Annotated in this window: 56 protein-coding genes and 1 tRNA gene (2 of these 57 only partly in view); 14 read left to right on the top strand and 43 right to left on the bottom strand. The window is 69.3% G+C overall.

Annotation, left to right across the window (positions count from 1 at the left end):
* The 6 genes from ACZ6WN_RS21645 to ACZ6WN_RS21620 all read right to left on the bottom strand — a co-directional run.
* A protein-coding gene (locus tag ACZ6WN_RS21645) for a bifunctional metallophosphatase/5'-nucleotidase (RefSeq protein ID WP_465867474.1) crosses the window boundary here: on the bottom strand, positions 1 to 301 show its 5' end (the start). Its footprint begins 1,538 nt before the window's first position; 301 of the gene's 1,839 nt are visible here — the first part of the coding sequence; the start codon lies at positions 299 to 301; its stop codon lies off the left edge, out of view.
* Positions 302 to 383: 82 nt separating this feature from the next.
* The gene (locus ACZ6WN_RS21640) at positions 384 to 560 is read right to left on the bottom strand and encodes a hypothetical protein (protein WP_168381092.1); all 177 of its coding nucleotides are present in this window, start codon (positions 558 to 560) and stop codon (positions 384 to 386) included.
* 21 nt (positions 561 to 581) lie between these two features.
* Positions 582 to 1,475 (bottom strand): FAD-dependent oxidoreductase, encoded by an 894-nt coding sequence (locus tag ACZ6WN_RS21635; RefSeq protein WP_465867473.1) that lies wholly within the window; start codon positions 1,473 to 1,475, stop codon positions 582 to 584.
* 19 nt (positions 1,476 to 1,494) lie between these two features.
* Positions 1,495 to 1,917: a DUF6069 family protein gene (locus tag ACZ6WN_RS21630; protein ID WP_465867472.1), complete on the bottom strand. Its 423-nt coding sequence runs from the start codon at positions 1,915 to 1,917 to the stop codon at positions 1,495 to 1,497.
* A gap of 121 nt (positions 1,918 to 2,038) precedes the next feature.
* Entirely contained in the window at positions 2,039 to 4,066 is a 2,028-nt protein-coding gene (locus ACZ6WN_RS21625) for a protein meaA (protein ID WP_465867470.1), read from the bottom strand.
* An 83-nt stretch (positions 4,067 to 4,149) separates the two neighbouring features.
* Positions 4,150 to 4,458 carry an STAS domain-containing protein gene (locus ACZ6WN_RS21620; protein WP_160027767.1) on the bottom strand — a complete coding sequence of 103 codons (309 nt, stop codon included), beginning with the start codon at positions 4,456 to 4,458 and terminating at the stop codon, positions 4,150 to 4,152.
* A gap of 178 nt (positions 4,459 to 4,636) precedes the next feature.
* On the opposite strand from ACZ6WN_RS21620, the gene ACZ6WN_RS21615 reads away from it, so the two are divergent.
* The gene (locus ACZ6WN_RS21615) at positions 4,637 to 5,209 is read left to right on the top strand and encodes a cob(I)yrinic acid a,c-diamide adenosyltransferase (protein ID WP_465867468.1); all 573 of its coding nucleotides are present in this window, start codon (positions 4,637 to 4,639) and stop codon (positions 5,207 to 5,209) included.
* Between the two features lie 9 nt (positions 5,210 to 5,218).
* Here the strand turns inward: ACZ6WN_RS21615 and ACZ6WN_RS21610 are convergent, their stop codons facing one another.
* A complete protein-coding gene (locus tag ACZ6WN_RS21610; protein ID WP_465867467.1) occupies positions 5,219 to 6,199 on the bottom strand; it encodes a helix-turn-helix domain-containing protein in 981 nt (326 codons plus the stop codon).
* Between the two features lie 378 nt (positions 6,200 to 6,577).
* Between ACZ6WN_RS21610 and ACZ6WN_RS21605 the strand changes: the two genes are divergently transcribed.
* Entirely contained in the window at positions 6,578 to 9,745 is a 3,168-nt protein-coding gene (locus ACZ6WN_RS21605; RefSeq protein WP_465867466.1) for a DEAD/DEAH box helicase, read from the top strand.
* Positions 9,746 to 9,832: 87 nt separating this feature from the next.
* Here the strand turns inward: ACZ6WN_RS21605 and ACZ6WN_RS21600 are convergent, their stop codons facing one another.
* The 17 genes from ACZ6WN_RS21600 to prmC form a co-directional block, all read right to left on the bottom strand.
* The gene (locus ACZ6WN_RS21600) at positions 9,833 to 10,993 is read right to left on the bottom strand and encodes an MFS transporter (protein WP_465867464.1); all 1,161 of its coding nucleotides are present in this window, start codon (positions 10,991 to 10,993) and stop codon (positions 9,833 to 9,835) included.
* Between the two features lie 69 nt (positions 10,994 to 11,062).
* Positions 11,063 to 11,656, bottom strand: a complete 594-nt coding sequence (locus ACZ6WN_RS21595; protein ID WP_465867462.1) for a DUF1707 domain-containing protein — start codon at positions 11,654 to 11,656, stop codon at positions 11,063 to 11,065.
* A gap of 104 nt (positions 11,657 to 11,760) precedes the next feature.
* Complete coding sequence (locus ACZ6WN_RS21590; RefSeq protein ID WP_465867460.1) at positions 11,761 to 12,207, bottom strand: DUF2550 domain-containing protein; 447 nt, start codon at positions 12,205 to 12,207, stop codon at positions 11,761 to 11,763.
* Positions 12,208 to 12,228: 21 nt separating this feature from the next.
* Positions 12,229 to 12,621 carry a F0F1 ATP synthase subunit epsilon gene (locus ACZ6WN_RS21585; protein ID WP_357338658.1) on the bottom strand — a complete coding sequence of 131 codons (393 nt, stop codon included), beginning with the start codon at positions 12,619 to 12,621 and terminating at the stop codon, positions 12,229 to 12,231.
* Positions 12,621 to 14,057 carry a F0F1 ATP synthase subunit beta gene (gene atpD, locus ACZ6WN_RS21580; RefSeq protein WP_465867459.1) on the bottom strand — a complete coding sequence of 479 codons (1,437 nt, stop codon included), beginning with the start codon at positions 14,055 to 14,057 and terminating at the stop codon, positions 12,621 to 12,623. The genes ACZ6WN_RS21585 and atpD overlap by 1 nt, the downstream gene beginning before the upstream one ends.
* 26 nt (positions 14,058 to 14,083) lie before the next feature.
* The gene (locus ACZ6WN_RS21575) at positions 14,084 to 15,010 is read right to left on the bottom strand and encodes a F0F1 ATP synthase subunit gamma (RefSeq protein WP_465867457.1); all 927 of its coding nucleotides are present in this window, start codon (positions 15,008 to 15,010) and stop codon (positions 14,084 to 14,086) included.
* A 3-nt stretch (positions 15,011 to 15,013) separates the two neighbouring features.
* Positions 15,014 to 16,654: a F0F1 ATP synthase subunit alpha gene (gene atpA, locus ACZ6WN_RS21570; protein WP_465867455.1), complete on the bottom strand. Its 1,641-nt coding sequence runs from the start codon at positions 16,652 to 16,654 to the stop codon at positions 15,014 to 15,016.
* 109 nt (positions 16,655 to 16,763) lie between these two features.
* On the bottom strand, positions 16,764 to 17,576 hold the full coding sequence (locus ACZ6WN_RS21565; RefSeq protein ID WP_465867453.1) for a F0F1 ATP synthase subunit delta: 813 nt from the start codon (positions 17,574 to 17,576) through the stop codon (positions 16,764 to 16,766).
* On the bottom strand, positions 17,576 to 18,112 hold the full coding sequence (locus ACZ6WN_RS21560) for a F0F1 ATP synthase subunit B (RefSeq protein WP_465867451.1): 537 nt from the start codon (positions 18,110 to 18,112) through the stop codon (positions 17,576 to 17,578). The genes ACZ6WN_RS21565 and ACZ6WN_RS21560 overlap by 1 nt, the downstream gene beginning before the upstream one ends.
* Positions 18,113 to 18,138: 26 nt before the next feature.
* Positions 18,139 to 18,351 (bottom strand): ATP synthase F0 subunit C, encoded by a 213-nt coding sequence (locus ACZ6WN_RS21555; protein ID WP_141795487.1) that lies wholly within the window; start codon positions 18,349 to 18,351, stop codon positions 18,139 to 18,141.
* 84 nt (positions 18,352 to 18,435) lie between these two features.
* Complete coding sequence (gene atpB, locus ACZ6WN_RS21550) at positions 18,436 to 19,242, bottom strand: F0F1 ATP synthase subunit A (RefSeq protein WP_465867449.1); 807 nt, start codon at positions 19,240 to 19,242, stop codon at positions 18,436 to 18,438.
* A 113-nt stretch (positions 19,243 to 19,355) separates the two neighbouring features.
* Entirely contained in the window at positions 19,356 to 19,772 is a 417-nt protein-coding gene (locus ACZ6WN_RS21545; RefSeq protein WP_465867447.1) for a hypothetical protein, read from the bottom strand.
* 103 nt (positions 19,773 to 19,875) lie between these two features.
* Positions 19,876 to 20,136 (bottom strand): hypothetical protein, encoded by a 261-nt coding sequence (locus tag ACZ6WN_RS21540; RefSeq protein ID WP_465867446.1) that lies wholly within the window; start codon positions 20,134 to 20,136, stop codon positions 19,876 to 19,878.
* Positions 20,136 to 21,206: a hypothetical protein gene (locus tag ACZ6WN_RS21535; protein WP_465867444.1), complete on the bottom strand. Its 1,071-nt coding sequence runs from the start codon at positions 21,204 to 21,206 to the stop codon at positions 20,136 to 20,138. The genes ACZ6WN_RS21540 and ACZ6WN_RS21535 overlap by 1 nt, the downstream gene beginning before the upstream one ends.
* Positions 21,207 to 21,289: 83 nt before the next feature.
* Positions 21,290 to 22,465, bottom strand: coding sequence for a glycosyltransferase family 4 protein (locus ACZ6WN_RS21530; RefSeq protein ID WP_465867442.1), 1,176 nt, complete (start codon positions 22,463 to 22,465; stop codon positions 21,290 to 21,292).
* Positions 22,465 to 23,208, bottom strand: coding sequence for an L-threonylcarbamoyladenylate synthase (locus tag ACZ6WN_RS21525; protein ID WP_465867441.1), 744 nt, complete (start codon positions 23,206 to 23,208; stop codon positions 22,465 to 22,467). The genes ACZ6WN_RS21530 and ACZ6WN_RS21525 overlap by 1 nt, the downstream gene beginning before the upstream one ends.
* Positions 23,205 to 24,062 carry a peptide chain release factor N(5)-glutamine methyltransferase gene (prmC, locus tag ACZ6WN_RS21520; RefSeq protein WP_465867440.1) on the bottom strand — a complete coding sequence of 286 codons (858 nt, stop codon included), beginning with the start codon at positions 24,060 to 24,062 and terminating at the stop codon, positions 23,205 to 23,207. The genes ACZ6WN_RS21525 and prmC overlap by 4 nt, the downstream gene beginning before the upstream one ends.
* Positions 24,063 to 24,237: 175 nt before the next feature.
* On the opposite strand from prmC, the gene ACZ6WN_RS21515 reads away from it, so the two are divergent.
* Positions 24,238 to 25,125, top strand: coding sequence for a sunset domain-containing protein (locus ACZ6WN_RS21515; RefSeq protein WP_465867439.1), 888 nt, complete (start codon positions 24,238 to 24,240; stop codon positions 25,123 to 25,125).
* Positions 25,126 to 25,192: 67 nt separating this feature from the next.
* Here ACZ6WN_RS21515 and prfA read toward each other — a convergent pair whose 3' ends face one another.
* The 8 genes from prfA to ACZ6WN_RS21475 form a co-directional block, all read right to left on the bottom strand.
* Complete coding sequence (gene prfA / locus ACZ6WN_RS21510; protein WP_465867438.1) at positions 25,193 to 26,272, bottom strand: peptide chain release factor 1; 1,080 nt, start codon at positions 26,270 to 26,272, stop codon at positions 25,193 to 25,195.
* Positions 26,273 to 26,359: 87 nt separating this feature from the next.
* Entirely contained in the window at positions 26,360 to 26,572 is a 213-nt protein-coding gene (rpmE, locus tag ACZ6WN_RS21505) for a 50S ribosomal protein L31 (RefSeq protein WP_350832694.1), read from the bottom strand.
* A gap of 132 nt (positions 26,573 to 26,704) precedes the next feature.
* Positions 26,705 to 28,468: a transcription termination factor Rho gene (rho, locus tag ACZ6WN_RS21500; RefSeq protein ID WP_465867437.1), complete on the bottom strand. Its 1,764-nt coding sequence runs from the start codon at positions 28,466 to 28,468 to the stop codon at positions 26,705 to 26,707.
* A 212-nt stretch (positions 28,469 to 28,680) separates the two neighbouring features.
* A complete protein-coding gene (gene thrB, locus ACZ6WN_RS21495; protein WP_465867436.1) occupies positions 28,681 to 29,586 on the bottom strand; it encodes a homoserine kinase in 906 nt (301 codons plus the stop codon).
* A 5-nt stretch (positions 29,587 to 29,591) separates the two neighbouring features.
* Positions 29,592 to 30,665, bottom strand: a complete 1,074-nt coding sequence (thrC, locus tag ACZ6WN_RS21490; RefSeq protein WP_465867435.1) for a threonine synthase — start codon at positions 30,663 to 30,665, stop codon at positions 29,592 to 29,594.
* On the bottom strand, positions 30,665 to 31,978 hold the full coding sequence (locus ACZ6WN_RS21485; RefSeq protein WP_465867434.1) for a homoserine dehydrogenase: 1,314 nt from the start codon (positions 31,976 to 31,978) through the stop codon (positions 30,665 to 30,667). The genes thrC and ACZ6WN_RS21485 overlap by 1 nt, the downstream gene beginning before the upstream one ends.
* Before the next feature lie 62 nt (positions 31,979 to 32,040).
* A complete protein-coding gene (locus ACZ6WN_RS21480; RefSeq protein WP_465867432.1) occupies positions 32,041 to 32,985 on the bottom strand; it encodes a zinc-binding dehydrogenase in 945 nt (314 codons plus the stop codon).
* A 53-nt stretch (positions 32,986 to 33,038) separates the two neighbouring features.
* Positions 33,039 to 33,701 (bottom strand): hypothetical protein, encoded by a 663-nt coding sequence (locus ACZ6WN_RS21475; RefSeq protein ID WP_465867431.1) that lies wholly within the window; start codon positions 33,699 to 33,701, stop codon positions 33,039 to 33,041.
* An 81-nt stretch (positions 33,702 to 33,782) separates the two neighbouring features.
* On the opposite strand from ACZ6WN_RS21475, the gene ACZ6WN_RS21470 reads away from it, so the two are divergent.
* The gene (locus ACZ6WN_RS21470; protein ID WP_465867429.1) at positions 33,783 to 34,355 is read left to right on the top strand and encodes an ASCH domain-containing protein; all 573 of its coding nucleotides are present in this window, start codon (positions 33,783 to 33,785) and stop codon (positions 34,353 to 34,355) included.
* Positions 34,356 to 34,463: 108 nt separating this feature from the next.
* Here the strand turns inward: ACZ6WN_RS21470 and lysA are convergent, their stop codons facing one another.
* Complete coding sequence (lysA, locus tag ACZ6WN_RS21465) at positions 34,464 to 35,852, bottom strand: diaminopimelate decarboxylase (protein WP_465867427.1); 1,389 nt, start codon at positions 35,850 to 35,852, stop codon at positions 34,464 to 34,466.
* Positions 35,853 to 36,000: 148 nt separating this feature from the next.
* Positions 36,001 to 37,665, bottom strand: coding sequence for an arginine--tRNA ligase (gene argS, locus ACZ6WN_RS21460; RefSeq protein WP_465867426.1), 1,665 nt, complete (start codon positions 37,663 to 37,665; stop codon positions 36,001 to 36,003).
* Positions 37,666 to 37,751: 86 nt separating this feature from the next.
* On the opposite strand from argS, the gene ACZ6WN_RS21455 reads away from it, so the two are divergent.
* Together ACZ6WN_RS21455 and ACZ6WN_RS21450 are read left to right on the top strand one after the other, a co-directional pair.
* Positions 37,752 to 37,824 (top strand) — tRNA-Arg (locus ACZ6WN_RS21455).
* A 74-nt stretch (positions 37,825 to 37,898) separates the two neighbouring features.
* The gene (locus ACZ6WN_RS21450; protein ID WP_465867425.1) at positions 37,899 to 38,192 is read left to right on the top strand and encodes an RNA 2'-phosphotransferase; all 294 of its coding nucleotides are present in this window, start codon (positions 37,899 to 37,901) and stop codon (positions 38,190 to 38,192) included.
* Positions 38,193 to 38,204: 12 nt separating this feature from the next.
* Here ACZ6WN_RS21450 and ACZ6WN_RS21445 read toward each other — a convergent pair whose 3' ends face one another.
* The gene (locus ACZ6WN_RS21445) at positions 38,205 to 38,411 is read right to left on the bottom strand and encodes a DUF4287 domain-containing protein (protein ID WP_357338690.1); all 207 of its coding nucleotides are present in this window, start codon (positions 38,409 to 38,411) and stop codon (positions 38,205 to 38,207) included.
* Between the two features lie 131 nt (positions 38,412 to 38,542).
* On the opposite strand from ACZ6WN_RS21445, the gene ACZ6WN_RS21440 reads away from it, so the two are divergent.
* Genes ACZ6WN_RS21440 through ACZ6WN_RS21430 form a run of 3 tightly spaced genes read left to right on the top strand, consistent with a single transcriptional unit; the run spans position 38,543 to position 39,836 of the window.
* Positions 38,543 to 39,118 (top strand): acetoacetate decarboxylase family protein, encoded by a 576-nt coding sequence (locus ACZ6WN_RS21440; RefSeq protein ID WP_465867423.1) that lies wholly within the window; start codon positions 38,543 to 38,545, stop codon positions 39,116 to 39,118.
* Between the two features lie 37 nt (positions 39,119 to 39,155).
* Complete coding sequence (locus ACZ6WN_RS21435) at positions 39,156 to 39,503, top strand: VOC family protein (RefSeq protein ID WP_465867422.1); 348 nt, start codon at positions 39,156 to 39,158, stop codon at positions 39,501 to 39,503.
* Between the two features lie 54 nt (positions 39,504 to 39,557).
* On the top strand, positions 39,558 to 39,836 hold the full coding sequence (locus ACZ6WN_RS21430; RefSeq protein ID WP_465867420.1) for a MazG-like family protein: 279 nt from the start codon (positions 39,558 to 39,560) through the stop codon (positions 39,834 to 39,836).
* On the opposite strand, the gene ACZ6WN_RS21425 is transcribed toward ACZ6WN_RS21430, so the two are convergent.
* Positions 39,833 to 40,609, bottom strand: a complete 777-nt coding sequence (locus ACZ6WN_RS21425) for a lysophospholipid acyltransferase family protein (RefSeq protein ID WP_465867419.1) — start codon at positions 40,607 to 40,609, stop codon at positions 39,833 to 39,835. The two genes, ACZ6WN_RS21430 and ACZ6WN_RS21425, sit on opposite strands and share 4 nt — an antisense overlap.
* Before the next feature lie 51 nt (positions 40,610 to 40,660).
* Here ACZ6WN_RS21425 and ACZ6WN_RS21420 point away from each other — a divergent pair, with 51 nt between their 5' ends.
* The gene (locus ACZ6WN_RS21420; protein ID WP_465867417.1) at positions 40,661 to 41,509 is read left to right on the top strand and encodes an alpha/beta fold hydrolase; all 849 of its coding nucleotides are present in this window, start codon (positions 40,661 to 40,663) and stop codon (positions 41,507 to 41,509) included.
* A gap of 21 nt (positions 41,510 to 41,530) precedes the next feature.
* On the opposite strand, the gene ACZ6WN_RS21415 is transcribed toward ACZ6WN_RS21420, so the two are convergent.
* Positions 41,531 to 42,478, bottom strand: a complete 948-nt coding sequence (locus ACZ6WN_RS21415; protein ID WP_465867416.1) for an LCP family protein — start codon at positions 42,476 to 42,478, stop codon at positions 41,531 to 41,533.
* Positions 42,475 to 43,128 carry a hypothetical protein gene (locus ACZ6WN_RS21410; RefSeq protein WP_465867414.1) on the bottom strand — a complete coding sequence of 218 codons (654 nt, stop codon included), beginning with the start codon at positions 43,126 to 43,128 and terminating at the stop codon, positions 42,475 to 42,477. The genes ACZ6WN_RS21415 and ACZ6WN_RS21410 overlap by 4 nt, the downstream gene beginning before the upstream one ends.
* A gap of 220 nt (positions 43,129 to 43,348) precedes the next feature.
* Between ACZ6WN_RS21410 and ACZ6WN_RS21405 the strand changes: the two genes are divergently transcribed.
* On the top strand, positions 43,349 to 47,095 hold the full coding sequence (locus tag ACZ6WN_RS21405; protein WP_465867413.1) for a multifunctional oxoglutarate decarboxylase/oxoglutarate dehydrogenase thiamine pyrophosphate-binding subunit/dihydrolipoyllysine-residue succinyltransferase subunit: 3,747 nt from the start codon (positions 43,349 to 43,351) through the stop codon (positions 47,093 to 47,095).
* Positions 47,096 to 47,228: 133 nt separating this feature from the next.
* Here the strand turns inward: ACZ6WN_RS21405 and ACZ6WN_RS21400 are convergent, their stop codons facing one another.
* Positions 47,229 to 49,403, bottom strand: coding sequence for an MMPL family transporter (locus tag ACZ6WN_RS21400; RefSeq protein ID WP_465867411.1), 2,175 nt, complete (start codon positions 49,401 to 49,403; stop codon positions 47,229 to 47,231).
* Between the two features lie 86 nt (positions 49,404 to 49,489).
* On the opposite strand from ACZ6WN_RS21400, the gene ACZ6WN_RS21395 reads away from it, so the two are divergent.
* A complete protein-coding gene (locus ACZ6WN_RS21395) occupies positions 49,490 to 50,176 on the top strand; it encodes a TetR/AcrR family transcriptional regulator (protein WP_465867409.1) in 687 nt (228 codons plus the stop codon).
* 12 nt (positions 50,177 to 50,188) lie between these two features.
* The gene (locus ACZ6WN_RS21390) at positions 50,189 to 50,365 is read left to right on the top strand and encodes a DUF6104 family protein (protein WP_008362094.1); all 177 of its coding nucleotides are present in this window, start codon (positions 50,189 to 50,191) and stop codon (positions 50,363 to 50,365) included.
* A 315-nt stretch (positions 50,366 to 50,680) separates the two neighbouring features.
* Here the strand turns inward: ACZ6WN_RS21390 and ACZ6WN_RS21385 are convergent, their stop codons facing one another.
* The 3 genes from ACZ6WN_RS21385 to ACZ6WN_RS21375 are packed head-to-tail and all read right to left on the bottom strand — an operon-like array spanning position 50,681 to position 53,152.
* On the bottom strand, positions 50,681 to 50,884 hold the full coding sequence (locus ACZ6WN_RS21385) for a hypothetical protein (protein ID WP_357338703.1): 204 nt from the start codon (positions 50,882 to 50,884) through the stop codon (positions 50,681 to 50,683).
* Between the two features lie 26 nt (positions 50,885 to 50,910).
* Positions 50,911 to 52,035 carry a fatty acid desaturase family protein gene (locus ACZ6WN_RS21380; protein WP_465867407.1) on the bottom strand — a complete coding sequence of 375 codons (1,125 nt, stop codon included), beginning with the start codon at positions 52,033 to 52,035 and terminating at the stop codon, positions 50,911 to 50,913.
* A 22-nt stretch (positions 52,036 to 52,057) separates the two neighbouring features.
* On the bottom strand, positions 52,058 to 53,152 hold the full coding sequence (locus ACZ6WN_RS21375) for a flavin reductase family protein (RefSeq protein ID WP_465867405.1): 1,095 nt from the start codon (positions 53,150 to 53,152) through the stop codon (positions 52,058 to 52,060).
* A gap of 146 nt (positions 53,153 to 53,298) precedes the next feature.
* Between ACZ6WN_RS21375 and ACZ6WN_RS21370 the strand changes: the two genes are divergently transcribed.
* Positions 53,299 to 53,934 (top strand): TetR family transcriptional regulator, encoded by a 636-nt coding sequence (locus tag ACZ6WN_RS21370; protein ID WP_465867404.1) that lies wholly within the window; start codon positions 53,299 to 53,301, stop codon positions 53,932 to 53,934.
* A gap of 7 nt (positions 53,935 to 53,941) precedes the next feature.
* On the opposite strand, the gene ACZ6WN_RS21365 is transcribed toward ACZ6WN_RS21370, so the two are convergent.
* A protein-coding gene (locus ACZ6WN_RS21365; protein WP_465867403.1) for an MDR family MFS transporter crosses the window boundary here: on the bottom strand, positions 53,942 to 54,494 show its 3' portion. 998 nt of this gene lie beyond the right edge of the window; only the last 553 of its 1,551 coding nucleotides appear in the window; its start codon lies off the right edge, out of view — the gene reads right to left on this strand; it ends in the stop codon at positions 53,942 to 53,944.

Here is a 54,494-nt window from a genome sequence, read left to right as displayed (position 1 = left end):
CGATGGTGAGGATCGGCTCGCCGCGACGCTCCTCGCGGACGGCGTCGATCAGCGTCTTGACCTTGGCGACACCGATCTCGTTGCCGGCGCTGTTCGAGAACTCGGCGTTCTTGTAGTAGTCCCAGTTGAAGACGTTGCCGTGCAGGTCGGTCGTGCCGAGCACGGTCAGCCGGACGGTGTCGTGCCTGCCCACGCCGTTCGCACCATGGGCCGGCGCGGCGGTGTAGCCGGCAGCGCTCAGCGCCGCGGCGCCCGTGACAGCAGCACCGGACAGGACAGAGCGGCGGGTGGCGTGAGGCATCGGTAACGTCCTTGCACGAGTAGGTAATCGACTGCAAGGCAATTCCTACCACCTCGGGCGCAACTTGGCGGCGCCTTTCCCGTCAAGCAGTCAGATGCTTCTTCTTGACCGGCTTGCCGTCGAGGGTCACCAGACGGCGCTTCTTGACCGTCATCCCCTCGGGCAGGGTGCCTTCCTTCAGCATGCGGATCGGGCACCGCTTGCAGCGCGACTTCGACACGCAGCACTCCGTCTTGGGAGGCTTCCTCTTCTTGCCCACGCTCGAAGGGTAACAGCCGGGTTAGGCGTGCCTTACCTCCACGAGCGCCGCCACCTCGGTGGCACAGCCCCAGCTCAGCGTCACCCCGGCGCCGCCGTGCCCGTAGCAGTGGACCACTCGCCCCTCGCGTTCCAGCCGGACCGAGGACCGGGCCGGCCGGAGACCGACCAGATGGGCTCTGACCTCGGCGTTCGCGATCTCCGGCACGGCGGCGGTGGCGTCGGCCAGGATCCGCTCGGCCGTACGCGGGTCAGGGCTCTGGTTCCAGGCGTGCGGCACCGACGTACCTCCGACCACGGTGTCGCCGCCGCGCGGGAAGACGTAGGAGGGGGCCTCGCTGTCGGCGTCCAGCCACTCCTCGGTGGCTCCCGGCCCGAGGACGACGATCTGGCCCTGCACCGGGTAGAGGCTGGTGTCGCCGATCAGCTCTCGCGAGCCGAGCCCGGTCGCGTTGACCACGACGTCGGCGTCCAGACTCGCCAGGTCGTCGACGGTCCCGGTCGTGATGGTTCCGCCCGCTTCGAGGACCCGGCGCTCGAGCCACGGCAGGTAGACCGGCATCTCGGCGATCGGGGCGGTGAACTCGGCGCGGCCCTCGGTGATGGTCAGGTCGGTGAGCGGCGCGGCCCACCACAGGTCGGCCTCGGGGTGGTGCTGGGTGCCGTGCACCATGCGTACGCCGGCCTCCGGCTCCTCCTCCGCCAGCCGGGCGAGCTCTCGGAAGGTCTCCGCGGCCCAGGCCGTCACCCGCTCACGCGGCTCGGCCAGATAGGGGAACCAGAACCCGCCGGCCACCGCTGAAGTGGTCCCGCTCGTCCGTTCCCGGCCGATCACGCCGACCTCGTGACCGGCCTCCAGCAGCCGCACCGCGCACGAGAGCCCGATGACTCCGGCTCCGACCACCGTCACTCGCATGCTCGGCAGGCTACTCGGGTCACGCGTCGAGACGACGAGCCAGCACCGGGATCACGATCGCGGCAGCGACGACGTGCAGCGCCATCAGGACGACCGCGCTGGCGGCATCGAAGCCGAAGGTGACGTCGGGGACGAGCGAGGCGACGGTCAGCACGACGGTGGTGACCACGAACGTACGCCGCGGGCGGCGAGCCACCCGGGCCATCACCGCGGCCATCGCGACGCCGATGAGCGAGAAGAAGGCGGTCAGCTGGGCGAAGCCGAGGATCGGGATCGGCCCGGAGGCGGTCTCGAAGCTCACCCCGGCCGCCGAGGCGACGGCGGCGAGGGCGGTGACGATCGCGCTCGCGGCGACCGTGGCGCCGAGGCCGTGGAGCCAGACGGACCTGCGGGCGGTGGAGCGGGTCGAGCGGGCGTTCTGCTGGGCGGTGATCGTGGACATGTCGTTCTCCCGTGAGGTGGCGGGAGGCGCCGTCCGCCTCCCTCTGCCCCTTCCACGAACGGCCGCGCGCCGGATCGACACGGCTCCTGAAGTTTTTTCGGGAGCCGTGCCGATCCTCGACTCAGGAGAGGCCGTTTGCCTTGCGGATGACCTCGACGATGTCGGCCATGATCTCGGTGAGACTGAAGTCCTTGGGCGTGTAGACCGCCGCGACCCCCGACTCGATCAGGGTCCTGGCGTCGGACTCGGGCACGATGCCGCCCACGATGACGGGTACGTCACCCAGACCCGCCTCGCGCAGCCCCTCGACCACCGAGGGCACCAGCGACATGTGCGAGCCGGAGAGGATGGAGAGCCCGACGACGTGTACGTCCTCGGCGACCGCCGCGGCGACGATCTGCTCCGGGGTGAGCCGGATGCCCTGGTAGATGACCTCGAAGCCGGCGTCACGGGCTCGCACGGCGACCTGCTCGGCACCGTTGGAGTGCCCGTCCAGACCCGGCTTGCCGACGAGCATGCGCAGCTTGACGCCGAGCTCCTCGCCGGTGGCCTTGACCCGGTCGCGTACGGCCGACAGCTCGGCACCCGCCTCAGCGGCACCGACGGCGCCGGAGACACCGGTGGGCGCTCGGAACTCCCCGAAGACCTCGCGCAGGGTGCCGGCCCACTCCCCCGTGGTCGCGCCCGCGCGGGCCGCTTCCAGGGTTGCCGACATCAGGTTGGCGTCGGTCTTCGCGGCGGCCGCCAGCGCGGCCAGCGCCTCGGCGACGGCCGACTCGTCGCGCTCGGCCTTCCACGCCTCGAGGGAGGCCTTGGCGGCCTCCTCGGCGCGGGGGTCGGCCACCATGATCGCGGCGTCCAGGTCGGCGGTCAGCGGGCTCGGCTCGGTCGTGGTGAACTTGTTGACGCCGACGATGATCTCGTCGCCGGACTCGATGGCGGCGCGACGGCGCGCGTGCGAGGAGACCAGCTCGGACTTCATGTAGCCGGTGTCGACCGCGGCGATCGCTCCGCCCATGGCCTGGACCCGGTCGATCTCCTCCTTGGCACCGGCCACGAGCTCGGCCACCTTCGCCTCGACGACCGGCGAGCCGTCGAAGAGGTCGCCGTACTCCAGCAGGTCGGACTCGTAGGCCAGCACCTGCTGCAGGCGCAGCGACCACTGCTGGTCCCACGGCCGCGGAAGGCCGAGCGCCTCGTTCCAGGCGGGCAGCTGCACCGCGCGCGCACGCGCGTTCTTGGACAGCGTCACGGCGAGCATCTCGAGCACGATCCGCTGGACGTTGTTCTCCGGCTGCGCCTCGGTCAGGCCGAGCGAGTTGACCTGGACGCCGTAGCGGAACCGGCGCATCTTCGGGTCCTCGACCCCGTAGCGCTCCCGGGTGATCTCGTCCCACAGCTCGACGAAGGCGCGCATCTTGCACATCTCCTCGACGAACCGCACGCCCGCGTTGACGAAGAACGAGATCCGGCCGACGACCTTGCCGAAGTCCTCCTCGGAGACCTGACCGGAGGCCTTGACCTGGTCGAGGACCGCGATGGCGGTGCACATCGCGTACGCGATCTCCTGCACCGGCGTCGCCCCGGCCTCCTGCAGGTGGTAGCTGCAGATGTTGATCGGGTTCCACTTCGGGATCTGGTGGACGGTGTAGGCGATCATGTCCGAGATCAGCCGCAGGGAGTGCTCCGGCGGGAAGACGTACGTCCCCCGGGAGAGGTACTCCTTGATGATGTCGTTCTGGGTGGTGCCGGCCAGCTTGGCGGCCACCTCGGCAGGGTCCATCTCGGGGTTCTGCTCCTCGGCGGCGACCTGATACATCGCGAGCAGCCACATGGCGGTCGCGTTGATCGTCATCGAGGTGTTCATCTCGGTGAGCGGGATCTGGTCGAAGAGCTTGCGCATCTCCCCCATGTGCATGATCGGCACGCCCACCTTGCCGACCTCCCCGCGGGCGAGGACGCTGTCGGGGTCGTAGCCGGTCTGCGTGGGCAGGTCGAAGGCGACCGAGAGACCGGTCTGGCCCTTGGCGAGGTTGGTGCGATAGAGCTCGTTGGACGCCTCGGCGGTCGAGTGGCCGGCGTACGTCCGCATCAGCCAGGAGCGATCCTTCGCCGGGCGGCTCTGCTCGGAAGGCGTGGTGTCCGTCATAAGAGGCATGCTAGCCCCTCGGTTACCGCTCAGTAACCGGCTCCGGTGTGGAAGATGTCACTCACCGGCCACTCCTTGACCCACTACGCGATGAGCGGGGAGTTCTCCACCTCGAGCACACGATAGAGCCTGGAGAGGTGGAGCATCCGGCGCACCGCGGGGGTGCACCCCTGCAGGGTGAGGCGGCGGCCCTCGGCATGGGCCTGCCGGGTCGCGACGGCGAGCAGCTTCAGCGCCGTGACATCGGCACTGCTCACGCCGGAGACGTCGAGGACGACGTCACCCTCCACCGAGTCGAGATGGTCATAGATCACGCTGCGTGCCATCCAGGTGCTGCGTACGTCGAAATCTCCGCTCAGCACCAGCGTCGGCCCGTCGATCAAGATCTCCATGCCCTGCCTCCATCCCCCAGGAAGTGGATTGCGCATCACAGACGCTCCCTCTCGCCACTATGACGCTCGGTAGCTCCGATTGGTTGCACCTCATCAGCCTCATTGGCCACTTCCGGCACTATTTTCTGTCAAACGACCACGGTCGCCGCGAAGTGGGCCGTCCGCATAGGCTCAGCGCATGGTCAACCTGACACGCATCTACACCCGCACCGGTGACGCCGGTGAGACCCGGCTGGGCGACATGAGCCTGACCGCCAAGACAGATCTGCGGCTGGAGGCGTACGCGACCACCGACGAGGCCGGGGCGGCGATCGGTGTCGCACTGGCCCACGGCGGCATCGACGAGGACGTCGTGAAGGTGCTGACGACGGTCCAGAACGACCTCTTCGACGTCGGCGCCGACCTCTCGACCCCCGTGGTCACCGACCCCGAGTATCCGCCGCTGCGCGTCGAGCAGGCCTACGTCGACCGGCTCGAGGCCTGGTGCGACGAGTACAACGAGTCCCTGGCGAAGCTGCGCTCGTTCATCCTCTCCGGCGGCACCGTGGCCGCGGCCCACCTGCACGTGGCCCGCACCGTCGTCCGCCGCGCGGAGCGGGCGGCCTGGGCCGCGTACGAGGTCCACGGCGAGACCATGAACAAGCTCGCCCTGACCTACCTCAACCGCCTCAGCGACCTGCTCTTCATCCTCGCCCGGCACGCCAACCGCGAGCAGGGCGACGTCTTGTGGGTGCCCGGCGGCGAGCGGTAGGACCCGGCCTCACAGCCAGCCGCGACGCCCCGCCTCGTAGCCGAGCTGGAGGCGGGTGTCGACGTGGGCGCGGTCCATCATCTGGCGCACCCGCCGCTGGACCGTACGCAGCGACAGCCCGAGCTGGGCCCCGATGGAGGCATCGGTCAAGCCGGCGAGCAGCAGCGAGAGCACCTTGGTGTCCAGGGGCTCGAGGCGATCGGCCGCCGTCTCGACCGTGCCCTCGGGCGTCGCGACCAGCTTGGGCGCGGAGGTCCAGATCAGGTCGAAGAGGGCGATGATCGCGTCGAGGAGACCGCTGGGGTGGAGCAGCAGCGCGTCCTGGACCGTGTTGTGCTCACTGTTCATCAGCGGGATCAGGGCGATCTCCCGATCGACGATGAAGGCGCGCAGCGGCACCGTCGGCACCACCCGCAGCTCGATCCCGATCTCAAGACCGGAGTCGATGGTCTCGTAGATGCCGGGGGTGTCGAAGACGGAGCGCTCGAGGACGATGTCGTGCCTGACCCCGCGTTCGATCGCGGCCCGCTCGGCCTCGTCGGCGTCCTCCCGGGTGACGACCGCGGCCTGCGGCTTCTGCAGCGCCTGGATACATTTCTTCGCCGAGTACTGCAGCTGGGCGAACCGCTGGGCGATGGCCTCGGTGCCGTGCACGACGTCCACGACGTCGGCCACGTCCCGGCGAGCCACCGAGCCGCGGTAGAGCCCGGCGAGCTCGGTCATCTCGACCTGCGCGCGGCGCAGCTCGTCCTGGCGCTGCACGAGCAGCGCTCCGAGCGCCACCGCCGGCGGAGAGGCGACGTATCGGTCCTGGCCGGCCGAGGCTCGAGCGACCAGGCCCTTCCCCTCCAGCGCGGACAGCACCGCCGAGACCGCGTAGGTGTCCAGGTCGGCCACCTCGGCCAGCTCTTCGATGTTGGCCGAGGGCGCGCTGACCAGCTGGCGGTAGACCGCCTCCTCCAGGTTGTCGAGTCCGAGCGCATCGAGCATCCGAGATGCCTTTCCGTGGAGGGGGAACGAACAACGGCAATCATGGCAGATATATGACACGTCACATTCCCGCCATAGCGGTTCGACTTGCATTCACCGGCAACTTGGCCGAAAGTATTCATCGCCACCTCGGTCCGGATCCCCCCGCTCGGATCGAGGTGGCTTTCCTTTTGCGCGACAAAGTTGTCGCGATCGGTTCGGATCCGGTTGTCCGCGACGCGATGGCCGACGTGCGCCTATGCACGCCGATGAATGCACCGCCACCCCACGGCGGCGCGCCGCTGGTCTAGACCATTGCCACCGCAATGAACGAGACGCTGCTCACCACGAGCGTCCACGAAGTCGCAGAACCCGCCTCATGCTGGAAGAATAGATCGGGTGCCCTTGCTCGAAGCTCTCACGAACGACCTGCTCCGCGAGACCTTCGACCCTCAGACCATCGAGCGTGGCGAGGCCTACGCAGCCCAGGGTCGCGTCGGTGAGCCCCGGGTCACCGAGGTCGGCGGCACGCTGCGAGCCGCCGCCGAGGTCCGAGGCACCAGCCCGGCGCCCTACCGCGTGACCCTCAACCTCGACTCCAGGAACGGCGTCCTCCGAGCGACGAGCTCGTGCAGCTGCCCGGTGCACAACAACTGCAAGCACGGTGCCGCGCTGGGCCTGGTCCTCGCCGGCTCGCGCACCGCGGCGGCGCCGCTGGGCCCGTCGTGGGAGACGGAGCTGCGTACGCTCCTGGGCCAGCTCGCCGAGGACAACAAGCCCGAGGACGACCTGCCCGCGCTGGCGCTGGAGATCGACGTGCACAGCCCGCGATCGGCCGTTGCGGGCTCGCCGACCGTCGAGCTGCGCCCGATGCGCATGGGCAACCGCGAGCGCTGGGCGAAGTCCGGCGCCGACTGGGCCAACATCCCCAACGCCGTGCCCGGCAAGGACTTCCCCCGCAGCCAGCTGCTCCCCCTGCAGGAGCTGGCCCGCCAGCTACGCTCCGACCGACTGCTCTACGCCCGGGGCTCCTCGCTCGGGCTCGCCGACTTCGGTGAGCACGCGGTCACCCTGCTCCGCGACGCGATCCGTGGCGGTGTGACGGTCCTGCCCGGCGAGAACGTACGCGGCGTGGTGATCTTCGACGAGCCGCTCTCGCTCGCCGGTGAGCTGCGCCGCGAGGACGGCGAGGCCGTCCTCCGCTTCGGACTGGCCCACGGCGACCGTGTCTACGCCGGCCCGACCGTGCTCCCGATCGGCCGCCCGACCCGCTCGGTGGGCGTGCTCGATGCCGGGGTGCTCCATCTCGGCGACCTCTCCGGCCCGCTCTCGACCCACGCACAGCGGCTGGTGACCGCCCGGGACCCCCTGACCGTCCCCGAGGCCGAGATCGGCACGCTGAGCGCCCTGCTGGGCCCGCTGGCCCGCCTGGTGCCGCTGCGCTCGGCCGACGGCTCCCTCGACATCCCCGAGCCTCCCGCGCCGCGCCTGACCCTGACCGTCACCTGGCGCAGCTCGACGCATGCCACCCTCGGCTGGACGTGGGCCTACGGCGTACGTCACTACCCGGTGGACTCCCGCGAGGACCTCGGTCTGGTCCGCAACCCGGCCGAGGAGGCCGAGCTGCGCGCGAAGGTCTCCGCCGAGCTGCTCCGCAAGCAGGAGGTACGCGACGGCGACGCGCTCGCACTCGCCATCCACGACCTGCCGGCGCTGCGTGAGGTCGAGGGCGTCGAGATCACCGAGGTCGAGCGGCCCGACTTCCGCGAGACCGACGAGGATCCCGAGATCTCCTTCGAGGTCACCTCGCCCGACGGTGCTGCCGTGGCCGGGCAGGACTGGCTCGATCTGCAGGTCGTGATCCGGATCGGCGCCGAGGCCGTGCCGCTTCCCGACGTGCTCGGGGCCCTGACCCGCGGCGACGACCACCTGATCCTCCCCAGCGGCACCTACATCACCACCGACCGCCCCGAGCTCGACCGGCTGCGCAACGTCGTCGAGGCCGCCGGGCAGCTCCACGAGCGCACCGGCGACGGGCTCGCGGTCGGCAAGCACGACCTCGGCGTCTGGGCCGAGCTCGCCGAGCTCGGCGTGGTCGACCAGCAGGCCGCCGAATGGGTCCAGCGGGCCCAGGCGCTGCGCGACCTGCGCGAGATCCCCCGGCCGGAGCCGACCGGGCTGGCGACCGAGCTGCGTCACTACCAGCTCGACGGTTTCCACTGGCTGGCGTTCCTGCACGAGCAGGGTCTCGGCGGGATCCTCGCCGACGACATGGGTCTGGGCAAGACGCTCCAGGTGCTGGCCACGATCTCCCATGCCGTGCACTCGCAGCCGGGGCCGCGCGCCCCCTACCTCGTGGTGGCACCCACCAGCGTCGTACCGGCCTGGGTCCAGGAGGCCCGCCGCCACACCCCCGGCCTCCGGGTGAGCACGGTCGGCAAGCGTGTCGACTCCGTCGCCGAGGCGCGCGAGGACGCCGACGTCGTGGTCACGACCTATGCCATCCTCCGGCTCGAGCAGGACGCCTTCGCCGGACGCCCCTGGGCCGGTCTCGTCCTCGACGAGGCCCAGCAGGTCAAGAACCACCAGTCCAAGACGTACGCGGCCGCCCGCCGCATCGACGCCCGCTGGCGTCTCGCGGTGACGGGCACGCCGTTCGAGAACCGGCTGATGGAGCTGTGGGCGCTGCTCTCGATCACGGCGCCCGGGCTCTACCCCAGCCCGCGACTGTTCCGCGACACGGTGGTCTCCCCCGTCGAGAAGTCGGGCGATGACGCGGCGCTGCGCCGGTTCCGGACCCGGCTGCGACCGTTCCTGCTGCGGCGCACCAAGGAGCTCGTCGCCGACGACCTGCCGCCGAAGCAGGAGCAGGTGCTCGGCGTCGACCTCAACCCGGCCCACCGCAAGATCTACGACGCCCACCTGGCCAAGGAGCGGCAGCGGATCCTGCACCTGCTCGACGACTTCAACGACAACCGGGTCGCGATCCTCAGCGCGCTGACCAGGCTGCGGCAGCTCTCCCTCGACCCCGGCCTCGTCGACCCCGATGACGACGACGTCGGCTCGGCCAAGCTCGACACCCTCGTCGACCACATCGAGGAGCTCGCCGCCGAGGGCCACAAGGCGCTGGTCTTCAGCCAGTTCACCTCGTTCCTCGGCCGGGCCCGCACCCGGCTCAAGGAGGCGGGCATCGACGCCGCCTACCTCGACGGCGCCACCCGCGACCGCGGCGCTGTCATCGAGAGCTTCCGCGACGGCGACGCCCCGGTCTTCCTGATCTCCCTCAAGGCCGGCGGCGTGGGCCTCACCCTGACCGAGGCCGACTACGTCTTCGTGCTCGACCCCTGGTGGAACCCCGCCGCCGAGGCCCAGGCCGTCGACCGCGCCCACCGCATCGGTCAGACCCAGCACGTCATGGTCTACCGGCTGGTCTCGACCGACACGATCGAGGAGAAGGTCATGGAGCTCAAGGAGCGCAAGGCCGAGCTCTTCGCGAAGGTCGTCGACGGCGAAGGCGCCATGGGCTCCACCATCGGCGCCGACGACATCCGCGCTCTCTTCGACTGACTCTCGGCGGCGTGGCTCCGGTGTAACACGTCGTTCGTAGGACTGTTCGCCCTATCTGAACGACCGGATAGACCTACGAACAGCGTGTTACACGGCCCGCCGCCGCGCCACCGTGGCAGCCAACGCCGCGGCCGGGAGCATGAGAACGGCTACGACCAGGAGTGCTCTCAGGGTGCCGATCTGGTCCCCGACGGCCCCCAGGATCGGCGGGAAGCCCAGGAAGGCGCCGTAGGCCAGCGTAGAGACGACCGAGACGCGGGCGGCGGCCCGGGTCTCGTCGTCGGCGGCGATGCTGATCCCCAGGGGGAAGCCGAGGGCCGCGCCGAAGCCCCACAGGACGATCCCGGCCAGCGCGAGCCCGAAGGAGCCGGCGAACACGGTCAGCACGATCCCGGCGCCCGCGAGCGCCGCCGAGGTGATCAGGACCGGCTGCCGACCGACCCGGTCGATCACCTTCGCGCCGGCGAAGCGGGCGAGGCTCATGCAGAGGACGAACGCCGCGTAGCACGCCACGCCGACCCGGTGGCTCACGTCGTAGCCGTCGATCATCGCCAGCGAGACCCAGTCGTTGGCGCTCCCCTCGGCGGCGGCGAAGGCGAGCACCATCAGCCCCAGGAGCAGCGTGTGGGGCGAACGCCAGGCGGCGATCAGCTCACGCCGCGGCGAGTGCCCCTCGGGTGGCGCCTCCGCGGGGAGGAAGCCCGCGGTCCCCCACCAGCAGACCGCCAGCGCGATGGCCGCGACACCGGCGATATGCCACACCGTCGGCAGCGTGCCCACCAGGGCGATGCCCAGCAGTCCACCGAGCACGGTGCCGACGCTCCACATCGCGTGCAGCTGCGGCATCAGCGTCTTGCCACCGAGCCGCTCGACCGCCGCTCCCTCAACGTTCATGGCGACGTCCCAGATCCCGTAGCCGACGCCGTACGCCACCAGGAACAGCGCCACCAGCCACGCCTGCCCCAGCCAGCTGCCGGAGACCGCCACCAGGGTCAGGGCGACGACACAGAGCGCCGCACAGCGGCGTACGACCCGGGCGGCGCCCCAGCGCATCACCAGTCCCCCGGCGAGCGGCAGCGCAGCGACGGAGCCGACGCCCATCGCCAGCAGCATCAGGCCGACGGCCGAGTTGTTCAGGCCGAGGCTCTCGCGAAGCGCCGGGATGCGGGAGATGAAGGTCGCGGACAGCAGGCCGTTGGTGGCGAACGCCACCACGGATCCGGCCTGAGCACGGCGAAGAGGCGTCACGAGTAAAGGCTAGTGGGCCGCGGGCCGCGTCCAGGCGCGGGGTTCAGCAGCTGGATTCAGGTGTGGAGCTCAGTCCTGCTTCTTCTCGTACGGGCCGCCGCGGCCGAAGATCGGCAGGACCCACGGCTGGCGCAGCGGGGCACCGGCGAGCGCGATGACCGCGAAGGCGGTCGCGAGGACCCAGGCGATCCCGTAGAGCGCGCCACCGAGCCCGAAGGTCACGATCGTGACCGCGAGCAGGGTGAGCTGCAGGTTGAGGGCGCCGGCGGCGTGGTGCTTCACGAACTCGGAGCGCTTGCCGACGGTGTAGTAGAGGATCGCGGGACCGACGACGATCGGCACCAGGGTCGTGGCCTGGGCAAGGGCGGCCAGGAGCCGCTCCTCGGTGGTCGGCGGCGGCAGCAGGTCGCGGGCGGGCTTCGCGGCCGCCGGAGCCGGCGTCGGCTGCGCGATGAGGTCGCGGGTGATCGGCTCGAGGGCGGCGTACGTCTTCGCCTTCATGGTCAGGTCGAACCGGACGTCGAACTCGGCCTGGTCGAGCCGGCCCTCGGCGTAGGAGGTCTTGAGCACCTCGATGACGCGGTCGCGATCGGCGTCGGTGCAGCGGAGCTCATCGCCGGCGGGCGGAGTGGGCGGGGTAGGAATCGGGGCAGTTGAGGACATACCTCTACGATCCGCCGCAGATGCCTTCTGGACAATCAGGGAAGCCCCCGAATGCAGAACGACCGACCCCGGTGTTGCGCCGGGGACGGTCGGAGGATGACGCTTTAGAAGACGGTCCAGGTGGACCGCATCGGACGGGACTCGAGCCACGCCTGGAAGCCGATGAGGGTCTGCTGGTCCATGGCGAGGTCGATGTGCTCGCCGTTGACGTCGCAGGTCACGATCAGGCTCTCGGGGTAGAGCACGAGCTCCTCGATCCCCTCGGGAGAGCGGCTGGAGATGTACGACATCTCGACCCGACGCCAGACCCGTTTGGGCTTGGGCGAGAGCGAGAAGATCCGGAACCACTCCAGCTGGGCGTCACCGGAGTAGCGACCGATGCCGATGACCCAACCGCGTCCGGGACTGGTGTCCCGGACGCGGTGGCTCAGTTCGAAGACGCCGCCGTTACGAGCGAGCAGGCGGCGGCGTACGGCGATCCCGATGCCATAGGCGAGGACAAGCAGAAGCAATGCGGCCACAACGACCAGCAGCAGCTCCCACCATGCCATCCGGGTATCGCCCCTCTTCCCCTATGAGGCCTTCTCGACAGCGCGGATGCGCGCCTCGGCGTGGCGGATGCGCTTCTCGGCGTCGTTGTTGGTGCCGAGCAGGCGACGGGCCTCCTCGAGGTCGACCTGAGCCTGGTCGAGGTCGATCTCGTGGGCCAGCAGCACGTACTCGGACAGGATCGAGACGCGGTCGTTGGCCACCGAGAGGAAGCCACCGTCGACGGTCGCGATGACCTCGGTGCCCTCCTCCGGAGTGATCTCCACGACCGCCTCGGTGAGAGCCGACAGCACCGGCGCGTGACCGCGCAGGACGCCGACGTCACCGTCGACCGTTCGGGCGATGACCATGGTGGCCCCGCCGCTCCAGACCACGCGGTCTGCAGCGACGAGCTCCACCTGAAGTGCGTCCGTCATCAGAGGCTCTTCTGGATCTCGGCCCACTTCGCCTCGACGTCGTCGAGGCCACCGCACATGAAGAACGCCTGCTCGGCGACGTGGTCGTACTCGCCGTCGGCGATCTTGTTGAACGCCTCGATGGTGTCCTTGACCGGAACCGTCGAACCCTCGATGCCGGTGAACTGCTTGGCGACGTAGGTGTTCTGCGACAGGAACCGCTGGATCCGGCGAGCGCGGGAGACGATGATCTTGTCTTCCTCGGAGAGCTCGTCGACACCCAGGATCGCGATGATGTCCTGCAGCTCCTTGTTGCGCTGGAGGATCTGCTTGACGCGGACGGCGCAGTCGTAGTGGTCCTGACCGATGTACTGCGGGTCCAGGATTCGCGACGTCGAGGTCAGCGGGTCCACGGCCGGGTAGATACCCAGCGACGCGATCTCGCGGGAGAGCTCGGTGGTCGCGTCCAGGTGGGCGAACGTGGTCGCCGGAGCCGGGTCGGTGTAGTCGTCGGCCGGCACGTAGATCGCCTGCATCGAGGTGATCGAGTGACCACGCGTCGAGGTGATCCGCTCCTGGAGCAGACCCATCTCGTCGGCGAGGTTGGGCTGGTAGCCCACGGCCGAAGGCATCCGGCCCAGCAGGGTCGAGACCTCGGAGCCCGCCTGGGTGAAGCGGAAGATGTTGTCGATGAACAGCAGCACGTCCTGGCCCTGGACGTCGCGGAAGTACTCCGCCATCGTCAGCGCCGAGAGGGCCACGCGAAGACGCGTGCCCGGCGGCTCGTCCATCTGGCCGAAGGTCAGGGCGACCTTGTCGTAGACGCCGGCCTCCTGCATCTCGTGGATGAGGTCGTTGCCCTCACGGGTGCGCTCGCCGACACCGGCGAACACGGAGACACCACCGTGGTTCTTGGCGACTCGGGCGATCATCTCCTGGATGAGGACGGTCTTGCCGACGCCCGCACCACCGAAGAGGCCGATCTTTCCACCGGTCACGTAGGGGGTGAGGAGGTCGATGACCTTGATGCCCGTCTCGAACATCTGGGTCTTGGACTCGAGCTGGTCGAAGGCCGGAGCCTTGCGGTGGATGCCCCAGCGCTCCTTGACCTCGACCGTGGCCGGGTCGACATCGAGGATGTCGCCAGTCGCGTTGAACACGTGGCCGAGGGTGACGTCACCCACGGGCACGGTGATCGGGGCGCCGGTGTCGCTCACGGAGGCACCGCGGACGACGCCGTCGGTCGGCTTCAGCGAGATCGCGCGGACCATGCCGTCACCGATGTGCTGGGCAACCTCGAGCGGCAGGACGGAGGTCTCACCGCTGATGGTGACCTCCACCTCGAGCTTGTTGTAGATCTCCGGCATGGCGTCGACGGGGAACTCCACGTCGACGACCGGGCCGATCACGCGGGCGATGCGGCCCGTCGTGGTCTTCTCGTCAACCTGTGCGGTCATTTTCTAGTCAGTCCTTCTGTGGGTTCTCAGTCGTTCGCAGCCTGGGCGTCGGCGAGCGCGTTCACGCCACCGACGATCTCGCTGATCTCCTGGGTGATGCCTGCCTGGCGAGCCTGGTTGGCAACCCGGGTGAACTTCTTGATGAGCTCGTCGGCGTTGTCGGTAGCCGACTTCATCGCCTTCTGACGCTGGGCCAGCTCGGAGGCGGCGGCCTGCAGCAGCGCGAACCAGATCCGGCTCACGACGTACTGCGGGAGCAGCGAGTCGAGCACGGCCTCGGCCGACGGCTCGAACTCGTAGAGCGGCAGGACATCGCCCTCGGCCGGAGCCTCGGTGCCCTCCACGACCTCCAGAGGCAGCAGACGTACGGCGGTGGGCTTCTGCGTCATCATGGTGATGAACCGCGTGTAGACCACGTGGACCTCGTCGACGCCGGGAGCGGCGGCCTTCTCGGCCTCGGTGCCCTCGACGAAGACCTCGATCAGCTTCTCGCCGATCTCCTTGGCCGCGTCGTAGTCCGGGCGGTCGGAGAAGCCGGTCCAGGCCTGCGCCACGGAACGACCGCGGAACTTGTAGAAGGCCTCCGCCTTGCGTCCGGTGACGTAGAGGTCGACCTCCTTGCCCTCGGCCTTGAGCTTCTCGACCAGGCCCTCGGCCTCCTTGAGCACGCTCGAGGAGTAGGAGCCGGCCAGACCACGGTCGCTGGTGACCACCAGCACGGCGGCGCGGGTGGGCGCCTCCGGCTCGGTGGTCAGCGGGTGGTCCACGTTGGACCAGGTCGCCACCGCCGAGACGGCGCGGGTGAGCTCACGGGCGTACGGCGCGGCCGCATTGGCCCGCTGCTGCGCCTTGATGATCCGGGACGCAGCGATGAGCTCCATGGCGCGCGTGATCTTCTTCATCGACTCCGTCGACTTGATCCGCGCGCGGAGTTCACGCACTGACACGGCCATGGGTCAGCCCCGCTTCTGCTTGACGATCTGCTCCTGCTCGACGTCCTCGTCAGCGAGGGCCTCTTCCTTGGCGGAACCCGGCTTGACCGAGGCGCCCTCCGAGGTCTCGAACTGGTCGAGGAAGCTGTCGTACGCCCCGCTGAGCGCAGACTCGGTGGAGTCGTCGAACTTCAGCGACTCGCGGATCGCGGACAGGATGCCCTCGTGCGAGCGACGCAGGTAGTCGAGGAACTCCTGCTCGAACTTGAGCACGTCCTCGGTCGGGACGATGTCCAGGCGGCCGGTGGTGCCCAGCCACAGCGAGACGGTCATCTCGTCGATCGGGTAGGGCGAGTAGGCCGGCTGCTTGAGCAGCGCCATCAGCCGCTGACCACGGGCCAGCTGCTGCTTCGAGGCCGCGTCCAGGTCGGAGGCGAACATCGCGAAGGCCTCCATCGCGCGGTACTGCGCGAGGTCGACCTTGAGCGAGCCGGTGACGCCCTTGAGCGCCTTGGTCATCGCCGCGCCACCGACGCGGGAGACCGAGACACCGACGTCGATCGCCGGACGCTGGTTGGCCGCGAACAGGTCGGACTGCAGGAAGATCTGGCCGTCGGTGATGGAGATGACGTTGGTCGGGATGAACGCCGAGACGTCGTTGGCCTTGGTCTCGATGATCGGCAGACCGGTCATCGAGCCCGCGCCCATCTCGTCGGAGAGCTTCGCGCAGCGCTCCAGGAGCCGGGAGTGCAGGTAGAAGACGTCACCCGGGTAGGCCTCACGGCCCGGCGGGCGGCGCAGCAGCAGCGACACGGCGCGGTAGGCCTCGGCCTGCTTGGTCAGGTCGTCGAAGACGATCAGGACGTGCTTGCCCTCGTACATCCAGTGCTGGCCGATGGCCGAGCCGGTGTAGGGGGCGAGGTACTTGAAGCCGGCGGAGTCGGAGGCGGGAGCGGCCACGATGGTCGTGTAGTCCAGCGCGCCGGCCTCCTCGAGGGCGCCACGCACGGAGGCGATGGTCGAGCCCTTCTGGCCGATGGCGACGTAGATGCAGCGAACCTGCTTGTCGGGGTCACCCGAGTCCCAGTTCTGCTTCTGGTTGATGATCGTGTCGATGGCGACCGTGGTCTTACCGGTCGCGCGGTCACCGATGATCAGCTGACGCTGGCCACGGCCGATCGGGGTCATCGCGTCGATCGCCTTGATGCCGGTGGCGAGCGGCTCGTGAACCGACTTGCGCTGCATCACGCCGGGAGCCTGGAGCTCCAGGGCGCGGCGGCCGACCGTCTCGATGTCGCCGAGGCCGTCGATCGCGTTGCCCAGCGGGTCCACGACGCGGCCGAGGTAGCCGTCACCGACGGGGACGGAGAGAACCTCGCCCGTACGTCGGACCGACTGGCCCTCCTCGATCTTGTCGAAGTCGCCCAGGACGACGACACCGATCTCGCGGGTCTCGAGGTTCAGGGCGAGACCGAGGGTCCCGTCCTCGAACTCGAGGAGCTCGTTCGCCATGGCCGAGGGCAGGCCCGAGACCTGGGCGATACCGTCGGCAGTCCGCGCGACAGTGCCGACCTCCTCGGTCTTCGCCGCCTCGGGCTTGTAGTCCGCGACGTACTTTGCCAGCGCGTCCCTGATCTCGTCGGGACGGATGGTGAGCTCCGTCATCTCTGCCTTCTCTCTCGTTCTTACGTCGAAGTCTGTGTCACACAGGGGTCGTACGGCCAATTGGTCTGCTTCGGGCTTCGCTTCAGCATGGTGAGGCCGTGATGCCGGATCAGCCGGCGAGTGCTCGCTGCGCCCCGTCGAGGCGGCTGGAGATGGTGCCGTCGATGACGTCGTCACCGATCGAGACCTTGATGCCGCCGACGATGGCCGGGTCGACCACGATGTTCAGGTGGACCTCGCGGCCGTACTTCTTCGCGAGGGCCGCGGCCAGGCGGGTGGTGTCCGCCTCCGAGAGCGGGGCGGCCACGCGGACGACCGCGGTGCTTTCGCCCGCGACCGCGGCGGCGACCTTCTGGTATTCACCCAGCGCGACGGTGGCGGTGCGGTAGGTGCCCGCGAGCGCCTGCTTGGTCAGGGTGACCGTCGCGGGCAGCGCCTTGCCGCCGAGAAGGTCGTCGACCAGCCTGATCTTGTCCTCGGTCGTGCGAGCCGGGTCGGAGAGCGCGTCACGCAGCTCCGGCGTCTCCTGCACGGCCTGCTGGACCGCGAACAGCTCGTCGGCGAGGCGCTCGGCCTCGCCGCCGGCGCTGAGGACCGCGGCGATCTCGCTCAGTCGCTCGAGCGCGTCGCTCAGGTCACCGGCGCGCGTCCAGCGGCGCTTGACCGCCGACTCGACCACACCGAGGGCCGTTGCGTCGACCTTCCCGCCGAACAGCTCACCGACGAGGCCGGTCTTGGCCTCTGCCGGCACCGATGCGTCGGTGACGAAGCGGCGCAGAGCTGCCTCGGCGCGGAAGGTCTGGGAGACCTCGAAGAGGGTGTCGGCCGCCTTGGCCGCCGCCTCAGGAGAGGCGGAGACAGCGGTCTTCAGCTCCTCGGTCAGGGCGGCAACTGCGTCGGCCGACGCTCCACGGAAGTCCATCAGTGAACCCCTGCCTCGAGGTCAGCGAGGAACCGCTCGACCACACGGCTGGCACGCTCCTCGTCATCGAGGGACTCGCCCACGATGCGACCGGCGAGACCGGTGGCCAGCGAGCCGACCTCGGTCTTCAGCGACGTGGCAGCCGCCTGGCGCTCGGCCTCGATCTGCGCCTTGCCGGCGGTGATGATGCGCTCGGCCTCGGCCTGTGCCTCGGCGCGAAGCTCTGCCTTGATCGCGGCGCCCTCTTCGCGGGCCTGCTCGCGGATGCGGGCAGCCTCGTGACGAGCGTCGGCCAGCTGGGCCTCCAGCTGAGCAAGCTTGGCGTCGGCCTCGGCCTGCTTCGCGTTGGCATTCTCGATGCCGCCTTCGATCGCCGCGGTTCGATCGGCATACGCCTTCTCGAAGTTCGGGACGATGAACTTCGCGACTCCCACGAAGAGGATGGCGATGACGATGACACCGAGGATGATCTCCGGTACGTGCGGGACCAACGGGTTGATCTCGGTCTCCGCAGCGGTTACCTGGGTAAGGGTCATGTCGGAACCTTCAGTAGTTCCCTACGTCAGCGAAGGACGAAGGCGAGAGCCAAGGAGATGATGAAGAACTGCTCACAGAGCGCGAAGCCGAGAATCGCGATCGCCTGCAGGCGGCTCTGGGCCTCCGGCTGGCGGGCGACACCGGCGACGTACGCGGCGAAGATCAGACCGACACCGACACCCGGGCCGATGGCGGAGAGGCCGAGGCCGATGATTCCGAGCTGTCCCGACAGTTCCATGGGATTTCCTTCCGGTTGTGACGCGATCTGCGCCAGTTGTTGTACGTCGAGTTGGTTAGCTGTTTGGGTGCGAGCCTGAACGGATCAGTGCTCGTCCGCGACTGCGCCGGCGATGTACATCGCCGAGAGCAGGGTGAAGACATAGGCCTGCAGGAACATGATCAGCATGTCCAGGAAGGACACGAAGATGCCGAGCAGGAAGGCGAAGACGCCGGCCGCGACGCCCTGCCACGTCGGCGCGTAGTGCAGGATCAGCCAGGCGCCACCGATGGAGAAGAGCGCCACCAGCAGGTGACCGGCGAACATGGTCGCGAAGAGACGGATCGCCAGCGTGAACGGGCGCACGACGATGTTGGAGAGGAACTCCAGCGGGACCATCATGAGCAGGATCGGGCCGCTGACACCGCTGGGCACCGTCTGGAGCTTGAGGTAGCCGAAGAAGCCGTGCTTCGCGATGCCGACGATGTTGTAGACCAGCCAGGTGATCGCTGCCAGCGCCACGGTGAACCCGATGTGCGACATCGTCGGGAACTGAACGAACGGGATGATCCCGTAGAAGTTGTTGATGATGATGAAGACGAAGACCGTGAAGAGGTACGGCACGAACCGCATGTAGTCCTTCGACCCGATGATGTCGCGGGCGATGGAGTTGCGGACCATCCCGTAGACGTACTCACCGGCGAACTGCAGACGGCTCGGAACCACGGCGGCCTTGCGGGAGGCGGCGTAGAAGAAGCCGAAGGCGATCACGACGGACAGCAGGACCAGGAGGGTCACCTTGGTCAGAGCCCAGTCGCCGGACCCGACGATCGGCGGAAGGAAGAAGTCCGCGGGCCCCGGGATATGGGGCCCCGACTCCGACGCCATGACGGTGGCGGCAAGCGACTTCACGCTGTCTCCTGTTTGTTCGAACTTACGATTCTGGGTGGCGAGCCTCTAAGGCTCGGGCATCATCCCGGCGGCCGCCCCCGACGGCCCGGACGATATCAGGCGCTACTGACGGGTCATGAGTCTGCCCCGGGCAGGTCGAAGAGCGGGATTCGCGCGCGTCGCACCAGGAACGCGAACGTGGTCGTCCAGACGACGGTGAGCAGCATGACCGAGAAGGCTGCCGGACGTACGACAGCGTCTCCCCCGGTCAGCGAAACGACCAGCAGGACAACGAAGAGAACCATGCCTGACAGCGTGAAGACACCGACGGCGGCGGGCAGCGACATGGCGGGCGACTTCGCCGCGATCCAGAACATCGCCCAAGATCCGACCGCCAGCACGACAACGGTGGCGATCGAACCGATCGCAGCACCAGCCAGACCACTGGTCCCGGCAAGAACAAAGGCCACCGCGAGGGCCGCGAGCACAGCAACTGCGGACACTGCGGCAGAACCTCGCAGCACCTTGGACTTGCTGGTTGCGGTCGTCATCGTCGGCGGCCGTTCTCTCTGGGGGCATTTCACGTGCTCAGGAGCGTATCCCGAGCGCTCGTGAAAACTATCACAAGCGTGTTTGGGTGCCCTAATTGATCGATCAAGACCCCCTGATCGACTCGTCCTCCCACTGCTTCCACACTTGAGCTCCGACCTTGGCCATATCGATCCCGCGCTGACGGTGCTCTTGTGCGACCTCGTCGTACCACTGCTGCATGGCCTCGCTGAACTCCGGGTCACGCATCAGATCGAACCGGCTCAACCCACCTGCCAGGTACTTCTGGATCTGACCTACGAGGTGGGCATCCCGGCTGCGCTCGACGAGCGATCTCGCCGTCTCGTCGAACAGTTCCCTTCCCATCACACGGCCCCGTTCACGTCTGGCCCGGACCAGCGCGGCACCTCAGGGAACCGGATGTCTTGTTCGAACCGTGCAAGCTGAGCGAATCCCGCACCGAGCTGCTGCGCAGCAGCGAACGCGAAGTCGAACGCCGTCTTGTAAGCCATGACGTTCGAGAACAGTTTGGTCAACGCCGCAGGCGTGACCGTGTCCAATGCTGAGCGCAGCACATCGGCCAAGCTCGTCGGCTGGGGAATCGAGTCCACCAGCAGTTCAAACACGTCGTTCAATGCCTCGACACGTGCCTTGTAAGCGAGCGACTCCGCCGTTATCCGCTGTTGGTAAGCCCCGAATCCACCACCGCTCTCGTAGACGACGGCCCGGACCTTTTTGAAGTACTCGCGCGCGGCGTTGGACGCGTTGCCCTCCCACTTGCCATCGAGACCCTCGATGATCCCGTCGATATCCCAAACGATGTCGGTCATCGTCTGGGTCGCCATCTCCAGCGCACCCAGCGCATCGCCCACCTTGGACCAGTCGCCGCTCAGCTCGAACTTCAGCTTCTTGATCGGATCCTGGATCCCCAGCTGCTCCAAGGCGGATCCGACCCATTTGAACTCGAGCATGTAGTTGATGCGCTTGCTGATGGTGACGAACTGGTCGTACTGGTCCAGGCTTCCGTTGGGCCCCTCCTTGAACTTCGAGGCGTACTCTTCTTCGTCGATCCCGGGGCTGTCGAACGACCCCGTTCCGGGACGATCGATCTCCTGCATCAGGCCATCAGCCCGGCGGGCGACGTCGAGGTCAGTGTTCTCGTAGTCCTTCGCAATCGCACGCAGAGTGTCAACGATTCCCTCCATCATGCGGCGGTAATCGCCTGTAGCCCCGTACGAGTCGAGGAGGGCTTCACGAATCACCTCGACCTCGGACGCAATGTCGCTCAGCACGCTGGAGTCGTGAGGCACGTGCATCCACGTGGCCGCCGCGTTGCGAATGTAGTCCGCCTTGTCGGACAAGCTCTCAAAATCCCTGGCGGCCGCCCGAATGGCCGCGGGCTGCGCAACAAAGCCGTTCACTTGAACCCCACTCATCCCGAGATCCGGCCAATTGACCGGCGACCCTAGTTTCCTGCAGGCCATCGACCCCGACAAGGACAAACGCGCTTCTCGCGCGCTCAGTGGGGCTGGTTCTCCAGCGGGGTGATGTCCTCGGGGACCTCGAGGAGCTTGTCGGTGCGCTCACCACGGATCTTGGGGAGGGCGAAGGTGAGGAGCACGATGAGGGCGGTGGCGACGACGACGCCGATGATGACGACGGGGCCGCGGTAGAGGGTGACGAAGACGGAGCCGAAGGACATCAGGCCGGCCCAGAGCCACATGATCAGCACCGCACGACGCTGCGAGTGGCCGATCTCCAGGAGCCGGTGGTGGAGGTGCTTCTTGTCCGCGGCGAACGGGGAGCGGCCGGCGCGGGTGCGGCGTACGACGGCCAGCACGAGGTCGACGAGCGGCACCACCAGGATGGTCAGCGGGAGCAGTAGTGGCAGGAAGGTCACCAGGAGGGCCGTGGAGGCGTCGAAGGCGTTCACGTTCAGGCCGCCGGCGTTGTAGGAGCCCGAGAGGGTGACCGCGCTGGCGGCGAGGATCAGGCCGATCAGCATCGAACCGCTGTCCCCCATGAACAGCCGGGCCGGGTGCCAGTTGTGGATCAGGAAGCCGACGCAGGCTCCAGCGAGCGCGACGGTCAGCAGAGCCGCTGTCGAGGCGCGGCCGATGTCGTTGATCCGGGTGAACTGGTAGCAGAACAGGAACAGCGCCAGCGCGCCGATGCCGACGACACCGGCGGCCAGACCGTCGAGGCCGTCGATGAAGTTGACCGCGTTGACCACGGTGATCACGACGAGCCCGGTGAGCAGCGCACCCTGGGCGGGATCGATGGAGAACTGGGTGCCGTCGGGGAAGGTGATCAGGCTGTACTGCAGGTTGAAGCCCACCAGGATCGCCGTCGCCAGCACCTGACCGCCCAGCTTGGTGAGGGCATCGAGCTCGAAGATGTCGTCGACGACGCCGACGATGCAGATCAGCGCGCCGGCGAGGATCACCACACCGGTGTCCTGGAGCACGAAGTCCGGCGCATCGGCCAGGAACGGCAGCTCACGGGCGACCAGGTAGGCCGCGACCAGGCCCCCCAGCATCGCCACGCCACCCATGTAGGGGATCGGAACGGCGTGTACGTCACGGTCGCGGACCTTCGCGACGGCCCCCGTGCGCATCGCGAACTCGCGGGCGACGACGGTGAGCAGGTAGGTCACCACGGCGGCGACCAGGAAGAGGAGGACGTAGGCGCGCATCAGGCTTCTGAGTCGGCGTCCGTGGCGGGCAGGTCGGTCTCGGCGTCGGCGTCGGCCTCGGCTGCGGGATCGGGGTCACCGGGTCGGCGGATGGCGACGTCGTGCTCGGCGAGGATCTCGTTGATCCGGTCGATGCTGATCGCGCCCTCCCGGAGCACCTTCGGCTCGTCACCGGTGGCGGAGATGATCGTGGAGGCCTCGCCGACGGGCGACTCGCCGCCGTCGATGATCGCCTTGACCATCTTGCCGAGCATCTCCTCGGCCTGGTCGGCGTTGGTCGCGGCCGGCTTCGTGGTGCGGTTGGCCGAGCTGGTCGCGAGCGGACCGACCCGGTCGATGATCCGGCGCAGGATGTCGGAGTCGGGGATGCGTACGGCCACGGTCTGGCGGGCCTCGCCGAGGTCCCACTGCAGCGACGGCTGCTGGTGGAACACCACCGTCAGGGCGCCCGGCCACAGCTCCTCGACGAGGCTGCGCGCCCAGTCGGGGACGCGGGTCGCGAGGGCGTCGAGGGTGGCGACGTTGGAGATCAGCACCGGCGGCGGCATCGCGCGGCCTCGGCCCTTGGCGGCGAGCAGGCCGGCCACCGCGCCCTTGTCGAACGCGTCGGCGGCGATGCCGTAGACCGTGTCGGTCGGGACGATCACGAGCTCGCCGGCCTGAAGGGCCGCCGCAGCAGCATCGATCGCCTTGGTCTGCTCGTCCTCGGTCGCGATCGGGAAGCGCTCAGTCACAGTGCTCATGTTGCCAGTTGCGCGGTCGTGAAGCGCGGACGGCCTGCCAGATCGAGATGATCGCGTACGTCCTGCCAGCGTCCGGTGGCCGTGAAGACCGCCGGCGCCCCGCCGTTCTCGGCGTTCGGCCCCTGCTCGTCGGCATGCTCGAAGCCGACCACTCCCCCGGGTCTGAGCAGCTCGGCGGCCCGCCGCTCCAGGACCCGGATCGCGTCCAGGCCGTCCTGCCCGGAGAAGAGGGCGAGGTCGGGGTCGTGGTCGCGTGCCTCGGCCGCCACCGACTCCCAGGCCTCGAGCGGGATGTAGGGCGGGTTGCAGACGAGCACGTCGACGGTGCCGTCCAGGTCGGCGAACGCGTCGGCCATGTCACCCTGCCGGAGGTCGACACCGGTGCCGCTCAGGTTGCGTACGGCCCAGGGGTAGGCGTCCTCGGAGAGCTCGACCGCGTGCACCTGGGCGTCCGGGACCTCGTCGGCGATGCTCTTGGCGATCGCTCCCGATCCGGTGCAGAGGTCGACGACGACGGGCGCCTCGATCGCGGTGGCCCGCTCGATCGCCCAGCCGGCGAGCAGCTCGGTCTCGGGCCGTGGCACGAAGACACCGGGACCGACGGCGAGCTCGACGTGCCGGAAGTACGCCACCCCGGTCAGGTGCTGCAACGGCTCGCGGCCGGCGCGGCGCGCGAGCAGGTCCGCATAGGCCTTCTCCTGGTCCTCCGACACCTCGTCGATGAGGAAGAGGCGGTTGCGGTCGGTGTCGAGGACATGGGCCAGCAAGATGGCCGCATCGGCGTCCGGGCTGTCGATTCCGGCCTCGTCGAGCTGCTTTCGGGCACTTGCCAGAAGTGTGCGCGGGGCGGTCATGGGCAACAGCTCCTGAATGTGTTAGTCATGCTTTACCCGGCTGAGGGTAACGTTCGGGCGCCTCAACGGTTCTTCCGGTCATATCGGGGGACGCGGGACTGGCCGCACACCTCGTCGGGCGCTGTGCTGCCCCACCATCACACCCGAGATCTCCCCCGGAAGGAAACAACACCCCATGAAGTGGCTCTTGCTGCTTGCACTCATCCTCGTCCTCGCTCTCCTGATCTGGTTCTTCTTCGGACGTCCGATCCGCAAGGACGCCAAGGCCGCACATCACGCGGAGAAGGACAGCCCGGCGACCGAGACCACCAGCGCTCCCGTTGCCGCTGCCGCGGTCCCCGCCGAGGCAGCCGAGCCGGCCGCCGAGGAGACCCCGGCGGCCGAGGCTCCTGCCGCCGCCGAGCCCGTCGAGTCCGACGAGTCCGCGGAGACCGCCGAGGCATCGGAGACCCCCGCCGCCGAGGTGACCGAGGCGGACACCGCCGCCGTGGTCGCCGAGGCCGAGACCCCGGCTCCCACCGCCGAGGTCACCACCGACGCCACCCCCGAGGCCGCGCCGGCCGCCGCGGCGCCCGCCGCGACCAAGGGTGCTCCCTACGCCGGGGCCGTGCTGCCGGCTGCTGACGGAAGCAGCTCGGATGCTGCGTACAGCATCAAGGGCAGCAGCGGGAAGAAGTACCACACGACGGCGAGCCCCTACTACGGCCGCACGAAGGCAGCCGTCTACTTCGACTCCGAGGAGTCGGCCGAGGCTGCCGGGTTCGTGCGGGCGAGCAGCGACTTCTACGACCGCAGCAAGAAGGTCGAGGCCGCCGAGACCGAGCAGCCGCTGCCGCCGGCGAGCAGCTACGGCGCCGGTAGCGCCGACCCGCTCGAGGACGGCTCCAGCCCGCACGCGACGTACGTCGTGAAGGGCAACATCCGCAAGGACGGCGCGAAGCGCTACCACACCACCGCCAGCACCGCCTACAAGCGGACCCAGGCCGAGGTCTGGTTCGACAGCGAGGCCTCCGCCGAGGCCGCCGGCTTCGTGGTGGGCTTCAAGAAGAAGGCCGACGCCTGACCCGCATCAGCAGAGCTCGAAGGTCGCAGTCACCCGGTGACTGCGACCTTCGACGTTGTGGAGGTGTTCAGGAGTCGAGGGAGGCCAGGCGGGCCGCCAGGTCGGCGTCCACGGCGCTGCCGATCACCGGCTCCAGGTCGCCATCGAGGACCTGGTCGAGGTTGTAGGACTTGTAGCCGGTGCGGTGGTCGGAGATGCGGTTCTCCGGGAAGTTGTAGGTGCGGATGCGCTCGGAGCGGTCGACGGTGCGCACCTGGGAGCGGCGGGCATCGGAGGCTTCCGCGTCGGCAGCATCCTGGGCCGCCTGGAGCAGGCGCGAGCGGAGCACGCGCATGGCCTGCTCCTTGTTCTGCAGCTGCGACTTCTCGTTCTGCATCGAGACGACGATGCCGGTGGGGATGTGGGTGATCCGGACCGCCGAGTCGGTGGTGTTCACCGACTGGCCGCCAGGCCCCGAGGAGCGGTAGACGTCGATGCGGAGGTCGTTGTCGTTGATCTCGACATCGATGGGCTCCGCCTCGGGAACCACCAGGACGCCCGCCGCGGAGGTGTGCACACGGCCCTGCGACTCGGTGACCGGCACCCGCTGGACACGGTGGACGCCGCCCTCGAACTTGAGCAGCGCATACGGCGCCCGGCCGGGCTCGGAGGTGCCCTTCGCCTTGACCGCGACGGTGACCGACTTGTAGCCGCCGAGGTCGGACTCGTTGGCGTCGAGAAGCTCGAGCTTCCAGCCCTGACGCTCGGCATAGCGGGTGTACATCCGCAGCAGGTCGCCGGCGAACAGCGCCGACTCCTCACCGCCCTCCCCCGACTTCACCTCGAGGATGGCGTCCTTGTCGTCGGTCGGGTCACGGGGCACGAGCAGGCGGCGCAGCCGCTCCTCGGCCTCCTCGCGCTGTGGCGCCAGCGCCTCGGCCTCCTCGGCGAACGCGGGGTCCTCCCCCGCCAGCTCACGGGCGGCCTCGATGTCGTCACCGAGCTGCTGCCAGGAGCGGTAGGCGTCGATGATCGAGCTCAGCTCGGCGTACCGCTGGTTGAGCTTCTTCGCCAGGCGCGCGTCGGCGTGGGTCTCGGGCTCGGCGAGCCGTTTCTCCAGCTCCCCGTGCTCCTCGATGAGCCCTTCGACCGCTTCAAACTGTGACATCTCCGCCTCGCTTCGTACGCCGGTGAAACCCTCCGAACACACCAGCGCCGGCCGCCTGCGGATGCAGGGGCCGGCGCTGGGAGGCAGCTACTTGTTGCGCTTGCCGAAGCGAGCCTCGAAGCGAGCCACACGACCGCCGGTGTCGAGGATCTTCTGCTTGCCCGTGTAGAACGGGTGGCAGTTGGAGCACACGTCGGCGCGGATGGCGCCCTCGGCCACCGTGCTGCGAGTGGTGAACGAGTTGCCGCAGGTGCAGGTGACCTGGGTCTCGACGTACGTCGGGTGGATGTCGGTCTTCATGAGGTTCCTCTCAAGACATGGGGTTCCGGGTCGCCTCCGCAGGTTGCGGGACGTGAACCGGCACCGAGGATTCAGTGTATGTGAACGCCTGGGGCCGCCAATAATTCCCGGCGGCCCCAGGACGCACATCGCTCAGCTCTTGGCGACCTCGTTGAGAAGCACCATGTTGGTGGCGGACCCGGCGACCTTCTCGACCAGGACCGAGGCGGCCTTGGCCCCGTCGAGCGTGGCCAGCGAGGTGCGCAGCTTGCGCACCGCGTCACCCTCGCCACCGGCGAAGAGCAGGTCGTCGCGGCGGGTGCCGGACGCGTTGACGTCGACGGCCGGGAAGATCCCGGCCTCCGCGTACTCCTCGCTCAGGCGCAGCTCGGAGTTGGCGGTGTCCTTGAACGCCTCGAAGATGATCTCGTCGGTCTTCGAACCGGTCTCGACCGCGGCCGTGGCGAGGATGGTCAGCGAGCCGCCGTCCTCGACGTTGCGGGCCGCACCGAAGAACCGCTTGGTCGGGTAGAGCGCCGCGGAGTCGACGCCGCCACCGAGGATCCGACCCGATGCCGGGACGGAGAGGTTGTAGGCCTTGCCCAGCCGGGTCAGCCCGTCGAGCAGGACGACCACGTCGTGGCCGAGCTCGACCAGACGCTTGGCCCGCTCGATGGCCAGCTCGGCGACCACGGTGTGGTCGGCGGGCTGCCGGTCGAAGGTGGAGGCGATGACCTCGCCCTTGACGCTTCGCTCGAAGTCGGTGACCTCCTCCGGGCGCTCGTCGACGAGCACCACCATCAGGTGGCACTCGGGGTTGTTGGCGGTGATCGCTCCGGCGATCGCCTGCAGGACGGTCGTCTTGCCTGCCTTCGACGGCGAGGCGATCAGACCGCGCTGGCCCTTGCCGATCGGCGCGATCAGGTCGATGACCCGCCCGGTGACCGGGTCGGAGCCACCCTCGAGGCGGAGCCGCTGGTCGGGGTGGACCGGGGCGAGCTTGTCGAACTCGACGCGGTGCTTGGCGACCTCGGGGTCGGCACCGTTGACCGAGTCGATGCGCACCATCGGGTTGTACTTCTCCTTGCGCTCGCCCTCGCGGGGCTGGCGCACCTGGCCGACGATCGCGTCGCCACGGCGCAGGCCGAGACGCTTGACCAGCGACAGGGAGAGGTAGACGTCGTCGGGTCCGGGCAGGTAGCCGGAGGTGCGGACGAAGGCGTAGTTGTCGAGTACGTCCAGGATGCCCGCCGCGGGCACGAGCACGTCGTCCTCGAGGACGGTCGTGTCCGGCTCGCCGCGGCCCGGGCGGTTGCGGTCGCGGTCGCGGCCACGACGGCGGCGGTTGCGGCGGCTGCCGCCCTCGCCGTCGTCATCGCCGGCGTCGTCGGTCGACTCCGCGGGCCGCTCCCGCTGGGCGTCCTCGTTCTTCTTCTCGGCGGCAGGCTGGCTGGTCTTGGCCGGACCCTTGCCCTGGCCACCGCCGGCGGACTGGCCGCCCTGGCCACCCTGGCCGCCCTGACCGCCCTGGCCGCCCTGGCCACCGCTCTTGTTCTGGTTCTGGTTCTGGTTGCGCTGGCGACGCGGGCGCTGGGCACCCTCGCTGCCGGCGTCAGCAGCCTCGGCGGACTTCTCCGCGGGCTTCTCGGCCTTCTCGGCCGGGTTCTCTGCGGCCTTCTCTGCAGGCTTCTCCGCAGGCTTCTCAGCGGCAGGCTTCTCGACCTTCTCCGCCGGCGCCGACTGCGCACGGCTGCTCTGGGCAGCCTTGATCGCGTCGATCAGCTGGGCCTTCTTCATCGAGTTGGCCCCGGTGATACCCATACCGTTCGCCATCGCCTTGAGGTCGGCGAGGAGCATTCCGCCAAGGCCACCGCGCTTCTTCGGGGCTGCGTTCGGCTCCGGCGCAGTGGATTCCATGGTTTCAGTCACGTGAGTCCTTTCCCACGTATCGCCGATCGGCGTACGACGCCGACGGCTCGTTTGTCAGAACCCCTGACGCGCCGGTGCGCGCCAAACGAAGTGGCACGGCACGAAAGGGGGATAGCACATCCGCAGGCCTGAACGGCCCAACGGATGTATGTCCAGGCTAACACGCATGCCACCCCTCACAGCAGGGGCCCGGACGCGGTTCAGAGGATGCGTACGCCGTCCATGTCGACGCTCAGCGCATGACAGGTCCAGCCCGCCGGACAGCGGCCGGTGAGCTTGGTCGTCTCGGCCGACTCGACACCGCTGCTGAAGGCCAGCACCGTGGGTCCGGCGCCGGAGACGATCGCGGCGACGCCGTCGGCGCGCAGCTCGTCGACCAGGGCGAGCGACTCCGGCATCGCGGGTCGGCGGTACTCCTGGTGGAGGAAGTCGCGGGTCGCGCGGTGCAGGTGTTCGGGCGCATCGCTCAGCGCCGCGACCAGCAGAGCCGTACGCCCGGCGTCGGCCGCCGCGTCGGAGTGCGGGACGGTCTCGGGCAGGAGCCCGCGGACGGTCTTGGTCTCGACACCGGTGGCGGGGACGAAGACGACGACGCTGACCCTCGGGTCGACGGCGGTGCGGACCGCAAAGAAGCCGTCATCCTCACCCGCGATGGTGAAGCCGCCGTGGAAGGCGGGCGCCACGTTGTCCGGGTGGCCCTCGATCTCGGCGGCCTTCTGGAAGAGCGTGTCGTCGTCGAGGATCAGCTCTCCCCCGGCGACCAGGGCACGAGCCAGCACCAGGCCGCCGATGATCGCGGCCGAGGACGACCCCAGGCCGCGCGCGTGCGGGATCCGGTTGCGGCAGTGTAGTCGCAAACCTGCCGGCTGCTTGCCGATGATCTCGAAGGCGGCCCGCATGGAGCGGACCACGAGGTGGGACTCGTCGAGCGGGACCGTGCCTTCGCCGGCGCCCTCGACGGTGACCTCCAGCGTCCCGTCCGGCACGACCTCGCCGGTGAGCTCGTCGCGCAGGTCGAGCGCCAGCCCCAGCGAGTCGTAGCCGGGGCCGAGGTTGGCGGAGGTGGCCGGGACGGTGACGGTCACCGGGCCTTCAACGAACGTCATGGGTGCTACGCGAGCCCTGCTGCTGCGGCCGCGGCCTCGAGGTCGGCGTCGATGATGATCTCGGGCAGCTCACCGAAGAACTCCAGCGCGGTGGCGGTGTCCTTGAGCCCGTGGCCGGTGACGGTGATGACGGTGGTGGCCCCGGCGTAGGTGTCCCCCGCCTCGAGGTCGGCGAGGAGCCCGGCGACCCCGGCCGCCGAGGCGGGCTCGACGAAGACGCCGTCGTTACGGGCGAGCAGCGCCTGGGCGGAGAGGATCTGATCGTCGGAGAGCGCGCGGAAGCGGCCACCGGACTTGGCGGCCGCGGCCTCGGCGAGCTGCCACGAGGCCGGGTTGCCGATGCGGATCGCGGTCGCCCGGGTCTCCGGGTGCTCGACCGGGTGGCCGAGCACGAGCGGAGCCGCGCCCTCGGCCTGGAAGGCACGCATGACCGGGGTCTTGGTGGCATGCCCGGCCGCGGCGTACTGCTCGTAGCCGAGCCAGTAGGCGGAGAGGTTGCCGGCGTTGCCGATGGGCATGAGGTGGTAGTCGGGGGCGTCGCCCAGGCGGTCGACGACCTCGAAGGCGGCCGTCTTCTGGCCCTCGAGACGGACCGGGTTGACGGAGTTGACCAGCGCGACCGGGTAGCTGTCCGCGAGCGCGCGGGAGAGCTTGAGGCAGTCGTCGAAGTTGCCGCGTACCTTGACCACCTCGGCGCCGTGGACCAGCGCCTGGGCCATCTTGGCGGCGCTGATCTTGCCGTTGGGGACGAGCACGACCGGGGTGATCCCGGCCTTGGCCGCGTACGCCGCCATCGAGGCGCTGGTGTTGCCCGTCGAGGCGCAGACCACGGCCTTGGCGCCCTCGTGGACGGCGACGGAGATGGCCGCGGTCATGCCGCGGTCCTTGAACGAGCCGGTCGGGTTCTGGCCCTCGACCTTCAGCCACACCTCACCCTTGGTGGCCCCGGAGAGCCACTCGGAGTGGACCAGCGGGGTGCCGCCCTCGCCGAGCGTCACCGCCGGGGTGTCCTGGGGGATGTCGAGAAGGGTGCGGTACTCCTCGATCACGCCGCGCCATTGCTGTGTCGGGCCGGTCATCAAACTGCTCCTTCTACGCGCATCACCGAGGCGACGTCGCGGACGAACTCCATCTCGCGCAGGTGCTGCACGGTCGCCGCGAGCGCGGCATCGGGGGCCTCGTGGGAGACGACCACGAGCTGGGCGTCCTCTCCCCTGCCTTCTTGACGTACGGCCTTGATCGAGACGCCGTGCTCGGAGAAGGCGGTCGCGACGGCGGCGAGCACGCCGGCCTTGTCGGCCACGTCGAGGCTGACGTGGTAGCGGGTGACGGTCTCGCCCATCGGGCGCACCGCGCGTGCGGCGTAGGCGGATTCGCCGAAGCCACGGGTGCCGAGGACCTTGTTGCGCGCGATCGTGACCAGGTCGCCCAGGACGGCGCTCGCGGTGGGGTCGCCGCCCGCGCCCTGGCCGTAGAACATCAGGTCGCCGGCCGAGGCGGACTCGACGAAGACGGCGTTGTAGGCGCCGCGCACGGTCGCCAGCGCGTGGGTGCGCGGGATCATCACCGGGTGGACCCGCGCCGAGACGTCGTCGCCGTCGAGCTCGGCGATCGCGAGCAGCTTGACGACGCTGCCCATGGCCTTGGCGGAGGCGACGTCGCCGGCGGTGACCTCGGTGATGCCCTCGCGGTAGACATCGCTGGCGGTGACCCGGGTGTGGAAGGCGAGGCTCGCCAGGATCGCGGCCTTGGCGGCGGCGTCGAAGCCCTCGACGTCGGCGGTCGGGTCGGCCTCGGCGTAGCCCAGCTCCTGGGCCTCGGCGAGGGCCTCCTCGAAGCCGGCACCGTAGGTGTCCATCTTGTCGAGGATGTAGTTGGTGGTGCCGTTGACGATGCCCATCACTTTGGTGACGTGGTCGCCGACGAGCGAGTCGCGCAGGGGGCGCAGGATCGGGATCGCGCCGGCCACGGCGGCCTCGTAGTAGAGGTCGGTGCCGGCCTTCTCGGCGGCCTCGTAGAGCGTCGGGCCGTCCTCGGCCAGGAGGGCCTTGTTGGCGGTGACGACGCTGGCGCCGTTCTCCAGCGCCTCGAGGATGAGGCCGCGGGCCGGCTCGATGCCGCCGATCACCTCGACCACGAGGTCGACGTCGTCGCGGGCGACCAGGCCGTGGGCGTCGGTGGTGAGCAGCTCCGCGGGCACCTCGACGTCGCGAGGAGCGTCGAGGCGGCGTACGGCCACGCCCTTGATCTCCAGCGGCGCACCCACTCTGGCGGCGAGATCCGCATCGCCCTCGAGCAGGAGCCGGACCACCTGGGACCCCACCACACCGCAGCCGAGGACGGCGACGCCCAGGGGATCGACGGCGTGCGCGGTCGTCTTGTTGCTGCTCACGCGCCCAAGGGTATCCGGGACAGGCTCCAGGGTCCGACTTCCGCTCTAGGCGCGGACACCTCTCACGTCAGGAGGACGACCTTGCCGGTCGTCTCTCGCGCCTCGAGCGCACGGTGGGCGTCCGCCGCCTCGGCGAGCGGGAAGGCGGAGCCGACGTACGGAGCGCGGGTGCCGTCCGCCGCGGCCTCGAGGGACGCCTGCTCGAACTCCTTGATCCGGCCCCGGACCCAGGGCCCGAGGATGTCGATGATCTTCGCACCGCCCTCGTAGCCGTCCTGGTCGCCGGAGAAGCGGACCATCCGCCCGTCGTTCTCGAGGTGGGCGTAGACCTGCCTGGGTACGTCACCCCCGACCCCGTCGAGAAGGACCGTGATGCGCGGCTCCTCCGCACGGAGCCGCTCGAGCCAGCCGTCCGCGCGGTAGTCGATCGCCGTCTGCGCGCCGAAGCCGCGGGCGATCTCGAGCTTGGCCTCCGAACCGGCGAGCCCGACCGCGCGAGCACCCGCGTTGCGGATGCCCTGGAGCAGGATCCCGCCCATGCCACCGGCCGCCGAGGTGACCACGACGACGTCGTCGGCAGTGATCTGGGCGGCCTCGAGCACCGCCGCCGAGGTGCGGCCGGTGCCGATCGCGGCGACGGCCTCCGGCGACTCCAGACCGTCGGGGCGTCGGTAGAGCTGCGTCTCGTCGGCGACGGCGAGCTCGGCGTAGCCGCCGCTGCTTCCCGGGCCGAGGTGGGCGACGACCTTGGCGTCGCGCCAGGCCTCGTCGACGCCCTCACCGAGCTCGTCGACCACGCCCGCGACCTCGCGGCCGGGAGTCATCGGGAGCTGGGGCCGCGGCATCGTCGGCGGCAGGTCGGCCGCTCTGATCGAGGTGTCGAGGCGGTGGACACCGGCGGCCTCCACCCTGATGCGTACCTGGCCCGGGCCGGGTGTCGGGTCGGGCACCTCCTCGAGGCGCAAGACCTCCGGGCCGCCGAACTCGTGCTGTCTGATCGCTCGCATGTGTCGAGTCAACATGCTCAACCTGACTTGAGGTCAAGAGATCTGCGGAGATCTCAGGCGAGCTCCGGGATCGGCCGCAGCACCGCGGCGACATCGCGCGCGAGGCGTACGCGACGGAGCAGCTCCTCCGCGTCCGGCTCCACGTCGGTGGTCACCGTGATCGCGTCGTCGCGGGCCACCACCCACAGCCGCTCGTCGACGACGTGGCTGGCGAATCGGGACAGCGACCGCGCATGCTCCTCGTCGGCGGCGATGACGGCGCCGTCGGGGGTGGTCACGTTGGTCTTGGCGCGGAACTCCGGCGGGAAGAAGACCGGCGTGGGCACCCGGCCGGTGCCGGTGTTGCCCGAGCCCGGCGAGAGCCCGATCATCGCGGCCGTCTTCGGGAGGTGGGCGGGCACCCGCACCACCACCCAGCGGGCCGGTCGCCAGGGACCCTTCCCGGGGGACGCCTTGCCGTGCCAGTACTCGACGAGGATGCCGTCGCAGGTGCCGTCGACCACGAAGTCGCAGCGCTCGGCGCGTACGTCCGGACCCAGCACCTCCCAGCGCACCGGCCGCTGCGCGGCAGCCTTGCCGGTCACCACCGGCCAGCCGAACGTCTGCGCCGCCCGGGTCACGCTGTCGCGGCGCTCCTTCGTCAGCCGGGCGAAAGACGCTCGCGGCGCCTGGGACGGCGCCGCGAGCGGTCTTTCTGAGTAGACCCCCCTCGGCATGCGGACCATCGTAGGCTCACGGACCCCAGGATTTCGGGAAGGCGAAACCGAATTTCGTACGTCGCGCGGTTTGATGGGTGCGTGCTGTTCCCCAACGCCGACCTCGAACGCATCCGCACCGGCGAGGTCGACCTCGCCTTCCGCCGCTGGAAACGTCCGATGCACGTCGCCGGCGGCCGCCAGCGCACCCGGATCGGTGTGGTCGAGTTCGTCTCGGTCGCGCCGGTGTCCCCCGACTCGCTGACCGAGGACGAGGCCCGCCGGGCGGGCACGACCCTCCCGGAGCTGCTGGCGTTCCTGTCCCGCAAGGACGGCGAGGTCTACCGGATCGAGGTGCGCTATGGCGGCGACGACGAGCGTGTCGCCCTGCGCGCGAAGCGTCCCGGGAAGAAGGAGACGGACGCGCTGGTCGCGAAGCTGGCCGACATGGACCGGCGCAGCCACCGGGGCCCGTGGACCCGGGAGCACCTGGAGCTCATCGAGGCCCGGCCCGGCGAGCTTGCCGAGACCATCGCGGCCTCGATCGGGCGGGAGAAGAAGCCGTTCAAGGCCGACATCCGCCGGCTCAAGGAGCTCGGCCTTACCGAGTCCCTCCCCGTCGGCTACCGGCTCTCGCCGCGTGGGCGGGCGGTGCTTCGGGCGCTGCAGGCGTGAGGGATGTTCGTCTAGGTATGCAGCCGAACCGTCGCTTCCCTGGTGGAGTTCCACGGGGGAAGCGACGGTTCGGCGACATACCTAGACGAACATTCCGCCCACGTCGCCTCAACCCATGTCGGTGGCGAAGAGGTCGGCCTCGGTCTCGCGCCGGACGATGACCCGGGACTCACCGTCGCGGACCGCGACGACGGGGGGCCGCAGGGCGTGGTTGTAGTTGGAGGCCATCGAGCGCCCGTACGCACCGGTGCCGGGGACCGCGATCAGGTCGCCGGGGGCGATGTCGGCGGGCAGGAACTCGTGCTTGACCACGATGTCGCCGGCCTCGCAGTGCTTGCCGACGACGCGGCCGAGCACCGGCCCCGCCGATGAGGCCCGGCCGGCGAGGGTGGCGGAGTAGTCGGCGTCGTAGAGCGCCGTGCGGATGTTGTCGCTCATCCCGCCGTCGACGCTGACATAGGTGCGGGTGACGCCGCCGTCGAGGGCGACCTCCTTGACCGTGCCGACGGTGTAGACGGTGCACATCGACGGGCCGACGATGGCCCGGCCCGGCTCGATCGAGAGGTGCGGCACCGCGAGGCCGAAGCCGCGGCACTCGTGCTCGACGATCGCGGTGAGCTCCTCGGCCAGAGCCTTGGGCGTCGAGGGGTCGTCCTGGGTCGTGTAGGCGATGCCGAAGCCGCCACCGAGGTCCATCTCGGGCAGCTCGGTGCCGAGCTCGTCGCGGATCCGCGCCTGCAGCGCCAGCACCCGTCGCGCGGCCACCTCGAACCCGGAGGAGTCGAAGATCTGGGAACCGATGTGGGAGTGGAGCCCGCGCAGCTCCACGTTCGGAGCGTCCAGCAACCGGCGTACGGCCTCGAAGGCGTCGCCCGAGGAGATCGAGAAGCCGAACTTCTGGTCCTCGTGGGCGGTCGCGATGTACTCGTGCGTGTGGGCCTCGACGCCGGCGGTCACCCGCACCATGACCCGCGCGGTGATGCCGGTCTCGGCCGCGATCGCGGCGACCCGCTCGACCTCGTCGAAGGAGTCGACGATGATCCGGCCGACGCCCGCGACGATCGCACGGCGCAGCTCCATCGGGGCCTTGTTGTTGCCGTGGTAGCCGATCCTGGCGGGGTCGACCTCGGCGCGCAGCGCGACCGAGAGCTCGCCGTCGGAGCAGACGTCGAGGCAGAGCCCCTCCTGCGCCACCCAGCGCGCCACCTCGGTGCACAGGAACGCCTTGCCGGCGTAGTAGACGTCGTAGCCGGTGAAGGCGTCGCGGAAGGCGCGAGCGCGCTCACGGAAGTCGGTCTCGTCCAGGACGTACGCCGGGGTGTTGACGTTCGCGACCAGGTCGGGCACCGCGACGCCGCCGACGGTGAGGACACCGCTCGCGTCCTTGGACGCCGTCGCCGACCACAGCGCAGGCACCAGCGCGTTGACGTCCTCCGGCTCGCGCAGCCATACCGGCGACGTGCCGGTGAACCCACCGGGCGAAACATGCGAGCTCATCCCCGCTCCTCTCCACGCCGAGTCGGCGCACGTTCACGTATCGATCCGCCGAGTCGGCGCGTCATGACCAGATCCCTTGCCGAGTCGGCGCGTCATGACGAGCCGACTCGGCGGGAAAGCTGGTCAAGACGAGCCGACTCGACGATGGTCACATCCGCTCGGGTGCCGAGACGCCGAGCAGCCCGAGGCCGTTGGCGAACACGGTGCGCGCGGCGGAGACGAGCGCCAGCCGGGCCAGGTTGACGGGCGCCACCGGCTCGTCGCCCTTGGGCAGCATCCGGCAGTCGTCATCGTCGTACCAGCGGTGGAAGATCCCCGCGGTGTCCTCCAGGTAGCGGGCGACCCGGTGCGGCTCGCGCAGCTCGGCGGCGGTCGCGACCACGCGCGGCAGCTCGGCCAGCGCACGCAGCAGCTCGCCCTCGCGCTCGTGGGTGAGCAGCCCCGGCTCGAAGGTGTCGAGGTCGACCTGCATGCCCAGGTCGGCTGCGTTGGCCATCATCCGGCAGGTGCGCGCGTGGACGTACTGCACGTAGTAGACCGGGTTGGCGCTGTCGGCCTTGGCCCACAGGTCGAGGTCGATGTCGATGTTGGAGTCGCTGGAGTAGCGGGCCAGCGCGTAGCGGGCCGCGTCCACGCCGATCGCCTCGACGATGTCGTCGATGGTGACCACGGTGCCGGCTCGCTTCGACATCCGCATCGGCTGGCCGTCCTTGAGGAGGTTGACCATCTGGCCGATCAGGATCTCGAGGTTCACGTGCGGGGTGTCGCCGAAGGCGGCGCACATCGCCATCATCCGGCCGACATAGCCGTGGTGGTCGGCGCCCAGCATGATGAAGCACCGGTCGAAGCCGCGCTCGCGCTTGTCGAGGTAGTAGGCGAGGTCGCCGGAGAAGTAGGCCCCGTTGCCGTCGGCCTTGATGACGACGCGGTCCTTGTCATCACCGAACTTCTCGGTCGCCAGCCAGATCGCGCCGTCCTTCTCGTAGACGTTGCCGAGCTCGCGGAGCTTCTCGATGGCGCGCTCCACGGCCCCGGACTTGTGGAGGTTGTCCTCATGGAAGTAGACGTCGAAGTCGACGTTGAAGTCGTGCAGGCTCTGCTTGATCTCGGCGAACATCAGCTCCACGCCGATCGACCGGAAGACCTCCTGCGGGTCGTCGCTCTCGAGCGCGTTCGGCTCCTTGGCGAGGACCTGCTTGGCGATCTCCTCGATGTACGCACCGCCGTAGCCGTCCTCCGGGACCGGCTGGCCCTGGGCCCAGGCGAGCAGGCTCCGCGCGAAGCGGTCGATCTGGCCGCCGTGGTCGTTGAAGTAGTACTCCCGGGTGACCTCGGCGCCGGACGCCTCCAGGACCCGGCCCAGCGCGTCGCCGACCGCGGCCCAGCGGACACCACCGAGGTGCAGCGGGCCGGTCGGGTTGGCGGAGACGAACTCCAGGTTGATGTTGTGACCGGCGAAGGTCTCGTTGTTGCCGTACGCAGCCCCGGCGGCGACGATCTCGCCCGCCAGCTTGCCCTGCGCACCGGCCTCGACGGAGATGTTCAGGAACCCGGGACCGGCGATCTCGACGTCCGCGATCCCGTCGGTCGCCTTCAGCCTCTCCGCGACCTGCTCGCCCAGCGCACGCGGGTTCATCCCGGCCTTCTTGGCGAGCTGCAGCGCCACGTTGGTGGCATAGTCGCCGTGCCCCTTCTGCCTGGGTCGCTCCACCGTGACAGTGCTCGGAACGCCGTCGGGAAGGGTGATCGCACCCTCATCGACGAGCGCGGTGAGGACATCGACGACCGCGGTGGAAAGCTGCTCAGGAGTCACGGGGTCCAGCGTATAAGCGCCAGTCGGTTTCACCGTTATCCGTCCCAGCCTGTAGGGTTCCATCTGCACCGCTCAGGTGGTGCAATGCCTCCGTAGCTCAGGGGATAGAGCGCCGGTTTCCGGTACCGTAGGCCGCAGGTTCGATTCCTGCCGGGGGCACAGTTGAAACCGCTGGGTGACCAGCGGTTTCTTTCATTTCTCGCCGATAACCGGCAGCGACTTACGCCGTCGACGTGGATCTGGATCTTGCCCCCTCCGCTCCGCCGGCGGTGCTCTTCCACGGCACACCACGCGCCAACATCGAATCGATCCTCGCAACCGGCCTCGACCGCCGTCGGCGGCACCACGTCCACCTCTCGACCGACCGCGAGACCGCAGAGCGCGTCGGGACCCGCCGCGGTGACTTTGTCCTCTTCCGGGTCGACGCGGCCACGATGCATGCCGACGGACTCACCTTCTGGCGCACCGACAACGGCGTCTGGCTGACAGATACGGTGCCCGCGCCCTATCTCGCGCTCGAGCTCTGAGACACCCGCCGGTCAGAGGCCCTCGGCGAGGGTGTGGGCGACGAGGGCGTTGGCGTGACCGTGGCCGAGGGCGTACTCGGTCTTCAGATGGGTCACGAGCTCCATGTGCTTGGTGATCCCGCTGTCGCGGATGATCTGCTGCCATTCCGCGATCGGGCGGCCGTACTTCTTCTCGATGGACGGGAAGTAGGAGGCGGGGCCCTTCACCTGGTCGGTCATCTCTGGTCTCCTTGGGTGACTCGTGGCGACGATCGCCACCTACGCGTCGAACCACGCTCGACCGCTTCGACACCGCCCACCAAAATATTCGGGAGACCCACGTGACCAGCTATCCCCCAGCCCCTTGGCACATGCACGGATCGATGTGGCTCTCGGTCTACCGGCTCGCCCACGACGTCGACGAGCGCCACCCGAAGGGCATCTACGCGGTCGCCCTGGTCGACTACACCGAGCCGAGCCCGCTGACCTACCACGAGCTCCTCTCCGCTCGGGTGATCACCGCATCCAACGGGAAGAAGGCGGTGAGCGTCGTCGACATCTGGGTCGACTCCCCCGACTCGGTGGCGGGCGGCCGTACGTTGTGGGCGATCCCGAAGGGACTGGCCAAGTTCAGCGGAGGCTCGTCCACCAAGGGGCCGCTGGCGACCCACACCTGGGAGGCGAGCCACGACGAGGGGCCGATCGCGACGGCGAAGTTCAACGATGTCACCCAGCTCGCCCCGCGCGTCCCGATGCAAGGCAACGTGGAGCAGCCGGGCATCGAGGAGCACCCCGAGACCGCCTGGCTCACCATGAAGGGCCGCGCCAAGCTCCTGCCCGCGCACGGCACCTGGGTCTTCGACCCCGACGGCCCGCTCGCCTACCTCCGCGACGCCACCAAGCTCGGCTCGTTCCGCGGCAAGGGCTTCGAGGTCGACTTCGGCTGAGCACGAGTGTCGGTGGTCGCGGGTAGCGTCGAGGGGCATGAATGCACGCCACATCGACTACCTCGAGCTCGCGGTCACCGACCTCCCGAGCTCCCGCAGCTTCTACGAGTCTGCCTTCGGCTGGTCCTTCAACGACTACGGCGGGATGTACGCCGGGATCGTCGGCCCCGACGGCAAGGACGAGAACGGCGGGATGTACGCCTCCGAGACCCCCGTCGCCCCGCTCCCGCTGATCCGCACGACCGACCTGGAGGCGGCGGTGGCGGCGGTCGAGAGGGCCGGCGGCACGATCGCCGAGCCGCCCTACGACTACCCCGGAGGGCGCCGGTTCATCTTCACCGACCCGTCCGGGAACCGGCTCGGCGTCTACCAACCCGCCGAGTAGCCCTTAAACCTAAGGCTCGACCGAATTACGGGAACCGCCCTAGACTCCCACCGCATGACCGACGCTACGCCGGCTCTGCTCGCGTATCTGTCCCGGTGGCTCGATGAGTCCCAGGGCGATCGCGACGCGGAAGCCGTTCTCTGGGGGAGAGTTGCGAAGGTGAGCGAAGAGGCCGGCGAGGCGATCGCCGGACTTGTCGGAGCCACCGGGCAGGATCCCCGACCGAGTTCATTTCTGGGACGCACTCACAGCTACGACGACGTCGTCGACGGGTTCCTCGATGTCGCCATCACCGCGATGACCGCGGCCGAGCCCGCGGGCGTCCCCACCTAGGCGTTCTTCTTGTTGGCCAGCCGCTTCGCGGCCTTCCGCTGAGCGCGGAGCCGACGCTCCTCGGCGTACAGCGCCTCGGCCTCCTCGAGCGTGGGGGCCGAGCCGCCGTACGCCTTGGGGAGCCACCACGAGCCCGGGGGCTGCTCCTCGGCGGGATGTGCCTTGATCAGCCGGTCGAGCATGTCCTCCATCTGCGACTTCAGCGCAGCGGTCTCGGCGGCGGGGTCCTCGCCGGTCACGGGCAGCGGCGGGCCGATCTCGATGCCGATCGTCTTGTGACGCGACAGGTCGACCTTCTGGCCCTTCGTCATGATCCGCTGGGTGCCCCACAGCACGACGGGGATCAGCGGGACCCCGGCGTCGGCGGCGATGCGTACGGTGCCGGTCTTGAGGTCCTTGATCATGAACGAGCGCGAGATCGTGGCCTCGGGGAAGATCCCGACGATCTCTCCGTTCCGGAGGTACTCGACGGCCTTCTTCATCCCGGCCGCGCCGTAGCTGCGGTCGATCGGGATGTGGTGGAACGAGCGCATCACCGGGCCGCCGACGGGGTGGTCGAAGACCTCCTTCTTGGCGATGAACCGGGTCAGCCGCCCGCGGTCCGCACCGGGGAACCCGGCCATGATGTAGTCGACGAAGGAGAGGTGGTTGACCGCCAGCAGGGCACCACCCTTCTCGGGGATGTGCTCCGCGCCGGTCATGTTGATCTTGATGTCGCCGAGCTTGAACCAGGTGCGAGCCGCGGCGATCGTGACCGGATAGCTGATGTCCATGGGCGAATCGTGTCACGTCGGCGTGAACGTCGCCCGACTAGCCTCGCCCACGTGAGCAGGCTTTACGTGACGACGACCGATGGGCTCCGCGTGGCCGTCACCGACTTCGGGTCTCCCGGCGACACCCGGCCGACGCTGGTCTGCGTGCACGGTTATCCCGACAACTCCAGCGTCTGGCTCCCGCTGGCCAGGATCCTCGGCACCGAGCTGCGGATCGTGACCTACGACGTACGCGGCCACGGCAGCTCTCAGGCACCGGCGACGCGTGCGGGCTATCTGATCGAGCAGCTCAACGCGGATCTGCAGTCGGTCATCGACGCGGTCAGCCCTTCGGAGCCGGTGCACCTGCTCGGCCACGACTGGGGCTCGACCCAGACCTGGGAGGCGGTCGCCGGCAACGTGCCGTCCGAGCGGATCGCGTCGTTCACCTCGATCTCGGGGCCCAGCCTCGACCAGACGGGGGCCTGGCTGCGTACGCCCGGCAGGACCGCCCGCGGCGTCCTCCAGCGCCTCAAGCAGGGTGTCGAGTCCACCTACATCGGGATCTTCATGGCCCCGCTGCTCCCCGAGCTCGCCTGGCGCTCCGGGTTCCTCGACCGGGTCGTCGGCGGCTCGGCCGTGGACCGCACCCGGGCCGATCGGATCAACGGCCTCGAGCTCTACCGCGCCAACGTGGCCGCCCGGATGGGGCGCCCGCAGCCGCGGCCGGTCACCGTCCCGGTCCAGGTCGTCGCCCCGACCGGCGACGCCTACGTCAGCCGGGCGCTGGCGAGCGAGGCACCACGGCCGTACGTCGCGGACCTGACGGTCCGCGAGGTCAAGGGCTCACACTGGGTGGTCGCCGAGCACCCCGAGCGGATCGCGCCGCTGGTGCGTGACTTCGTCGCCGCGCACCGGTGAGGCTCGGCGACGGAGCGTGGCTCAGCCCCGGCAGCCGCGGTTGAGGCGGCCGTCGTTGCGGGCGTCGTTGCCCATCGCCCGGGCCGCCCCGACGTTGGGGAAGACGACGCTGGCGGCGCCGGCGTAGCCGATCCCACCGGGAACGACGCAGGTCCGGACCTTGCTCGGGTTGATCGCGGCGACCGCGCTGGCGAGCTGGTAGAGGTCGCGGCCGGAGAGGCCGGTGGTGTGCATCTTCTTCATCACCAGCGAGACGCCCTTGGCCTTGAAACCGATGTCGTACTGCCGGGCGACGATCTTGCGGTGGATGCCGCGGATCACCCGGGACTGGTTGGCCGAGCGGTCGAAGTCACCCCCGGGCAGCGTCTTGCGGGCCCGGGCGAAGTCGACCGAGTGCGGCCCGCTGATGTGGATCCGGCCCTTCTTGAAGCCGTAGGGCGCGACGTACGGATCGCTGAAGGCACGCGGGTTGTCGACGTCGACGCCGCCGATCCCGATCACCATGTCGCTCATGCCGGAGAAGGAGGTGACGAAGACGTATTGCGGCTGGACGCCGACCAGGTTGCCGACGGCGCGGCCCATCAGCTTCGGGCCGCCGTAGAGCAGCGCCGAGTTGATCTTGTCGCGCCCGTGGCCGGGGATGTTGACGTAGGAGTCGCGCGGGATGCTGATGTCGGTCGCATGGCCGGAGGCCGGGTTGAAGCCGATCAGGTGCAGCGCGTCGCCGCGGGTGCGGGTGACCTTCTGGCCGGGGCGGGCGTCCGAGCCGACGGCGAGCACCCAGATCGTGCCGCCCTTGCGGGTGAACTTGGCGACGTCGAGGCCCTTGGCCCACTTGGTCGCGATCAGCTCCGCGCGCGGCTCGGCCACCTCGGCGTCGGGCACCAGCACCGCGGTCAGCGCGAGCACCACGCCCAGCGCCAGCGTGGTCAGGAGGCGGCGGCGCAGGACCGTCGTCAGGCGGCTCATGACTTGTCTCCCGAGGGGCTCGGCGAGGCGGACGGAGGCGTGGCCAGCTTCTCCTCGCGGGTGATGTTGAAGCCGAAGACGGCCCAGGAGGTCTTGGTCGGCACCATGTCCAGGGTGCCGCGCACGGTCTGGCGCGAGGCGCGGTCCCCCGTGGTGTCGTAGACCAGCCGCACCCGCGCGACCGCGCCGACCGGGTAGTTGTTGTTCGCCAGCAGGTCGACGTGGACATCGCTGGCGGCGACCTCGACCCCGTCGATGTGAGGAGCGATCGTGGCGTTGCTCATCAGGCTCATCTGCTTGCCCGCCTGGGCGATCGCGACCTTGGAGAAGCCCGGGAAGGACTTCGCGGTGAAGGTGGAGGTCGCCCGCGGATAGTCGCCCCCGACGTACGCCGCCTGCAGCCAGCGGTCGACGGCCTTGGCCACGTTGGTGGCGACCGCCTGCTGCCTGTTCTTGGGGAACCTGCCCTGCACGTGGACGAGCTTCGCGGCCGACTTCACCGTGGCCGTGGGGGTCGGCGACGGGGACGGCGAGGCGGCCGGCTTCTCAGGCTCGCCGCCGCATCCGGTGAGCGCCAAGGTGCTGCTCAGGGCCACCGCCGTGAGTGCCGTTGCGACGCGCCGAGGGCGCCGCGTACTGCTGCTCGTCATGTGGGGAATCCGTCTCATCGACCTGCTCCGGGACCGGGCCACTGTACGCATACCGACCCGGGTTGCAAGTACACCCGGTAGGTAACGCAAGATGTGGGACGGATTACATCCTGTCCACAGGGAGAGCCTGCGTCGGGCATTTGCGTGTTCGGGGGGATAGCCTTGCCCGTGGGCAACCCATTTCTTACAGTGCGAAAATTCGGAAGAGGCGAATCAAGCCGTGTCCTCAGGCACCCCGTCCCCCAACACTGCCGACATCCCAGCGGAATTCGGCGCCAACGAGTGGCTGGTCGAGGAGATGTACGACCAGTACACGAAGGATCCCAGCAGTGTTGACCCCGTGTGGGTGAAGTTCTTCGAGACCAACGGACAGCCCGGCGCGTCGCCGAACGGCGCCGCGGCCACGGCGACGCCCGCCGCCGCTCCCGCCGCCAAGGCTCCGGTCTCCCCCGCGCCGGCCACCGCGCCGGCGCCGACCACCCCCGCCTCCGCCGAGGCGCCGGCGGCCAAGGCTGCTCCGGCTCCCAAGGCCAAGCCGCGCCCGGCCGCGCAGGCCGCCGAGCCGGCCACGGGCACCGCGACGCCCACTCCCAAGGACGCCCCGAAGCCGACGGCCGTCGCCGTCACCGACGAGCCGACCTACACCACGCTGCGCGGCATCCCCGCCGCCACGGCCAAGAACATGGACGTGTCGCTCTCGGTGCCGACCGCGACCTCCGTGCGCAACATGCCGGTCAAGCTGCTGTGGGACAACCGCACGGTCATCAACAACCACCTCAAGCGCGCCCGCGGTGGCAAGGTCTCCTTCACCCACCTCATCGGCTACGCCATCATCAAGGCGATCAAGGCGATGCCGGCGATGAACAACACCTACGCCGAGATCGACGGCAAGCCGACCCAGGTGACCCCGCCGCACATCAACCTCGGTCTGGCCATCGACCAGCAGAAGAAGGACGGCACCCGCCAGCTCGTCGCGCCGTCCATCAAGGGCTGCGAGCTGATGGACTTCGCCGGCTTCTGGACGGCGTACGAGGACATCGTCCGCAAGGCCAAGGACAACAAGCTGTCCATGGCCGACTACTCCGGCACCACGGTCAGCCTGACCAACGTCGGCGGCATCGGCACCAACAACTCGGTGCCGCGGCTGATGCAGGGCCAGGCCGCGATCATCGGCGTCGGCTCGATGGACTACCCGCCCGAGTTCCAGGGCGCCTCGCCCTCGAAGCTCGCCCAGAACGCGGTCTCGCGGATCATGACGATGACCTCGACGTACGACCACCGGGTCATCCAGGGCGCCCAGTCCGGCGAGTTCCTGGCGACCGTCCACCGGCTCCTGCTCGGTGAGAACGACTTCTACGACGAGATCTTCGCGTCGCTGCGGATCCCCTACGAGCCGATCCGCTGGAACCAGGACATCGACACCACCCACGACGACCAGATCTCCAAGCAGGTCAAGGTCGGCGAGATCATCCACGCCCACCGCGTGCGTGGTCACATGATGGCCGACACCGACCCGCTGGAGTACAAGCAGCGGTCGCACCCCGACCTGCAGATCGAGTCGCACGGGCTGACCCTGTGGGACCTCGACCGCGAGTTCCCGGTCGGCTCCTTCGCGGGCGGTCGCAAGCCGTTCATGAAGCTGCGCGAGATCCTGGGTGTCCTGCGTGACTCCTACGTCCGCACCACCGGCATCGAGTACATGCACATCCAGGACCCCGAGCAGCGCCGGTGGATCCAGGACCGCGTGGAGCGGCCCTACGACAAGACCCCGCGCCAGGAGCAGCTCCGGATCCTGTCGAAGCTCAACGAGGCCGAGGCCTTCGAGACCTTCCTGCAGACCAAGTTCGTCGGCCAGAAGCGGTTCTCCCTCGAGGGTGGCGAGACCGCGATCCCGGTCATCGACGAGGTCTGCGAGGCCGCTGCCGAGGCCGGTCTGGACGAGGTCACCATCGGGATGGCCCACCGCGGCCGCCTCAACGTGCTCGCCAACATCGTCGGCAAGTCCTACAACCAGATCTTCCGCGAGTTCGAGGGCAACATCGACCCGCGCACGGTCCAGGGCTCCGGCGACGTGAAGTACCACCTCGGTGCCGAGGGCGAGTTCCTCTCCGACCTGGGCGACACGATCAAGGTCTCCGTCGCCGCGAACCCGTCCCACCTCGAGACCGTCGACCCGGTCCTGGAGGGCATCGCCCGCGCCAAGCAGGACGTGCTCGACCAGGGCGCGGTCTTCCCGGTCCTGCCGCTGCTGGTCCACGGTGACGCCGCCTTCGCCGGCCAGGGTGTGGTCGCGGAGACGCTCAACCTCTCCCAGCTGCGTGGCTACCGCACCGGTGGCACCGTCCACCTGGTCATCAACAACCAGGTCGGCTTCACCACCTCGCCCGGCTCCTCCCGGTCCTCGCTCTACGCCACCGACGTGGCGCGGATGGTCCAGGCGCCGATCTTCCACGTGAACGGCGACGACCCGGAGGCCTGCGTGCGCGTCGCGCGGCTCGCCTTCGAGTACCGCCAGGCGTTCAACAAGGACGTCGTCATCGACCTCATCTGCTACCGCCGCCGCGGTCACAACGAGGGCGACGACCCGTCGTTCACCCAGCCGATGATGTACGACCTGATCGAGCAGAAGCGTTCGGTCCGCAAGCTCTACACCGAGTCCCTGATCGGTCGTGGTGACATCACGATCGAGGAGGCCGAGCAGGTGCTGGCCGCCTACCAGGCCCGCCTGGAGCAGGTCTTCACCGAGGTGCGCGAGGCCGACAAGATGCCGCAGGCCTGGGAGACCGTCCCGGACTACCCGGAGAAGCCTGCCGGCGAGACCGTCACCGCGATCACCAACGATGTGCTGAAGCGGATCGCGGATGCGTACGTCACCCCGCCGGAGGGCTTCACGGTCCACCCGAAGGTGATGCCGCAGCTGCAGCGTCGCGCGACCGCGATCACCGAGGGCAACATCGACTGGGGCACCGGCGAGATCCTCGCCTTCGGCTCGCTCCTGCTCGACGGCCGTCCGGTGCGTCTGGCCGGTCAGGACTCGCGTCGCGGCACCTTCGCCTCGCGTTTCGCGACCATCATCGACCGCAAGAACGCCGATGAGTGGACGCCGCTGAACAACCTGACCGAGGAGCAGGCGAAGTTCTACGTCTACGACTCGCTGCTCTCGGAGTACGCCGCCCTCGGTTTCGAGTACGGCTACTCGGTCGCGCGTCCCGACGCGCTGGTCGTGTGGGAGGCGCAGTTCGGTGACTTCGTCAACGGCGCCCAGTCGGTGATCGACGAGTACATCTCCGCGGGCAAGACCAAGTGGGGCCAGGACTCCGGTGTCGTGCTGCTGCTGCCGCACGGCTACGAGGGTCAGGGTGCCGACCACTCCTCGGCGCGCATCGAGCGGTTCCTCACGCTGTGCGCCGACGAGGCCATGGTCGTGGCGCAGCCGTCCTCGCCGGCGTCCTACTTCCACCTGCTTCGTACGCACACCCTCGGCGCCGAGCACCGGCCGCTGATCGTCTTCACCCCGAAGTCGATGCTGCGCCGCAAGGAGGCCGCCTCCCAGCCGGCCGACTTCACCTCGGGCTCGTTCCAGCCGGTCATCGCCGACACCGTGGCGGACGCCTCGCAGGTCAGCACCGTCCTGCTGGTCTCCGGCCGCCTCACCTGGGACCTCACGGTCGAGCGTCAGAAGCGGGACCGCGACGACGTCGCGATCGTCCGCGTCGAGCAGCTCTATCCGTGGCCGACCGAGCAGCTCGCCACCGAGCTCGCGAAGTACCCCAACGCGAAGGTCAAGTGGGTCCAGGACGAGCCCTTCAACCAGGGTCCGTGGCCGAGCTACTACCTCAACGTGGTCCCCGAGCTGGGCCGCGAGGTCGAGCCGATCACCCGCCCGGCCTCCTCCACCACCGCCGTCGGCACCATCAAGCGGCACACGGTCGAGCAGAAGGAGCTCATCGACCGCGCGTTCGCCTGATCGCCCTGCCAGCGGAGCGCGCCGTAGGAGCGCTCCGCGTCGGCCGGACGAGTCGAAACCCACACAGCACGTTGCGAAAGGTCCCTCGGTGCGAGCACCGAGGGACCTTTCGTACGTCCTCACCCCGGTCGACTCAGACGGGGACCGGGACCGGCTCCTCGCTGAGCCCGACCTTGCGGTGCAGGCGCCGCAGCGGGCGGGGTGCCCACCAGGCGGCTTCGCCGAGCATCCGCATGGCCGCGGGGAGGAGGATGCCGCGGATCAGGACCGCATCGATGAGGATCGCCAGCCCGACCCCGAGGCCGAAGAACTTCATGAAGCTGATGTCGCTGACCATGAACGCGAAGAAGCTGGTCGCGATCAGGGCGGCAGCCGTGGTGACGATCCGGCCGGTGTGAGCCAGCCCCTGCACGACCGCCTCGACGTTGTCGAGACCACGTCGGCGCATCTCGGTGATCCGGCCGAGCACGAAGACCTCGTAGTCCATGGACAGGCCGAACGCGATGACCAGCAGCAGGACGACCATCGAGACGTTCAACGGCATCGCGGTGAAGCCGAGGAGGTCGGCGCCGAGGCCCTCCTGGAAGATCATCACGGTCGTCCCGACGGTCGCACCGAGACCGATCACGTTGAGCACCAGCGCCCGAAGCGGCTGGACCAGGCTGCCGGTGAACAGGAACAGGATCACCACCATCGCGATCGCGAGCCCGCCGGCGGCATACGGGAGCTTGGCGCCGATAGCGTCCAGGGAGTCCAACAGCTCCGCGGCGCCGCCCCCGACGAGCGCCTCGGTGCCGGCCGGTGCGGGGACGGCCCGTACCTCACGGACCAGGTCACGCGCCTCCTCGGACTGACGGTCGAGCTGGTTGACGACGGCGAGCTCGTCCGCGCCGTCACCGGGCGGGAGGGCCGGTGTCCTCGAGGCGAGGGCACCCTCGACGTACGTTCCGACGCGGGTGTCGACGCGGTCGACGTCGGCGACCCGGGAGAGGTCGGCGGCGTACGTCGCCAGGCTCTCGTCGTCGACGGCCGAGGTGGTCACGACGCGGATGGGGCTGGTGCCGTCGCCGTCGAACTCCTCGCGCAGCAGGTCGCCGGCCTGGCGGCTCCCCGCCGATGCCGGGAGGACCCGATCGTCAGGGGTGCCGAACTCGATTCCGGCCAGCGGCGCGGCCATCGCGAGCAGCACGGCCACGACCGGGAGCGCGACCCACGGCCGCCTGGTGACGGAGCCGGCCAGCCGCGTCCAAAACGGGGCGGCGCCACCGCGCAGACCGCGTACGCCGGGGACGCGGAGAGCGTCGATCCGGTCGCCCAGGAGAGTGATGGTGGCGGGGAGCAGCACCACCGCGACCACGGCGGTGATCACCATGACCCCGATGCCGGCGTACGCCGAGGAGCGCAGGAAGTAGAGCGGGAAGAACAGCAGCGAGGCCAGTGAGATCGCGACCGTGGTGGCGCTGAAGACGATCGTCCGGCCGGCTGTCTCCACCGCGCGAACGACGGCGTCGGCGTGCTCCGCGCCGGCGGCCCGCTCCTCGCGGACCCTCGCCACCATCAGCAGGCCGTAGTCCACCGCGAGGCCGAGCCCGAGACCGGTCGTCAGGTTGAGGGCGTAGATAGAGACGTCGGTGACGTTGCCGAGCACCGAGAGCTCCGCGAACGTGCCTGCGATGGCGAACCCGCCGACGCCGATGGTGACGAAGGCGGCGACGACGTTGCCGAAGGCGAGGACCAGCAGCGCGATCATCAACGGGATCGCGATCGACTCGGCGAGGCCGAGGTCGGCGCCGATCTGGGTGCCGACCTCCTCGAAGGTCGCGAGCTGGCCGCCGACGTGGACCGTCGTGGCCCCATCGGTCGCGGTCTCGTCGGTGTAGCGGTCGATCACCGCGGCGGCGTCGACGCTGTCCGGGTCCTTCGCGGCGACGGAGATCAGTCCGTGGGTGCCGTCATCCGAGACCATGCCGGGACCGGGGGCGTCGAGGTAGGAGACGACGTCGGTCAGGTCGTCGTCGGCTCGGAGGCGGTCGACGAGCACCTGAGCGTCCTTGGCCGCGACGCCCTCGGTCACGGCGCCGTCGGCGGCGGCGCTGACGGTCAGGAGGAACCCGGCCTCGTTGCCGAAGCCCTCCTCCAGCGCGGTGGCGGCGCGGCTGCTCTCCGAGGCGGGGTCGTCGAAGCCGGCGTCGTCGAGCTTGCCGAAGGCCGAGGTGGCCAGGTAGATCGCGCCGAGGAGGGCGACCAGGCCGATCACCAGGACCCGGCGCGGATTTCGCACCACAAGGGTGCCGAGTCGGTGGAACACGATTCCTCCAGAATGAATGTGGGCAGGCGTAAACTTTGTAGGTGTTAACTTTCCCTTTGATGTGGGCAGGTGTCAACATGAATTCCGTGAAATCCTCAGAGAGCTCGGACGAGGGCGTCCGGCCCTACCACCACGGCGACCTCCGGAACGCGCTGGTCCATGCGGCCGCATCGCTTGCCGAGGAGGGCGGCCCGGACGCGGTGACCATCCGGGCCGCGGCCCGGATGGTCGGCGTGACCCCGACCGCGACCTACCGCCACTTCGCCAACCAGGCCGACCTGGTCGTCGCCGCCAAGCACGAAGCCATGGACCGGCTGGCCGCGACGATCCTCGACCTCCTGGCGGCCGAGAAGCCGGCCCCACATCCGGCCGAGGCCGCGGTGCAACGTCTCGCCGCGGCCGGGCGTGGCTACATCCGCTTCGCGCTCGCCCAGCCCGGCCTGTTCCGGACCGCCTTCCTGCGCCCCCACGACGGCGACTCACACCCGCCCGGGGAGCTCTCCGCTCTGCTCGCCGAAGCCCCGCCGTACGCCTTCCTCACCACGGCCCTCGACGACCTCGTCGCAGCCGGCTGGCTGGCCCCCGAGCTTCGCCCCGACGCCGAGACAGCGGCTTGGTCCACCGTTCACGGCCTCGCGGTCCTGCTCGTCGACGGCCCCTACGCCGCCTGTCCCGACGCCGAGCGCGACCGGCTCATCAACGCCACCCTCGGCATGGTCGTACGCGGCCTCTCCGGCGGCCCGGCCTCCGACGCACCGCTCAACGCAGAATGAAAGACTGAGGCCATGTACTTCACCGACCGCGGCATCGAGGAGCTCGTCACCCGTCGGGGCGACGAGGAGGTCACCCTCGCCTGGCTGGCCGAGCAGCTTCAGGCCTTCGTCGACGTACACCCCGAGCACGAGACCGCCATCGAGCGGCTCGCCACCTGGCTCGCCCGCCTCGACGACCCCGAGGACTGACCCCGCGCCGAGGCGTCACATACGCAGGCCGAGACGTCACATAGGTCGGGGGGGGGGGGGGGGGGGTGGGGCCCCGGCCCCCCCCGGGGGGGGGGGGGGCCCGCTGCGGCCGCGCGGGGGGGGCGCCCGCCCAGCCCACCGGCCGGGGGGGCGGGGCCGGGGCCCCCCCAACAACCCCCCCCACCACCGGCCGGGGCCGCCCCCCCCCCCCCCCCCCCCCCCCCCGGGGGGGCGTGGGGCCCCCCCCCCCCCCCCCCCCCCCGACCTGGGTGCCGTCTCGACCGACGGGGGTGCCGTCTCGGCCGACGGGGGTGACTACTCGGCGAGGTCCTTCTCGGCTCGCTTGGCGGCGGCGCGGAGCTCGAAGAGCTCGGTGGCCATGCCGCCGATGGCACCGGCCACGTCACGTACGGCACCGGTGATGATGACCGCTACCTGGCCGACGGTGGTCGCGGTGACCTCGACGGCGCTCTGGGCGACATCCTTGCGGATCTCGTTCTTGCTCAGCTCGGGCTCCATGACAACCCATTGTGGCTGGTCAGGGGTCATGCCGCGACCCCCTGAAGCGCGGGAGCGGTCTCGACGTCGGCGGCAGCGGAGCGCTTGCGGTCGGGGAGGGCGTACTTGCAGATCTTCTTGAAGACGCCCCACAGCTGCTGGTGCAGCGGCCCGGTGTTGTACGCCAGGTCGTAGCGCTCGCAGATCTCGCGGACCTCCTCGGCGATCTCCGGGTAGCGGCGCGCGGGGAGGTCGGGGAAGAGGTGGTGCTCGATCTGGTGGGACAGGTTCCCGGACATGATGTGGAAGATGCGACCGCCGGTGATGTTGGCGGAGCCGAGGAGCTGGCGGTAGTACCAGTGCCCCTGGGTCTCGTCCTCGCACTCCTCCTGCGAGAAGGAGGCGACGCCGGCCGGGAAGTGGCCGCAGAAGATGATGTTGAAGGCCCAGATGTTGCGCACCAGGTTCGCCACCCCGTTGCCGAGGAACGTCAGCGGCGCCAGCGGACCGGTGAGCAGCGGGAAGAGGACGTAGTCCTTGAGTGCCTGGCGCTTGACCTTCTTCATGAGGCCGCGGTGCAGCTCGGCGTTGTCGGAGAAGGTGCGCTTGCCCGCGACGAGGTTCTCGACCTCGAGGTCGTGCATCGCGACACCCCACTCGAAGAAGACCATCAGCAGGAACGCGTAGACCGGGTTGCCCAGGAAGTAGGGATGCCACTTCTGGTCCTCGTCCATCCGCAGGATGCCGTAGCCGATGTCGCGGTCCTTGCCGAGGACGTTGGTGAAGGTGTGGTGGATGTAGTTGTGGGAGTACTTCCACTGGTCGGAGGGGCAGACGTTGTCCCACTCGAACATGCGGGAGTTCAGGTCGGGGTCGCCCATCCAGTCGTACTGGCCGTGCATGACGTTGTGCCCGATCTCCATGTTGTCGAGGATCTTGGAGATCGACAGACAGGCGACGGCCGGGACCCAGCCGATCACGGGCAGGTAGAAGAGCGCGCGGCCGGCGAGCTCGAAGGCACGCTGCTTCTTGACGATGTCGTAGATGTACGCCGAGTCCTTCTCGCCCAGGTCGGCGACGATCCGCTGGCGGATGGCGTCCATCTCGGCACCGAAGGCTTCGAGCTCCTCGGCGGAGAGGCGGCGGTTGCCGGTGTTCTCAACGGTGGTCATGGGGGTCTCCTTGAAGGAATGGTCAGAGGTCCACGGAGCAGTCGCCCTCGGGCGTGCTCACGCAGATCCGGATCTGTTCGTCGGGGAGCTCGGAGGTCTCGCCGGTCAGCACGTTGCGGACCCGTCCGGAGCTCTTGTTGGTCGTGCAGGAGAAGCAGATCCCCATCCGGCAGCCGGACTCGGGGCTCAGCCCCGCGGCCTCGGCCTGGTCGAGGATCGTGGCGCCGTCGTTGGCGACGGTCTTGCCGGTGCGCGCGAACTCCATCTCGCCGCCGGCCACGCCGGCGGTCTTCGGCGGCTTGAAGTACTCCACCCGGAGCGACTCGGTCCCGTCGTACGCAGCCTGGGCCGCCTCGATGAGCGACGCCGGCCCGCAGGCCCAGGTCGGCAGCTCCCGATATCCCGGGACCAGCTTCTCCAGCAGCGCCGGGGAGAGGTAGGGCGCCCCGTCGGCCGTGTGGAGGATGTGCAGGTCGACGCCGTGCCCCTGGTGACGGATCTCCTCGAGCTCGTCGGCGAAGATCTGGCGGTCGGGACTGGGCGCCCAGTGCAGGAAGGTGACCTTGCCCCGGTGCGTACGCCGCTGCAGGGAGCGCAGCATCGACATCACCGGGGTGATGCCGGAGCCGCCGGAGATCAGCACGATGTGCTCGGGCACGCGGTCGGGGAGGACGAAGTCGCCCTCGGCCTGGGACAGGTGCACCAGGGTGCCGACGGTGGCCCGCTCGGTCAGGAACTTGGAGATGCTGTAGGGGGTCGCGTGCTCGTCGTCGTGAGCACGCACCGTGATGGTGAGCGGCTCACCCGGCTTGCCCTCGGTGTTGGAGACGGTGAAGACGCGGGTGGTGCGCCGCCCCTCCCCCGTGTCGATGCCGACGGTCACGTGCTGGCCGGCGCGATGGCCGCGCCAGGTCGAGGTGGGCTGGAGCGTCACGGTCGCCACTCGGGGCGCGCCAGGCGCGCTCACCTCCGGGTGGATGTCGGTGATGCGGGCGCGCACCTCGTGCGCGGCCAGCATCGGGTCGATCTGGGTCAGGTAGCGGTCGATGCCGTGCGGTGAGGCGAGCGCCGCAACCGTGCGGGAGCGGAGGATCCGGCCGCCGAGGTCGAGTGCCATGTGTTTCGCCTTTCAGTGAACATCTGTACACCGACAACCATGGCGGGTCATCGCCGCGCGCGTCAAGACACCGCCCACGTGGCCCAGATCACGGTGTACAGGCGTGCACCCGACGGTCCTCCGGACTCTGCCCCTAGGATGGTCTGGTGATCGAGACGGGTGCTGAGCCGGAGAGCCGTGCGGAGCGCAAGCTCCGGACCCGGCGAGCGATCCTGGACGCGACGCTGGAGCTGTGCGCCGACAGCTCGCTGACCGCGCTCTCGCTACGCCAGGTCGCCAAGCAGGTCGGCATCGTGCCGACCGCGTTCTACCGTCACTTCGACTCCATCGAGTCGCTCGGGCTGGCGCTGGTCGAGGAGTCCTTCGACTCGCTGCGCGACCTCTTCCGCGACGTACGCCGCAACGCCCGGGCCGACAAGGACGTCGTCGACGGTTCGATCGACGCCCTCGTCGACCACGTCCACCGGCGCCGCGACCACTTCGGCTTCATCGCCCGCGAGCGTGTCGCCGGGCCGCGGTCGGTGCGCGATGCCATCCGCCGCGAGATCGAGCTCTGCGAGCGAGAGCTCGCCACCGACCTGGCGCTGATGACCGGCACCGACACCTGGACGGCCAAGGACCTGCACGTGCTCTCGTCGCTGTTCGTGAACGTGCTGGTCGCCACCGCGGAGCAGATCCTCTCCACCACCCGCCCCGAGCAGGAGGAGCAGATCGTCGCCACCGTGCGCACCCAGCTGAGGATGCTGCTGGTCGGCGTCTATCAGTGGCGCTCGGAGCCGTAGGACCGACTCAGCAGCCGCACACCGCAGGCTCGCGCCCGTGCTCGCACAGCTCGGCGAGCTCGGCGTCGAGGTCCGCCCCGGGCTCCGTCTCGGGCTCCGTCTCGGGCTCCGCGACCGCATCCCCCGCATCCTCGTGCCCGTCGGCGCGAGCCGGCAGCAGGACGGCCATCACGACCACGATCAGGGCCAGCCCGGCGCTGACGAGGAACGCGGCCTGCAGGCCGCTCACGTGGGCCGCGACGGCCCCGACCTCGTCGATGACCTGGTCGCTGCGTACGGACATCACGGTGACCGCCAGGGCGGTGCCGAACGCGGCCGCGACCTGCTGCAGCGTCCCCAGGATCGAGGAGCCGTGGGAGTAGAGGTGCGACGGCAGGGAGCCGAGACCCAGCGTGAAGACCGGGGTGAAGGCGGCGGCCAGGCTGACCATCAGGACCAGGTGCAGCACCAGCACGAGCACGTAGGGCGTCGTCAGCGAGATCTGCGAGAGCCCGCCGAGAGCGACCACGATGCCGACCGAGCCCGGGATGACGAGCACCCGGCCACCGTACGCATCGAAG

The sequence above is a fragment of the Nocardioides sp. NPDC054178 genome (genome assembly GCF_055585005.1).
This window is presented reverse-complemented; position numbering and strand designations above follow the sequence as displayed.

What these genes read in the sequence shown, in the direction of transcription:
- ACZ6WN_RS21635 (WP_465867473.1), bottom strand. Translation starts at nt 1,475, where the DNA reads ATGCGAGTGACGGTGGTCGGAGCCGGAGTCATCGGGCTCTCGTGCGCG.
- ACZ6WN_RS21630 (WP_465867472.1), bottom strand. Translation starts at nt 1,917, where the DNA reads ATGTCCACGATCACCGCCCAGCAGAACGCCCGCTCGACCCGCTCCACC.
- ACZ6WN_RS21625 (WP_465867470.1), bottom strand. Translation starts at nt 4,066, where the DNA reads ATGACGGACACCACGCCTTCCGAGCAGAGCCGCCCGGCGAAGGATCGC.
- ACZ6WN_RS21620 (WP_160027767.1), bottom strand. Translation starts at nt 4,458, where the DNA reads ATGGAGATCTTGATCGACGGGCCGACGCTGGTGCTGAGCGGAGATTTC.
- ACZ6WN_RS21615 (WP_465867468.1), top strand. Translation starts at nt 4,637, where the DNA reads ATGGTCAACCTGACACGCATCTACACCCGCACCGGTGACGCCGGTGAG.
- ACZ6WN_RS21610 (WP_465867467.1), bottom strand. Translation starts at nt 6,199, where the DNA reads ATGCTCGATGCGCTCGGACTCGACAACCTGGAGGAGGCGGTCTACCGC.
- ACZ6WN_RS21595 (WP_465867462.1), bottom strand. Translation starts at nt 11,656, where the DNA reads ATGTCCTCAACTGCCCCGATTCCTACCCCGCCCACTCCGCCCGCCGGC.
- ACZ6WN_RS21590 (WP_465867460.1), bottom strand. Translation starts at nt 12,207, where the DNA reads ATGGCATGGTGGGAGCTGCTGCTGGTCGTTGTGGCCGCATTGCTTCTG.
- ACZ6WN_RS21585 (WP_357338658.1), bottom strand. Translation starts at nt 12,621, where the DNA reads ATGACGGACGCACTTCAGGTGGAGCTCGTCGCTGCAGACCGCGTGGTC.
- atpD (WP_465867459.1), bottom strand. Translation starts at nt 14,057, where the DNA reads ATGACCGCACAGGTTGACGAGAAGACCACGACGGGCCGCATCGCCCGC.
- ACZ6WN_RS21575 (WP_465867457.1), bottom strand. Translation starts at nt 15,010, where the DNA reads ATGGCCGTGTCAGTGCGTGAACTCCGCGCGCGGATCAAGTCGACGGAG.
- atpA (WP_465867455.1), bottom strand. Translation starts at nt 16,654, where the DNA reads ATGACGGAGCTCACCATCCGTCCCGACGAGATCAGGGACGCGCTGGCA.
- ACZ6WN_RS21565 (WP_465867453.1), bottom strand. Translation starts at nt 17,576, where the DNA reads ATGGACTTCCGTGGAGCGTCGGCCGACGCAGTTGCCGCCCTGACCGAG.
- ACZ6WN_RS21560 (WP_465867451.1), bottom strand. Translation starts at nt 18,112, where the DNA reads ATGACCCTTACCCAGGTAACCGCTGCGGAGACCGAGATCAACCCGTTG.
- ACZ6WN_RS21555 (WP_141795487.1), bottom strand. Translation starts at nt 18,351, where the DNA reads ATGGAACTGTCGGGACAGCTCGGAATCATCGGCCTCGGCCTCTCCGCC.
- ACZ6WN_RS21545 (WP_465867447.1), bottom strand. Translation starts at nt 19,772, where the DNA reads ATGACGACCGCAACCAGCAAGTCCAAGGTGCTGCGAGGTTCTGCCGCA.
- ACZ6WN_RS21540 (WP_465867446.1), bottom strand. Translation starts at nt 20,136, where the DNA reads ATGGGAAGGGAACTGTTCGACGAGACGGCGAGATCGCTCGTCGAGCGC.
- ACZ6WN_RS21535 (WP_465867444.1), bottom strand. Translation starts at nt 21,206, where the DNA reads ATGAGTGGGGTTCAAGTGAACGGCTTTGTTGCGCAGCCCGCGGCCATT.
- ACZ6WN_RS21530 (WP_465867442.1), bottom strand. Translation starts at nt 22,465, where the DNA reads ATGCGCGCCTACGTCCTCCTCTTCCTGGTCGCCGCCGTGGTGACCTAC.
- ACZ6WN_RS21525 (WP_465867441.1), bottom strand. Translation starts at nt 23,208, where the DNA reads ATGAGCACTGTGACTGAGCGCTTCCCGATCGCGACCGAGGACGAGCAG.
- prmC (WP_465867440.1), bottom strand. Translation starts at nt 24,062, where the DNA reads ATGACCGCCCCGCGCACACTTCTGGCAAGTGCCCGAAAGCAGCTCGAC.
- ACZ6WN_RS21515 (WP_465867439.1), top strand. Translation starts at nt 24,238, where the DNA reads ATGAAGTGGCTCTTGCTGCTTGCACTCATCCTCGTCCTCGCTCTCCTG.
- prfA (WP_465867438.1), bottom strand. Translation starts at nt 26,272, where the DNA reads ATGTCACAGTTTGAAGCGGTCGAAGGGCTCATCGAGGAGCACGGGGAG.
- rpmE (WP_350832694.1), bottom strand. Translation starts at nt 26,572, where the DNA reads ATGAAGACCGACATCCACCCGACGTACGTCGAGACCCAGGTCACCTGC.
- rho (WP_465867437.1), bottom strand. Translation starts at nt 28,468, where the DNA reads ATGGAATCCACTGCGCCGGAGCCGAACGCAGCCCCGAAGAAGCGCGGT.
- thrB (WP_465867436.1), bottom strand. Translation starts at nt 29,586, where the DNA reads ATGACGTTCGTTGAAGGCCCGGTGACCGTCACCGTCCCGGCCACCTCC.
- thrC (WP_465867435.1), bottom strand. Translation starts at nt 30,665, where the DNA reads ATGACCGGCCCGACACAGCAATGGCGCGGCGTGATCGAGGAGTACCGC.
- ACZ6WN_RS21480 (WP_465867432.1), bottom strand. Translation starts at nt 32,985, where the DNA reads ATGCGAGCGATCAGACAGCACGAGTTCGGCGGCCCGGAGGTCTTGCGC.
- ACZ6WN_RS21475 (WP_465867431.1), bottom strand. Translation starts at nt 33,701, where the DNA reads ATGCCGAGGGGGGTCTACTCAGAAAGACCGCTCGCGGCGCCGTCCCAG.
- lysA (WP_465867427.1), bottom strand. Translation starts at nt 35,852, where the DNA reads ATGAGCTCGCATGTTTCGCCCGGTGGGTTCACCGGCACGTCGCCGGTA.
- ACZ6WN_RS21445 (WP_357338690.1), bottom strand. Translation starts at nt 38,411, where the DNA reads ATGACCGACCAGGTGAAGGGCCCCGCCTCCTACTTCCCGTCCATCGAG.
- ACZ6WN_RS21440 (WP_465867423.1), top strand. Translation starts at nt 38,543, where the DNA reads ATGCACGGATCGATGTGGCTCTCGGTCTACCGGCTCGCCCACGACGTC.
- ACZ6WN_RS21435 (WP_465867422.1), top strand. Translation starts at nt 39,156, where the DNA reads ATGAATGCACGCCACATCGACTACCTCGAGCTCGCGGTCACCGACCTC.
- ACZ6WN_RS21430 (WP_465867420.1), top strand. Translation starts at nt 39,558, where the DNA reads ATGACCGACGCTACGCCGGCTCTGCTCGCGTATCTGTCCCGGTGGCTC.
- ACZ6WN_RS21425 (WP_465867419.1), bottom strand. Translation starts at nt 40,609, where the DNA reads ATGGACATCAGCTATCCGGTCACGATCGCCGCGGCTCGCACCTGGTTC.
- ACZ6WN_RS21415 (WP_465867416.1), bottom strand. Translation starts at nt 42,478, where the DNA reads ATGAGCCGCCTGACGACGGTCCTGCGCCGCCGCCTCCTGACCACGCTG.
- ACZ6WN_RS21410 (WP_465867414.1), bottom strand. Translation starts at nt 43,128, where the DNA reads ATGACGAGCAGCAGTACGCGGCGCCCTCGGCGCGTCGCAACGGCACTC.
- ACZ6WN_RS21390 (WP_008362094.1), top strand. Translation starts at nt 50,189, where the DNA reads ATGTACTTCACCGACCGCGGCATCGAGGAGCTCGTCACCCGTCGGGGC.
- ACZ6WN_RS21385 (WP_357338703.1), bottom strand. Translation starts at nt 50,884, where the DNA reads ATGGAGCCCGAGCTGAGCAAGAACGAGATCCGCAAGGATGTCGCCCAG.
- ACZ6WN_RS21380 (WP_465867407.1), bottom strand. Translation starts at nt 52,035, where the DNA reads ATGACCACCGTTGAGAACACCGGCAACCGCCGCCTCTCCGCCGAGGAG.
- ACZ6WN_RS21375 (WP_465867405.1), bottom strand. Translation starts at nt 53,152, where the DNA reads ATGGCACTCGACCTCGGCGGCCGGATCCTCCGCTCCCGCACGGTTGCG.